Source organism: Mesorhizobium subarcticum (assembly GCF_055456085.1).
Genome location: NZ_CM144237.1, coordinates 3846236 through 3903291, shown reverse-complemented (window position 1 = coordinate 3903291; position 57056 = coordinate 3846236). Strand labels below are relative to the sequence as shown.

The 57056-nt window shown below is 63.5% G+C and carries 49 protein-coding genes, 1 other RNA gene and 1 pseudogene (2 of these 51 running past the window's edge); 15 read left to right on the top strand and 36 right to left on the bottom strand.

The window, feature by feature from the left end; genetic code table 11:
* The 4 genes from ACZYHG_RS19075 to ACZYHG_RS19060 form a co-directional block, all read left to right on the top strand.
* Positions 1-251, top strand: the end of a protein-coding gene (locus ACZYHG_RS19075) for a response regulator transcription factor (protein ID WP_464609883.1). The gene continues 361 nt to the left of window position 1, outside the view; the window shows 251 of its 612 coding nt (coding positions 362-612); the start codon falls outside the window, past its left edge; its stop codon occupies positions 249-251.
* Between the two features lie 352 nt (positions 252-603).
* Positions 604-855: a hypothetical protein gene (locus ACZYHG_RS19070; protein ID WP_464609882.1), complete on the top strand. Its 252-nt coding sequence runs from the start codon at positions 604-606 to the stop codon at positions 853-855.
* Positions 856-1014: 159 nt separating this feature from the next.
* The gene (locus ACZYHG_RS19065) at positions 1015-2772 is read left to right on the top strand and encodes an ABC transporter permease (protein ID WP_464609881.1); all 1758 of its coding nucleotides are present in this window, start codon (positions 1015-1017) and stop codon (positions 2770-2772) included.
* Positions 2773-2796: 24 nt separating this feature from the next.
* Positions 2797-4131 carry an ABC transporter ATP-binding protein gene (locus tag ACZYHG_RS19060; protein ID WP_464609880.1) on the top strand — a complete coding sequence of 445 codons (1335 nt, stop codon included), beginning with the start codon at positions 2797-2799 and terminating at the stop codon, positions 4129-4131.
* Positions 4132-4156: 25 nt separating this feature from the next.
* Here the strand turns inward: ACZYHG_RS19060 and ACZYHG_RS19055 are convergent, their stop codons facing one another.
* Positions 4157-5710 carry a trimethylamine methyltransferase family protein gene (locus ACZYHG_RS19055; protein ID WP_464609879.1) on the bottom strand — a complete coding sequence of 518 codons (1554 nt, stop codon included), beginning with the start codon at positions 5708-5710 and terminating at the stop codon, positions 4157-4159.
* Positions 5711-5722: 12 nt separating this feature from the next.
* Positions 5723-8134, bottom strand: a complete 2412-nt coding sequence (locus ACZYHG_RS19050; RefSeq protein ID WP_464609878.1) for a GcvT family protein — start codon at positions 8132-8134, stop codon at positions 5723-5725.
* A gap of 310 nt (positions 8135-8444) precedes the next feature.
* Here ACZYHG_RS19050 and ACZYHG_RS19045 point away from each other — a divergent pair, with 310 nt between their 5' ends.
* Positions 8445-9902, top strand: coding sequence for an esterase-like activity of phytase family protein (locus ACZYHG_RS19045; RefSeq protein ID WP_464609877.1), 1458 nt, complete (start codon positions 8445-8447; stop codon positions 9900-9902).
* Positions 9903-9963: 61 nt separating this feature from the next.
* On the opposite strand, the gene ACZYHG_RS19040 is transcribed toward ACZYHG_RS19045, so the two are convergent.
* Positions 9964-10755, bottom strand: a complete 792-nt coding sequence (locus ACZYHG_RS19040; protein ID WP_464609876.1) for a L,D-transpeptidase — start codon at positions 10753-10755, stop codon at positions 9964-9966.
* 206 nt (positions 10756-10961) lie between these two features.
* Here ACZYHG_RS19040 and ACZYHG_RS19035 point away from each other — a divergent pair, with 206 nt between their 5' ends.
* Positions 10962-12434 (top strand): MATE family efflux transporter, encoded by a 1473-nt coding sequence (locus ACZYHG_RS19035; RefSeq protein WP_464609875.1) that lies wholly within the window; start codon positions 10962-10964, stop codon positions 12432-12434.
* Between the two features lie 71 nt (positions 12435-12505).
* Complete coding sequence (locus ACZYHG_RS19030) at positions 12506-13081, top strand: TMEM175 family protein (RefSeq protein WP_464609874.1); 576 nt, start codon at positions 12506-12508, stop codon at positions 13079-13081.
* Between the two features lie 60 nt (positions 13082-13141).
* Here the strand turns inward: ACZYHG_RS19030 and ACZYHG_RS19025 are convergent, their stop codons facing one another.
* The gene (locus ACZYHG_RS19025; RefSeq protein WP_464614734.1) at positions 13142-13444 is read right to left on the bottom strand and encodes a hypothetical protein; all 303 of its coding nucleotides are present in this window, start codon (positions 13442-13444) and stop codon (positions 13142-13144) included.
* Between the two features lie 202 nt (positions 13445-13646).
* Between ACZYHG_RS19025 and ACZYHG_RS19020 the strand changes: the two genes are divergently transcribed.
* The gene (locus tag ACZYHG_RS19020; RefSeq protein ID WP_464609873.1) at positions 13647-14513 is read left to right on the top strand and encodes an SDR family NAD(P)-dependent oxidoreductase; all 867 of its coding nucleotides are present in this window, start codon (positions 13647-13649) and stop codon (positions 14511-14513) included.
* Between the two features lie 128 nt (positions 14514-14641).
* Here ACZYHG_RS19020 and ACZYHG_RS19015 read toward each other — a convergent pair.
* Positions 14642-15067 (bottom strand): annotated as a pseudogene (locus ACZYHG_RS19015) (low affinity iron permease family protein); the annotation flags it as partial.
* Between the two features lie 261 nt (positions 15068-15328).
* Here ACZYHG_RS19015 and ACZYHG_RS19010 point away from each other — a divergent pair.
* Positions 15329-16600 carry a hypothetical protein gene (locus tag ACZYHG_RS19010; RefSeq protein WP_464609872.1) on the top strand — a complete coding sequence of 424 codons (1272 nt, stop codon included), beginning with the start codon at positions 15329-15331 and terminating at the stop codon, positions 16598-16600.
* 121 nt (positions 16601-16721) lie between these two features.
* Here ACZYHG_RS19010 and ACZYHG_RS19005 read toward each other — a convergent pair whose 3' ends face one another.
* The 3 genes from ACZYHG_RS19005 to ACZYHG_RS18995 form a co-directional block, all read right to left on the bottom strand.
* Entirely contained in the window at positions 16722-17012 is a 291-nt protein-coding gene (locus tag ACZYHG_RS19005) for a hypothetical protein (protein WP_027057962.1), read from the bottom strand.
* 248 nt (positions 17013-17260) lie between these two features.
* Entirely contained in the window at positions 17261-17902 is a 642-nt protein-coding gene (locus tag ACZYHG_RS19000) for a transferase hexapeptide repeat family protein (RefSeq protein WP_464609871.1), read from the bottom strand.
* A gap of 82 nt (positions 17903-17984) precedes the next feature.
* Positions 17985-18461 (bottom strand): CreA family protein, encoded by a 477-nt coding sequence (locus tag ACZYHG_RS18995; RefSeq protein ID WP_464614733.1) that lies wholly within the window; start codon positions 18459-18461, stop codon positions 17985-17987.
* A 345-nt stretch (positions 18462-18806) separates the two neighbouring features.
* On the opposite strand from ACZYHG_RS18995, the gene ACZYHG_RS18990 reads away from it, so the two are divergent.
* The 3 genes from ACZYHG_RS18990 to ACZYHG_RS18980 all read left to right on the top strand — a co-directional run bounded on the left by ACZYHG_RS18990 (position 18807) and on the right by ACZYHG_RS18980 (position 22257).
* Positions 18807-19385 (top strand): SCO family protein, encoded by a 579-nt coding sequence (locus tag ACZYHG_RS18990; RefSeq protein ID WP_464609870.1) that lies wholly within the window; start codon positions 18807-18809, stop codon positions 19383-19385.
* Between the two features lie 10 nt (positions 19386-19395).
* Positions 19396-20268, top strand: coding sequence for a 50S ribosomal protein L11 methyltransferase (locus ACZYHG_RS18985; protein ID WP_464609869.1), 873 nt, complete (start codon positions 19396-19398; stop codon positions 20266-20268).
* 144 nt (positions 20269-20412) lie between these two features.
* Positions 20413-22257: an aminopeptidase P family protein gene (locus tag ACZYHG_RS18980; RefSeq protein ID WP_464609868.1), complete on the top strand. Its 1845-nt coding sequence runs from the start codon at positions 20413-20415 to the stop codon at positions 22255-22257.
* 183 nt (positions 22258-22440) lie between these two features.
* Here the strand turns inward: ACZYHG_RS18980 and ACZYHG_RS18975 are convergent, their stop codons facing one another.
* Together ACZYHG_RS18975 and ACZYHG_RS18970 are read right to left on the bottom strand one after the other, a co-directional pair.
* Positions 22441-22737 (bottom strand): AzlD family protein, encoded by a 297-nt coding sequence (locus tag ACZYHG_RS18975; RefSeq protein ID WP_464609867.1) that lies wholly within the window; start codon positions 22735-22737, stop codon positions 22441-22443.
* Positions 22734-23462, bottom strand: coding sequence for an AzlC family ABC transporter permease (locus ACZYHG_RS18970; protein ID WP_027029700.1), 729 nt, complete (start codon positions 23460-23462; stop codon positions 22734-22736). The genes ACZYHG_RS18975 and ACZYHG_RS18970 overlap by 4 nt, the downstream gene beginning before the upstream one ends.
* 122 nt (positions 23463-23584) lie before the next feature.
* On the opposite strand from ACZYHG_RS18970, the gene ACZYHG_RS18965 reads away from it, so the two are divergent.
* Positions 23585-24343 carry an SDR family NAD(P)-dependent oxidoreductase gene (locus ACZYHG_RS18965; protein ID WP_027057955.1) on the top strand — a complete coding sequence of 253 codons (759 nt, stop codon included), beginning with the start codon at positions 23585-23587 and terminating at the stop codon, positions 24341-24343.
* 25 nt (positions 24344-24368) lie between these two features.
* Here ACZYHG_RS18965 and ACZYHG_RS18960 read toward each other — a convergent pair whose 3' ends face one another.
* From ACZYHG_RS18960 to mraZ, 21 genes are all read right to left on the bottom strand, one after another.
* Positions 24369-25061, bottom strand: a complete 693-nt coding sequence (locus ACZYHG_RS18960) for a DUF2461 domain-containing protein (RefSeq protein WP_464609866.1) — start codon at positions 25059-25061, stop codon at positions 24369-24371.
* Positions 25061-27265: an NAD-dependent DNA ligase LigA gene (gene ligA, locus ACZYHG_RS18955; protein WP_464609865.1), complete on the bottom strand. Its 2205-nt coding sequence runs from the start codon at positions 27263-27265 to the stop codon at positions 25061-25063. Before ligA ends, ACZYHG_RS18960 begins: the two co-directional genes overlap by 1 nt.
* 148 nt (positions 27266-27413) lie before the next feature.
* Positions 27414-29087, bottom strand: a complete 1674-nt coding sequence (gene recN / locus ACZYHG_RS18950) for a DNA repair protein RecN (RefSeq protein WP_464609864.1) — start codon at positions 29085-29087, stop codon at positions 27414-27416.
* Positions 29088-29364: 277 nt separating this feature from the next.
* Positions 29365-30237 carry an outer membrane protein assembly factor BamD gene (locus ACZYHG_RS18945; protein ID WP_464609863.1) on the bottom strand — a complete coding sequence of 291 codons (873 nt, stop codon included), beginning with the start codon at positions 30235-30237 and terminating at the stop codon, positions 29365-29367.
* 263 nt (positions 30238-30500) lie between these two features.
* Positions 30501-31451 carry a UDP-3-O-acyl-N-acetylglucosamine deacetylase gene (gene lpxC / locus ACZYHG_RS18940; RefSeq protein ID WP_027029706.1) on the bottom strand — a complete coding sequence of 317 codons (951 nt, stop codon included), beginning with the start codon at positions 31449-31451 and terminating at the stop codon, positions 30501-30503.
* A gap of 278 nt (positions 31452-31729) precedes the next feature.
* Complete coding sequence (ftsZ, locus tag ACZYHG_RS18935) at positions 31730-33415, bottom strand: cell division protein FtsZ (protein ID WP_464609862.1); 1686 nt, start codon at positions 33413-33415, stop codon at positions 31730-31732.
* Positions 33416-33481: 66 nt separating this feature from the next.
* A complete protein-coding gene (ftsA, locus tag ACZYHG_RS18930; RefSeq protein ID WP_464609861.1) occupies positions 33482-34789 on the bottom strand; it encodes a cell division protein FtsA in 1308 nt (435 codons plus the stop codon).
* A complete protein-coding gene (locus ACZYHG_RS18925; RefSeq protein ID WP_464609860.1) occupies positions 34786-35727 on the bottom strand; it encodes a cell division protein FtsQ/DivIB in 942 nt (313 codons plus the stop codon). Before ACZYHG_RS18925 ends, ftsA begins: the two co-directional genes overlap by 4 nt.
* Positions 35715-36641, bottom strand: coding sequence for a D-alanine--D-alanine ligase (locus tag ACZYHG_RS18920; protein WP_464609859.1), 927 nt, complete (start codon positions 36639-36641; stop codon positions 35715-35717). The genes ACZYHG_RS18925 and ACZYHG_RS18920 overlap by 13 nt, the downstream gene beginning before the upstream one ends.
* Before the next feature lie 303 nt (positions 36642-36944).
* On the bottom strand, positions 36945-37910 hold the full coding sequence (gene murB / locus ACZYHG_RS18915; RefSeq protein ID WP_464609858.1) for a UDP-N-acetylmuramate dehydrogenase: 966 nt from the start codon (positions 37908-37910) through the stop codon (positions 36945-36947).
* Positions 37907-39307, bottom strand: a complete 1401-nt coding sequence (gene murC, locus ACZYHG_RS18910; protein WP_464609857.1) for a UDP-N-acetylmuramate--L-alanine ligase — start codon at positions 39305-39307, stop codon at positions 37907-37909. Before murC ends, murB begins: the two co-directional genes overlap by 4 nt.
* The gene (gene murG / locus ACZYHG_RS18905) at positions 39304-40431 is read right to left on the bottom strand and encodes an undecaprenyldiphospho-muramoylpentapeptide beta-N-acetylglucosaminyltransferase (RefSeq protein ID WP_464609856.1); all 1128 of its coding nucleotides are present in this window, start codon (positions 40429-40431) and stop codon (positions 39304-39306) included. Before murG ends, murC begins: the two co-directional genes overlap by 4 nt.
* Position 40432: 1 nt before the next feature.
* Positions 40433-41584 (bottom strand): putative lipid II flippase FtsW, encoded by a 1152-nt coding sequence (gene ftsW / locus ACZYHG_RS18900; protein WP_027029715.1) that lies wholly within the window; start codon positions 41582-41584, stop codon positions 40433-40435.
* Positions 41584-42984 carry a UDP-N-acetylmuramoyl-L-alanine--D-glutamate ligase gene (murD, locus tag ACZYHG_RS18895; protein WP_464609855.1) on the bottom strand — a complete coding sequence of 467 codons (1401 nt, stop codon included), beginning with the start codon at positions 42982-42984 and terminating at the stop codon, positions 41584-41586. The genes ftsW and murD overlap by 1 nt, the downstream gene beginning before the upstream one ends.
* A gap of 9 nt (positions 42985-42993) precedes the next feature.
* Positions 42994-44076 (bottom strand): phospho-N-acetylmuramoyl-pentapeptide-transferase, encoded by a 1083-nt coding sequence (gene mraY, locus ACZYHG_RS18890; protein ID WP_027029717.1) that lies wholly within the window; start codon positions 44074-44076, stop codon positions 42994-42996.
* A 19-nt stretch (positions 44077-44095) separates the two neighbouring features.
* On the bottom strand, positions 44096-45529 hold the full coding sequence (locus ACZYHG_RS18885) for a UDP-N-acetylmuramoylalanyl-D-glutamyl-2,6-diaminopimelate--D-alanyl-D-alanine ligase (protein WP_464609854.1): 1434 nt from the start codon (positions 45527-45529) through the stop codon (positions 44096-44098).
* Entirely contained in the window at positions 45526-46980 is a 1455-nt protein-coding gene (locus tag ACZYHG_RS18880) for a UDP-N-acetylmuramoyl-L-alanyl-D-glutamate--2,6-diaminopimelate ligase (RefSeq protein ID WP_464609853.1), read from the bottom strand. The genes ACZYHG_RS18885 and ACZYHG_RS18880 overlap by 4 nt, the downstream gene beginning before the upstream one ends.
* Positions 46981-47034: 54 nt before the next feature.
* Positions 47035-48744 (bottom strand): peptidoglycan D,D-transpeptidase FtsI family protein, encoded by a 1710-nt coding sequence (locus tag ACZYHG_RS18875; protein WP_464609852.1) that lies wholly within the window; start codon positions 48742-48744, stop codon positions 47035-47037.
* Positions 48741-49136 (bottom strand): cell division protein FtsL, encoded by a 396-nt coding sequence (gene ftsL / locus ACZYHG_RS18870; RefSeq protein ID WP_464609851.1) that lies wholly within the window; start codon positions 49134-49136, stop codon positions 48741-48743. Before ftsL ends, ACZYHG_RS18875 begins: the two co-directional genes overlap by 4 nt.
* A 4-nt stretch (positions 49137-49140) precedes the next feature.
* Complete coding sequence (gene rsmH / locus ACZYHG_RS18865) at positions 49141-50175, bottom strand: 16S rRNA (cytosine(1402)-N(4))-methyltransferase RsmH (protein ID WP_464609850.1); 1035 nt, start codon at positions 50173-50175, stop codon at positions 49141-49143.
* On the bottom strand, positions 50172-50630 hold the full coding sequence (mraZ, locus tag ACZYHG_RS18860) for a division/cell wall cluster transcriptional repressor MraZ (protein WP_027044751.1): 459 nt from the start codon (positions 50628-50630) through the stop codon (positions 50172-50174). Before mraZ ends, rsmH begins: the two co-directional genes overlap by 4 nt.
* A 407-nt stretch (positions 50631-51037) precedes the next feature.
* Here mraZ and ACZYHG_RS18855 point away from each other — a divergent pair, with 407 nt between their 5' ends.
* Positions 51038-52153, top strand: coding sequence for a cystathionine gamma-lyase (locus ACZYHG_RS18855; RefSeq protein ID WP_464609849.1), 1116 nt, complete (start codon positions 51038-51040; stop codon positions 52151-52153).
* 108 nt (positions 52154-52261) lie between these two features.
* Here the strand turns inward: ACZYHG_RS18855 and rnpB are convergent.
* The 5 genes from rnpB to ACZYHG_RS18830 all read right to left on the bottom strand — a co-directional run bounded on the left by rnpB (position 52262) and on the right by ACZYHG_RS18830 (position 55486).
* An RNA gene (gene rnpB, locus ACZYHG_RS18850) (RNase P RNA component class A) lies at positions 52262-52661 on the bottom strand.
* 77 nt (positions 52662-52738) lie between these two features.
* Complete coding sequence (locus ACZYHG_RS18845; protein ID WP_464609848.1) at positions 52739-53437, bottom strand: lytic transglycosylase domain-containing protein; 699 nt, start codon at positions 53435-53437, stop codon at positions 52739-52741.
* 210 nt (positions 53438-53647) lie between these two features.
* Entirely contained in the window at positions 53648-54403 is a 756-nt protein-coding gene (locus tag ACZYHG_RS18840; protein WP_464609847.1) for a peptidoglycan recognition protein family protein, read from the bottom strand.
* Positions 54400-55119 (bottom strand): TerB family tellurite resistance protein, encoded by a 720-nt coding sequence (locus tag ACZYHG_RS18835; RefSeq protein WP_464609846.1) that lies wholly within the window; start codon positions 55117-55119, stop codon positions 54400-54402. Before ACZYHG_RS18835 ends, ACZYHG_RS18840 begins: the two co-directional genes overlap by 4 nt.
* A 160-nt stretch (positions 55120-55279) precedes the next feature.
* Entirely contained in the window at positions 55280-55486 is a 207-nt protein-coding gene (locus ACZYHG_RS18830; protein ID WP_464609845.1) for a hypothetical protein, read from the bottom strand.
* A 186-nt stretch (positions 55487-55672) separates the two neighbouring features.
* On the opposite strand from ACZYHG_RS18830, the gene ACZYHG_RS18825 reads away from it, so the two are divergent.
* Positions 55673-57056, top strand: the 5' end (the start) of a protein-coding gene (locus ACZYHG_RS18825; protein ID WP_464609844.1) for a hydantoinase B/oxoprolinase family protein. 2267 nt of this gene lie beyond the right edge of the window; 1384 of the gene's 3651 nt are visible here — the first part of the coding sequence; its start codon is at positions 55673-55675; the stop codon falls past the right edge of the window.

The following is a 57056-nucleotide window of genomic DNA, read 5'->3' as shown; positions in this document are numbered from 1 at the left end:
TGGACAAGGACCGGCTGCGGCGGACGCAATCCGCCGAGATCGACACCTTGCGCGAACGCCTTGCAACGCTGAGTGAAGGCGAACGCAGTGTCGTCGCGCTGGTGGTGCAGGGACGCCTCAACAAGCAGATCGCCGACGACCTCGGCGTCAGTGAGATCACCGTCAAGGTCCGCCGGGCGCGCGCCATGCGCAAGATGCAGGCCGGCTCGCTGGCCGAGCTGATAAAAATGGCCGGCAAGCTCGGAATCTGATCGCTTTAAGACGGCGAATAAAGCTATATTTTCAATTGATTACCGCCAGGCCTCCAGCCTCCCTATCCCTGGGTATCAGCCCATATACTTAAGATTCCCGCGCCCGTGTTGACACTGCGTGAGCGGCGGGCGTAAGGCGGCGTGGCTTCGGCTGATCGAAGCATCAACTCGAGATCGAACAGGTTATGGACAGCTACTCTAGTCGCTGTCCGGATACGGCCCCAGGCACGGTCCGGACACTGGCCCCGTCAACAGATTTGGTTTCCGGCATGTGGCGCCGGTCGGGCCTCGGCAGGGCATAACCCGCCTCCGGCTCGCCTTGCCGTCCGCGCTGGACCGCAAGAGGTGAGCCATGAACACCAACATCATCCCCTTCCGCACGCGCCCTGTGACGCGCTCCGCTTCACCTGCACGGCCGTCCGTTGCAACAACGCGCGGCCTGGCGGGCAAAGCCGGCTTCACCACGCCGCCGACCCGGCTCATTTGCGTCTGGCGCCGCGGACCGGTGAGCGGCCGGCTGGAGTGCCGCTGGACGCGGGAACCGAAGTCCGTTTCCGAAGAGGGCGTCAGTCGTCGAGCGGCCTTCCCAAGGCTTGCTGCCTGAGCCCCTCTTCAACGCAGCCCAAATTTCCGCCCAGATTTCCACATTGACGACCAAACCTCGACGCTCGCCGCGACCGCCTCCCGGTCGCGCCCTTTCGCATGCCCGCAATCACCCTCTCCCAAGCCAAACTGCAATCGGCCCATCATCCGGAGGCCCGCCATGATCTTCCTGCCGCACAACCGCAATTCCCTCGGCGAGGCCGCGGCGCTTGCCCGCGGACGCGTCGCACCCAACATCTACGACACCATCGCCTTTGCCATGCTGGTGGCCTTGCTGGTGCTTTTGGCGCATGGCGCCGCCGGCATGCGTGCGCCGAGCGCGTTGCTCGACACGTCGCCGGTGACGCTCGATCTCGCCAATTTGCCGGAATACGCGCTGCGCACCACGCTGCGCATGTTCGCGGCCATCATCGCATCGCTGATCTTCACCTTCACGGTGGCGACGCTTGCCGCCAAAAGCCGCCGTGCCGAGTTGATCATCATCCCGGCGCTCGACATTCTGCAGTCGGTGCCTGTGCTGGGCTTCCTGACCTTCACCGTAACTTTCTTCATGGGCCTGTTTCCCGGCAGCCAGCTCGGCGCCGAGTGTGCTGCGATCTTCGCCATCTTCACCAGCCAAGCCTGGAACATGGCGTTCTCGTTCTACCAGTCGCTGCGCACCGTGCCGCACGACCTCGACGAGGTCAGCCGCGGCTTCGGCCTTTCGGCCTGGCAAAGGTTCTGGCGGCTGGAGGCACCGTTCGCGGCCCCCGGCCTGGTCTGGAACACCATGATGTCGATGTCCGGCGGCTGGTTCTTCGTCGTCGCCTCCGAGGCCATCACCGTCGGCAACACCACCGTGCAACTGCCCGGCATCGGCTCGTGGCTGGCACTGGCCATCGACAAGCAGGATTTCAAGGCCGTGGCTTGGGCCGTGCTGGCGATGGGCATCCTCATCCTGCTCTATGACCAGCTGCTGTTCCGGCCCATCGTTGCCTGGGCCGACAAGTTCCGCTTCGAACAGACCGCCGGCCAGGAAAAGCCTCGCTCCTGGGTCTACGACATGCTGCGCCGGGCCCGGTTGCTGCAAACAATAGGGCTGCCGCTCGCCTGGCTCTGGCAGCGCGCCATGCTGCTTCGCATCGGCAAGCGGGCCATGCCGGCGGCGTCCACCGCCGCATCGCGCCGCCTGTCGCGAGCGCTCGACATCGTCTGGCTGGGCCTGGTGCTGCTTGTCGCGGTGTGGGGCGTCGTCGAGACGGTCCTGTATCTGCGGCAGACCCTTGGCTGGAGCGATGCCGTCGAAGCCTTCGAAGGCGGCCTTCTCACTCTGCTTCGCGTGATCGTGCTGATCGCCGTCGCCAGCGTGATCTGGGTGCCGATCGGCGTCTGGATCGGGTTGCGACCCAAGGTCGCCCAACGCGTGCAGCCGCTGGCGCAGTTCCTCGCCGCCTTCCCCGCCAACGTGCTGTTTCCGTTCGCGGTGGTCGCCATCGTCGCCACCGGCGCCAACCCCAGCATCTGGCTGTCGCCGCTGATGGTGCTGGGCACGCAATGGTACATCCTGTTCAACGTCATCGCCGGCGCCAGCGCCTTCCCTTCCGATCTGAAGGAAGCAGCCGGGGTCTTCAAGATACGGTCCTGGTCATGGTGGAAGAACGTCATGTTGCCGGGGATCTTCCCCTATTACGTCACCGGCGCGCTGACCGCCTCCGGTGGCTCGTGGAACGCCTCGATCGTCGCCGAACTGGCGAGCTGGGGCAACACCAAGCTCGAGGCCTTCGGGCTTGGCTCCTACATCGCCAAGGCCACCGAAGCCGGCGATTTCCCGCGCGTCATTCTCGGCATCGCCGTGATGTCGCTTTTCGTCACCCTGTTCAACCGCACCCTCTGGCGCCCGCTCTATGTCTTTGCCGAACGCCGCATGCGCCTCGACTGACCCCCATTCTTCAGGAGACTGATCATGAACCAAGCTGTCATCACCCAAGCTGTCACCACCAAGAACCGCCCGCTCGTCGAAGTCCACGGCGTTTGCCAGACCTATGACAAGGGAAGCGCGGGCAAGCTCATCGTCCTCGACCAGGTCGGGCTGACGCTCGCCTCCGGCGAGATCGTCGGCCTGCTCGGCCGCTCGGGATCCGGCAAGTCCACTTTGCTGCGCTCGATCGCCGGCCTGATCCGGCCGAGCGAGGGCGCCATCACTTTCGAGGGCAAGGCTGTCTCCGGCACGCCGGACGGTATCGCCATGGTCTTCCAGAGTTTCGCGCTGTTCCCCTGGTTGACCGTGCTGCAGAATGTCGAACTTGGGCTCGAGGCGCAGGGCGTCTCGCCGGCCGAGCGCCGCAAGCGCGCTTTGTCGGCCATCGACCTGATCGGCCTCGACGGTTTCGAGAACGCCTATCCGAAGGAACTCTCGGGCGGCATGCGCCAGCGCGTCGGGCTCGCCCGCGCCCTGGTGGTGCACCCGAAAGTGCTGTTGATGGATGAGCCGTTCTCGGCGCTCGACGTACTGACGGCCGAGACGCTGCGCACCGATTTGCTCGACCTCTGGTCGGAAGGCCGCATGCCGATCGAGTCGATCCTGATGGTGACGCACAACATCGAGGAGGCGGTGCTGATGTGTGACCGCGTGCTCATTTTCTCGTCCAATCCAGGCCGCGTCGTCGCCGAGATCAGGATCGATCTGCCGCAGCCGCGCAACCGGCTGGACCCCGCCTTCCGCGCGCTGGTCGAGGACATCTATGCCCGCATGACCGCCCGCAAGGAACCGGGCACCCCTGCCCGCGACGGTGTTTTCCCGGGTTCCGGCATCGCCATGGTGCTGCCGCGCGTCTCGACCAACCTGCTCGCCGGCCTGATCGAGGCCGTCGCCGCCCCGCCTTACAACGGGCATGCCGACCTGCCGCCGCTGGCCGCCAGCCTGCAGCTCGAGGTCGACGATCTGTTCCCGATCGCCGAAACGCTGCAGCTGCTGCGCTTTGCCGAATTTGCCGAGGGCGATATCCAGCTGACGCCGGCCGGCAAACGCTTCGCCGAAAGCGAGGTCGACGCGCGCAAGCAATTGTTCGCGCAGCAGCTCGCGACCTATGTGCCGCTGGCCGGCCATATCCGCCATGTGCTGGACGAACGCGCCAACCACAAGGCGCCGGCCCGCCGTTTTCGCGACGAGCTGGAGGACCACATGTCCGAGGACTATGCCGACCAGACCGTGCGGGCCGTCATCAGTTGGGCCCGCTACGCCGAGTACTTTGCCTATGACGAGGAGAGCGACCTGTTCACGCTCGACAACCCGACCTAATCGGTCCGGCTGCTGCGGCTGCCGCTCACGACACCGGCAGCGCGCCGCCCTCTTCGGTACGCTTCGCAATGAATTCGTCGAGCACGCCTGATGTCGCGGCAGCCGAGGCGGGTGGCTCGAAATCGGCAACGGCGCGCCGCCAGACACCGGTGGCGCGCTCACTCGCCGTCTTCGAGCCGCTTTGCGTCCAGTTGCCGAAATTCGACCAGTCGGCCACCAGCGGTTCGTAGAAAGCGGTGCGGTAGCGCGACATGGTGTGGCCGGCCGAGAAGAAATGACCACCCGGCTGCACTTCGGCGATCGCATCGAAGCCGATGGAATCGTCGTCGCCGGGCGTCGCGGCACAGAGTTCCGCGACCGTCTGCAGCGCCTCGATATCGGTGATCAGCTTTTCGAAGGAGACGCTCAAGCCCCCTTCCAGCCAGCCGGCGGCATGGATGCACATCGTGGCCCCAGCCAATACCGAGCCCCACAGCGCGAACTGCGTTTCGTGTGCAGCCTGCGCGTCCGAGATGTTGGCCGCACTGCCGCCGCCCGACCGCCAGGGCAGCCCGGTGAAGCGCGCGAGCTGGCCGGCGCCCAGCGTCGCCTTGACATGCTCCGGCGTGCCGAAGGCCGGCGCGCCCGACTTCATGTCGACATTGGAGGAGAAGGAACCGTAGACGATCGGCGCGCCGGGCCGCACGATCTGCGCCAGCGTCAGGCCCGCCAGCGCCTCGGCATGCTGCAGCGCCAGCGCGCCGGCCACCGTGATCGGCGCCATAGCGCCCGCCAGGCAGAACGGCGTGATGACGGAGACCTGCCCGGCCCTGGCGAAATCGATGATGCCTTGCGCCATCGGAATGTCGAGCTGGCGCGGCGAGTTGGTGTTGATGACGGTGTAGCAATGCGCGCCGGCGCTGAACTCGTCCTGCGACAGTCCGCGCGCCAGCCGGATCATCTCAAAACCGTCCTCGACCTGCGGCGTGCCGCGCGCGAAGACGAAGGGGAATTTGTCGGACAGCGTCAGTTGCGCGCGGTTGACGGCATAGTGGCGAAAGCGGTTGTCGACATCCTGCGGCTCGATGCAGGGGCCAAGCATGTGCAGCACGTCGAAATGCTGCACCAGCCGCATCAGGTCCTCGAAATCCGCCAGCGTGCCAGGCCTGCGGCCGCGCTCGAGATCGGTGACGTTCGGCGCGCCGCATCCGGCCAGGAAGGTCATCGACCCGAGTTCCAATGTCAGGTCGCGGGAACGGTCACCGGCTTGCGCTTGGATCGACTTCGGCGCCGAGGCGAGTGCCGCCGCCACCATGTCGCGGCCGATGCGCACCATGTCGGTGTCCGGATCGACCAGCGCGCCGGCGCGGGCGAAATAGTCTCGCGCTTGCGGCAGCAGCACCTTGATGCCGAGTTCCTCCAGCACGCGCAGCGCCGTGTCGTGGATCGCGGCGACCCGATCGTCGGAAAAGATCGGCTGCGGCAGGAACGGGTTCTTCAGCGACCGGTAATTGGGCCGGCGGCTGCTCTCGCTGCCGGCATCGCCTGTCCGTCCACGCCGGCGTTCGCGCCTGCTGTCCCGTGCTGCGTCATCGACCATCGAAAATCCTCTTCATTGCCGCATCGCCTTGCCCGAGGGATCGTAGGGCGAGACAGCGATAACCCGTGCCGGCCGCTCGACGCCGACAATGTGCACCGAAAGCGCGGCCCCCTCCTCGGCAAAATCGTCGTCCACCAACGCCAGCGCGACGCTCTTGCCGATCGTGTAGCCAAATCCACCGGAGGTGACGAAGCCGACGCGCCGGTCCTCATGCCAGACCGGTTCGAAGCCGCTGGCGTCGGCGTCGACGGCGTCGATCTCCAGTGTCACGATCCGCTGCGCGGCACCGGCTTCGCGCTCCTTCAGCGCCGCCTCGCGGCCGACGAAGTCGCCCTTGTCGAAGGCGATGAAGCGGTCGAGGCCGGTCTGGCCTGGCGTGTAGCCCTGCGTGAATTCGCGCGACCAGATGCCGAAGCTTTTCTCCAGCCTGAGCGCATTGAGCGCGTAGTAGCCGATCTCGGCCAGGCCAAGATCCTCACCGGCGGCAAGCAACGTGTCGCGCAGCGTGGCATGCATGGTCGCCGGGCAACTGATCTCGAAGCCGAGTTCACCTGCGATGGAGAGGCGGGCAACGCGGGCACGCACCATGCCGATGTCGAACGCGCCGCAGGCCATGAACGGCAGTGCCGTGGCGGATACGTCCTGATGTGTCGTGCGCTCGAGGATTTTCCGCGCATTCGGCCCGGTCAGCAGGAAGCCGCTCATCGCGTCGGAAATGTCAGTGACGGCAACACCTTCCGCCGCCTGGCTCTCGAACCAGCGCATGTGGAATTCCCGGAGATAGTAGGAGCCCATCAGCCAAGTGTCACTGCTGCCCCAGTTGATCACGGTGAGGTCGCCCTTCAGCCGTCCGTCTGGCCCGAGCATCGGCGCCAGCCGCGCCTGTCCGGCTTTCGGCAGCTTGCAGGCAAGCAGGCGGTCGAGCCATGCCTCGGCGCCTGGCCCCGACACCGCGTAGCGTGAATAGGCCGAGATATCGACAAGACCAGCAGCGCGCCGAACCTGCAACGCCTCATCGCCGACGATATCGAAGGCGTTGGAACGCTTGAGCGTGGTGTTCTCGCGAAATCCCATCGGCGCGAAATAGGCCGGGATTTCCAGCCCCCACGACGCCGTCCATTCGCAGCCCGCGGCAGTCATGCCGTCATAGGCGCCGGGGCGTTTCAAGGGCCTGCCCGCGGGCAGCCGCTCATTGGGGAAGGTCATGACGAAACGGCGCGAATAGAATTGCCGCGTCGTCTGCTTGAGATATTCACGGTTGGCGGCGAAGGCGCCGTAGCGGGCAATATCCATGCCGAAAATGTCGGCCTGTGGCTCGCCAAAAATCATCCATTCGGCCAGCGATTTTCCAACGCCGCCGCCCTGGCTGAAACCGGCCATGACGCCGCAGGCAACCCAGTAGTTTTTCAAGCCGCGCACCGGCCCGACGATCGGGTTGCCGTCAGGGGTAAAGGTGAAGGCGCCGTTGACCCATTTGCGGATGCCGGCCGTCGCCAGGCAGGGAAAGCGCTCATGTGCCTTGGCGAGTTCCGGGCTGATGCGGTCGATGTCTTCCGGGATCAGCTCGATGCCATAATCCCATGGCGCGCCGTCCATGTTCCAGTGCTTCGGGTTCTGCTCGTAGACGCCGAGCAGCACCCCCTTGCGCTCTTGCCGCAGGTACGAAAAGCCGTCGAGATCGACGGCGATGCCGATCTCCCGGTCGAGTGCCGCGATCTCCGGAATGTCCTCGGTGATGAAATAATGGTGCTCCATCGGCGTCACCGGCAGGTCGATGCCAGCCATGCGGCCGAGCTGCTTTGCCCACAACCCGCCGGCGTTGACGACATGCTCGGCGACGATGGCGCCCTGTTCGGTGACGACGTCCCAATGGCCGTCCGCGCGCGCCTTCAGCTCGACCACGCGATTGCGCAGGATGATCTCGGCGCCGCGCTTTTTTGCAGCACCGGCATAGGCGTGCGTGGTGCCGTAGGGGTCGAGATGGCCTTCGTTGGAATCATGCAGGCCACCGAGCACGCCAGTAACGTCGACGATTGGGCAGATTTCCTTGATCTCGTCTGATGTCACCAGCCGGGCGGTCTCGATGCCGACTGACTGGAACACCGCCCAGGCAGATTTCAGCCACTCCCAGCGCGCGGGATCGCTGGCGATGTTGACGCCACCAGTCATGTGCAGGCCGATGTTCTGGCCGGATTCGGCCTCGATCTCGCGGTAGAGGTTGATGGTGTAATCCTGCAGCGCCGCGACATTGGGATCGGCGTTGAGCGCATGGAAGCCAGCCGCCGCATGCCAGGTCGAACCGGCGGTCAGTTCGGCGCGCTCGATCAGCGCCACATCGGACCAGCCGAACCGCGTCAAGTGGTAGAGCACCGAGGCGCCGACCACCCCACCCCCGATAACCACTGCGCGGTAGTGCGACTTCAAGGCTTCCCTCCCCGGTCTGTCAGAAGCCGGACCATATACGCACTGGACATAAGTGTCTAGTGGTGTTCAAATACACCCCGCCTGGCCGTACCGATACGCGGCGGGATGATCAGTTCTTCGTGCGGGCACACGTTTTTGCCGGCGCGCGAAGAAGCCCGAGGCGATGTACCACGCACTGTCACGCAAGCATCATGTTCTCGCCTTAGACCGCTTTTTGGGGGGGTGGCGCGCGGCATCATCGATGTGACGCCTCTTTCAGTTTTTCATCCTTCGGCCGTTCCGGCCCGCTTTGTCAGGAAGAGGATTGCCCATGAAACACCTGTACCGAACCGCCTCGCTCGGCGTCGCACTCGCCTTGTTCACCGCCTTGACACCCGCGCTCGCCGACAGCACCGCCCCCGTCAACAAGGGTTTGGTCGGCGTCGGCCGCATCCCGGCCGCGCAGCGCGACAAGTTCGGCGAGACCTTCGGCTCGGGCTCCGGCATGGCGATCGACACATCCGGCTGGACGCATGATGCCGGCACCTACAAGGGGTCGCTCTGGCTGCTGCCGGATCGCGGCTACAATGTCGCCGGCACCACCGACTACCGGGCGCGCGTCAACACGATAGGCATCGAGTTCACCCCGGCGGCACCAGGCGCCGCCGGCCAGGAGCAAACCGGCGTCAAGGCGACGCTTGCCGATACCTTGCTGCTTACCGACGACAAGGGCGCCGATACGACCGGCCTCGATCCGCTGTCGGATGTGCGTCCAGCCGCCGGCGACATGCCGATGCTGCCGGTCGCCACCAACGGCAAGCTCGCCCTCGACAATGAAGCGATCGTGCGCCTGCCCGACGCCTCGATGTTCATCTCCGACGAATATGGCCCCAACATCTATCACTTCTCCGCCGAGGGCCGCCTGCTGTCGGCGACCCAGCCGCCGGCGGCCTTGGTGCCGATGCGCAAGGGCAAGCCGAACTTCTCGTCGGACAACCCTGGCCCGGGTGCCGCCGAGCCCGATCCGAAGGATCCCGATACCGGCCGCCAGAACAACCAGGGCCTGGAAGGCATGGCGATGACGCCGGACGGCAAGTTCCTGATCGCCGTGCTGCAGTCGGCGACAAGGCAGGATGGCGGCGATTCCGGTTCGACGCGGCAGAACACACGGGCTCTGGTCTATGACGCCTCCGACCTCGCCCATCTCAAGCTCGCGCATGAATATGTCGTGCCGCTGCCGGTGTTCAAGGATGCCAAGGGCAAGACCAAGATCGCCGCGCAAAGCGAGATCGTGGCGCTGTCGGAGACGTCGTTCCTGATGCTGGCGCGCGACAGCGGCAACGGCCAGGGCCTGAAGGGCGACACCTCGCTGCTGCGCCAGATCTTCGTCGTCGACGTTTCGGCCGCGACCGACATTGCCGGCGGCGCATTCGATACCGCCGACAAGCCGGTCGCTGCCAAGGGCGTGCTCGATCCGTCGGTGACGCCGGCCAAGCTGACGCCGTTCATCGACATCAACGACAATGCGCAGCTCAACCGTTTCGGCCTGCACAATGGCGCGCCGAACGACCACAACAATCTCTCGGAGAAGTGGGAAGCGATGTCGCTGGCCAGCGTGCTCGATCCGAAGCTGCCCGACGACTATTTCCTGTTCGTCGCCAATGACAACGACTTCCTTGCCCAGGACGGTTTCCAGGTCGGCGCCCCTTACAAGGCCGATGACGGCGCCAATGTCGACACCATGTTCCTGGTCTATCAGGTCACGCTTCCCGGCCTCGCCAAGAAGTAATGATCATCAAAGGGCGGGCGCGCATCGCGCGTCCGCCTGAGTTATCCCCGATCGTGAAAGCCTACTTCAAGAACTCCGCGTCCTTTGGCACGCCGGCATCGATCGGCTCCGCCGTCCTGCTCGACACGGCCATGATCTTGCCGGCAGCCGACAAATTGGGCCGCACGAAGACTGGCGCGGGGCCGTTGACGCGGCTGTAGAGGTCGATGATGTCCTGGTTCATGAAGCGCACACAGCCCGACGAGGCGTTCTTGCCGATGGAATCCCACTCTGGCGTGCCGTGCAGCCGGTACATCGTGTCCTTGCCGTCGCGGAACAGATAGAGCGCGCGGGCACCGAGCGGGCTCTGCGGGCCGGGCGGCATGCCGTCCTTGAATTTCGCCAGCTCCGGCCGGCGCTTGATCATTTCCGGCGGCGGCGTCCACACCGGCCACTTCTTCCGCGCCTGGATCACGGCGCTGCCGGTCCATCCGAAGCCGGCCTTGCCCAGGCTGACGCCGTAACGGATGGCCTTGCCGCCATCGCGCACCAGATAGAGGAAGTGCTCGGAGACATCGACGACGATGGTGCCTGGTTTTTCACCGGTCGGGTCGGCCACGATCTGGCGTACGTACTTCGGATCGAGCTTGGCGACCGGAATGGCCGGCAGCTGAAAGCCCTCGTCGGTGCGCGCGGTATACATTGTTGCGGTATCGCCGAGCGCCGGCTCGGGCGGCGCCGCAGCCACTGGCGGCGCTGGCGTCACGTCGGTCGTGGTGCACCCCGAAACAGCCAGTGCGGCCGCACCCAAAGCGGATGCGCCCAGAAACACGCGCCGGTTCAGGCGCTCGGAAAACAACGGAATATCGGACATGAACCCCCCGGTCTATTTGTCATATCTGGTACGGAATGCGGCCCCAAGCGGACGATCAATATCCCATTCCGGACGCTTTGAGAACATGGCTGGATCAATACAGGCCGCAAGGCCTTGGTGATCTTCACCTCGCCGCATCGACCTGTCCCGCTGAATAGGCGATGATGGCGAACCGGATCCAAATCACTTTTGCCGAGTTGCCTGTAATGACTGAAAAAATGCCGGCGCGCCGGCGCACCGCCGACCTGACCAGCGGCCCAATCCCGCGCACGCTTCTCCTGTTTGCCTTGCCGGTGCTCGGCTCCAACGTGCTGCAGTCGCTCAATGGGTCGATCAACGCCGTCTGGGTCGGCCGCTTCCTCGGCGAATCGGCGCTGACCGCCACCTCCAACGCCAATCTGGTGCTGTTCCTGATCCTCGGCACCGTGTTCGGCATCGGCATGGCGGCCACCATCCTGGTGGCGCAATCGGTCGGCGCCCGCGACCTGCCCGAGGCGCGCCGCATCGTCGGCACCAGCGCCACCTTCTTCTTCCTGGTCTCGATCATTTTCGCCGTCTGTGGGTGGATCTGGGTCGACGCGATCCTGAACACGCTCGGCACTCCGGCCGATGCCTTGCCGCTGGCGCGTTCCTATCTGCGCATCATCTTCATCGCCGTGCCGATGATGAACCTTCTGTCCTTCGTCATGACCGTTCTGCGCGGTGCCGGCGATTCACGCACGCCCTTCATCTTCATGGCGCTTGCGGTCGTCCTCGACATCGTCCTCAACCCCCTGCTCATCCGCGGCATCGGGCCCTTCCCGGAACTCGGCATCGCCGGATCGGCCACCTCGACGCTGATCGGCCAGACAGTAAGCGTCATCGCCATCCTGATCGTGCTCTATGTCAGCAAACATCCGCTGCGGCTGGCCGGCGCCAACCTCGCATTGCTGCGTCCCGATCCGGCATTGCTGCGCATCATCGTCTTCAAGGGCGTGCCGATGGGCCTGCAGATGATCGTCATTTCGGCGGCGGCCCTGACAGTGATGGGCATCGTGAACGCCTACGGCTCCCAGGTCGCGGCGGCCTACGGCATTGCCGCGCAATTGTGGACCTACATCCAGATGCCGGCACTCGCCATTGGCGCGGCGGTGTCGTCGATGGCGGCGCAGAATGTCGGGGCCAAGCGCTGGGACCGGATCGGCCGCATCGCAGCTTCCGGCGTCGGCTTCAACCTTGTCCTGACGGGCGCCCTGGTCGCGCTGCTGTGGCTCTTCGACCGCTCGATCCTCAGCCTGTTCCTGAGCAGCGACAGCGCGGCAATCAACATCGCGGCCCACATCAACAGCGTGGCATCGTGGTCGTTCATACTGTTCGGCATCACCATCGTGCTGTTTGCCACCGTGCGTGCCACCGGGGCAGTGATGCCGCCGCTGATCATCCTGGTGATCTCGGTGCTGGTCGTGCGCACCGGCTTTGCCTATTTCATGCGCGGCGTATTGGGCGTCGAGGCGCTGTGGTGGAGTTTTCCGGCCGGTTCGATCACCTCGCTTGTGCTGGCCGCGGCCTATTTCCGCTTCGGCCACTGGCGCACCATGCACATGATAGAGGACAGGCCGGCCGCCGGCGAGCCACCTGACACCGGGCTTGGCGTGCCGCGTGGGCGCGCCAACATGGCGCCGCAAACGCCGAACGGCTGAGAACCAACCTCGAGGCCTTTCCCGATGCCATTCAGCTCATCTAGACTGGCAGCCTAACGGCAGGGGGCTCCATGGGCAAAGGCAGGGTCGAGGCATTTACCGACGGCGTGGCGGCCATCATCATCACCATCATGGTGCTGGACCTGAAGGTGCCGGAGGGCGAGGACTTTTCGGCGCTGCTGCCGCAGTGGCCGATCTTCCTCTGCTACGTACTTTCATTCATCAATGTCGGCATCTACTGGAACAACCTGCACAACATGTTCCACACGGTGCAACGGGTTGACGGCCGCGTCCTTTGGGCGAACCTGCATATGCTGTTCTGGCTATCCTTGATGCCAGTGACGACCGCTTTCATGGGCGAGAACCATTTCGCCACGGTTCCCGTGGCGGTCTACGGTTTTGACCTGGCAATGTGCGCGACCGCTTACGGCATCCTGGTGATCGCCCTGCATCGCCTGCACGGACAGGATACCGCCTTTGCCAAGGCAATCGGCAACGATCGCAAGGGCAGGCTTTCGCTCGTCGTCTACATAGCTGCTATCGCGCTGACCTTCCTAAATCGCTGGATTGGTGTCGGTATCTATGTGGCTCTCGCTCTGGTCTGGCTGATCCCCGACACCCGCTTTTCGCGGGTTCTCGAAAAATAGCTGTTCGTCCGGTGCAATTCCCAAGGGAAAGCGCTTTGCGCCTTTCCCGGGAAAACCGCTTCACACTTTTCCTGAATTGCTTTGATTGCGTATCGCTTTCAGCTTTTCCGCCACCGAAGCGGCAAGGTCGGCGTAGCGTTCTTCCAGCCGTTCGGCTGTCTTGATGATCGGGAAATCATGGCCGAACTTCTCAAGCGCCATGCGCAGTTTCTCGACGAACTCGGCCTGTTTTTCCAGCGCGGAGAACAGCGTCTTCACCTGGGCTTCACTGATATCGGGGTTGGCCAGCATCTGCGGCACCTCGCGCCCCATCTGGTCGCCGGTGGCGGTCTGCTCCTTCAGAATTGCTACCCAGTCCGTCAATCGAAAATCTCCATTTGCCTCGGCAAAAATCTCCTTTTGCCCCAGGCTAAAATCTCGTTTGCCTCGGCAAAAATCTCTTTTGCCAGGGGCAACATGCGCAGTCGCGGCCCGATGGGTCAACCCGAACGCGTGCTGACGCGGGCTTGCGCAAGCCCGTTCCAGCGCTAAGTTCGGCGCCATCGAGAAAAGGATCCCGTAGCCCATGATCACCGACGCCGAAATTCAGACCGCCCTGCCCGCGCTTGTTAAGGGCAACACCGCCGTCATCACCGGCGCCGCCAGCGGCATTGGTTTGGCGGCCGCCAAGCGGCTTGCGCTGATGGGCATGAAGATCGTGCTCGCCGACATTGGCGGCACCCGCCTTGACGATGCCTCCCGCGCCGTCTCGGCCATTGCCGGCGACGACGCCGTGCTTGCCGTTGCATCGGATGTGTCGAAGGCCGACGAGGTCGATCGTCTCGCCGATCGGGCATTCGGCGCCTTCGGCGAGGTCTCGCTCTTGATGAACAACGCCGGCGTCGGCGACAATCCCGGCAAGCCCTGGGAAAACCGTGATGCCTGGAAGCGACTGCTCAACATCAATTTCTGGGGTGTCGTGCATGGCGTCGAAGCCTTCGCACCACGCATGCTGGCGTCGGCGAAGCCGGGCCTGATCGTCAACACCGGTTCCAAGCAAGGCATCACCACGCCACCCGGCAATCTTGCCTACAATGTCTCCAAGGCCGGGGTTAAGACATTCACCGAGGGCCTGGCGCATGCACTGCGCAACGAGCCCGGCGCCCACCTGTCGGCACATCTGCTCATCCCCGGCTTCACCTATACCGGTCTCACCGAAGGCGCGACCGAGAAACCCGCCGGCGCCTGGACTGGCGAACAGGTCGTTGATTTCATGCTGGAATCGCTGATCAGGGGCGACTTCTACATCCTGTGCCCGGACAATGATGTGGCGCGGCCGTTGGACGAGAAACGCATGGCCTGGGCGATCGGCGACATCATCGAAAACCGTCCCGCTCTGTCGCGCTGGCATCCGGACTACAAGGAACCTTTCGCGGCCTTCATAGGACAGTGAGCATCACCTCGAAAACTTCGAGCCTGCCTTGAGGATAGGAACGTTTTTCGGATCAGGTCATGTTCAAACAAGAACAGGCAAGGCCCTGAGGTTGATTCCTCATTCAATCTGAGGCGCTTACGCCGCGTTCTTTTTGAGGGACGCTTCTGCGCCACGGCCTTTTTCGCGGCCATCGTGGCGATCTTCTCATCATGCCGCTGGTCATGCCGCTTCGCCGCCCGCTCGCACTTGTCGCGGATTTCCTCGACCTCGGATTCGGTCAGGTGCTCGATGCCGATGAAATGGTTGTGGCCCTCGCTGACCCGGATCAGCTCATCGAGCTTGGCCTGGATCGCGGCGCCGTCGCGGTTCTGGGTGTTCTGGATGAGGAACACCATCAGGAAAGTAATGATGGTCGTGCCGGTGTTGATCACCAGTTGCCAGGTGTCGGAGAAGGAGAAGAGCGGCCCGCTCAGCCCCCAGACGACGACGATCAGACAGCAGGCGGCAAATGTCAGCGGCAGGCCGGTTATATGGGCGACCCAGTTGGCGATCCTGGTGAAAACCTTTTCCATCTGTCGAGATCCTCAATGGCTGCCGCGATGAGAAACAAACAGCACCCATTCCAGGTTCCCGCCGGCAACAAATTCAACAGGCACAATTGAATACACGCAGGACGCGTATCTGACAGAAAACACACCTTATCGGTTTAATGGCACGGTAACCGTGCAGGCAAGAGAGCCTGTTCCTTCCGCTTCACAGCGGTTTACCTCCAGCCCCTTCCGCTGCGCCACCCCCGCATGGCGGAAGGGGTTTCAGTCCGGAGTGCGCGGAGCATGGTTCCCCGAAAGCGCCGACCGGCACACGGACAGACGGTCGCTCCACTTTCCCGCAGCTTGCTCGCCAGCGCCGCTCTCGGCCTGCTGATGGCCTGCGCGGCGGTGACGGCCAGGGCGGAGTCAACAACCGTACCGGCAGCCGAGCCGACAACCGACCCGGCGGCGGCACCCTCAACCGATCCCACGATCACCGGCAGTCTCGAACGGCACTTTACCAACAACGCGCTGGACAGCGACCGCAATGTCTCCGACTGGTACACGCAGCTGCGCGGCACGCTGCAGAAGCAGTGGGGCGACAACGACGCCTACGCGAAGGTCAACGCGGACTTCCAGGTCTCGCATTACGACAAGACCTCAATCGAAGACGACCGCACCCTGGGAGTGTCGGGCGAGGCCTTTCGCCGGCTGGCGCCGGGTCTCGAACTGAAGGGAACGCTGAGCTACCGCGTCTCCAGCACCGGCGACAATCTGGACATCGGTCCGCTGACGCTGGGAACGCGCGAGGCCAAGCAGGTCTTCGCCGCCCAGACGCAGCTCGGCATCGATCTCGGCAATGCGACATCGCTGATCCTGGAAGCCGCCGACAGCTTCGAGAAGCTCGGCGCGACGCATTTCCAGGAAGACCTGATCCTGCCGGCAAAGCTGCATGCCAACCGCAACCTCTTCCAACTCGCGTCGAGGATCACCCAGACTGTCGGCCAGTTCGCCTTCGGCGCATCTGCATCGGCGCTTTTCGCCAGCGTCGAACAGATCGGCTTTCCGCCGCTGTTCCTGTCGTTCAATGCCTATACGCTGCGCGCCGAAGCCGCCTATAAAGCGGCTGACGGCTCGACGCTCGGCGTGGCGCTGGGTGCGGAGTTCCTGCGCGGCGCCAACGACATCTACCAGCGCTGGCGCCCGACCTGGCAGGTGACTTTCGGCAAGCCGCTGCCGCTCGGCTTCGAATTGCGCGGAACCTACTTCGGCCGCTACGAGACGTCCAACACCGACGACCCGCTGGCCTCGTGGCTGCAGCGCGCGGAGCTGGAGCTCGGTATGAAGGTGCGCGAAAATCTCGGCGTCGCATCCGGCATCTTCTACGAGATCAAGGACAATCTGCTCTACGAGAACCAGGAGCGTCGAGACGGCATTTATGCCGAGGCGACATATGACGCGACCAAGTCGCTGAGCTTCGTGTTTCGGGTCGACGTTTCCCGCACCATCAAGACGGTGATCGACGACCGCGAGCACACCGTTGATGCATTCATCGCGGTGCGCGCCAAGATCTGACATCGTTCCGCGCGCAAAACCGGATTTCTGGCTTGTTTTCTTCTCGGGAACAAACCAGCGAGGCAGGAGGGTGTGCGAGACCCTCCTGCCCCCGACAGGGGGTTACCCCTGACTTTGCTGCTTAGTGATGGCCGCCCAGCTTGTAGCTGTTCCCGCCCAGGACGTTGACGCCGATACCGGAGAGAACGCCGGTAAGGACGTTGGTCTTGTTGCCGTCGAGAATGCCCGAAACGACATTGCCGCTCAGGATGTTGTTGCCATTCAGGACGCCATTCAATGCGTTCACCTGGCCGAGGCCGATGGACGGCGACACGTTGATCAGGCTACCACCACCTCCCCAGCCGCCGGCATAGGCGCCGACAGTCGAGAAAGAAACCATAGCAGCCGTGAGTACAAGTGCGAACTTCTTCATGACTTCTCTCCATTGTTGCTTGCAGTGTTTCCTTCGACTTCTTACGACTTACCCCTATGTCGATTAGTGCATTTCGCGAAAAATCTTGCAACCATGGAGTGTTTAATTTGGTCGTTGCAATCCGTTTTCCAATTTTTAACTTTAATATTTTACGTTAAAAAAATTGGTTACCGTCAGAGCCTCTCGCCCAACGGAATGCGCGCCGCTTCGAACGACGGGAAGCGAGTGCAACGAGTGTGGATGCGGGCTTAAACGGCGTCGTTTTCCCAGCGATCGAGGAAGGCCTCGATCGGCATCGCCTGGATGTCGGGAACCGCCCTGGCGAGTTTCTCGACCGACCAGTCCCACCAGGCGAGTGCTTCGATCCGCGCCGCGATGTCAGGCGCAAAGCGAGGCCTGAGCGGCTTTGCCGGCACGCCGGCGACGATCGTGTAGGATGGTACATCCTGCGTCACCACCGCGTTGGCGCCGACGACCGCGCCATTGCCGATCGTTATGCCAGGCATGATCACCGCGCCGTGGCCGACCCAGACGTCATGGCCGATGGTCACGGCGTTCGACTGCCGCCGCGCGCGGAACGCCGCATCGACACCCAGCCAGCGGAAATACTCGTTCGGCCGATAGCTGACCTTGTGCTGGGTCAGCCTTTCGATCGGATGCTCCAGCGCGTTGATGCGGCTGTTGGCGGCGATCGAGCAGAATTTGCCGATGCTCGTATAGATCGCCTCTGAATGGCGCTCGAAATAGGAGAAGTCGCCAACGCTCACCTCGCGAAGCACCACCCTCTCGCCGATCGAGGCATAGCGGCCGAGCTTGCACGCCTTCAGCTCCGCGGTCGGATGGATGCGCGGCTCGGGATCTTTCAGGACGAGGTTTTCGGAACGGTCCATGAGGCGCTTTACCTCCGAGGGATTGGTCCCGCAAGCGGGACTAATCGTCCGTCAGCTCAGTTCCAGGAAAGAGTTGGCCCGCTCATTTCGGCTTGCCCTTGCTCCACACCACGTTCTGGCCGTAGAGCGGCACGGTCGTGACCGACATTTTGGCCGAGCCGTTCTGCACCTGGCGTGAATGCGAGAGATAGATCAGCGTTTCGTTGGTCTTGTCGTAGATGCGGTTCACCACCTGCTTCTTCCAGATCAGGCTGATGCCTTGCTTGAACATTTCCTCGCCGCCCTCGCTCATGTCGATGTCGCCGATGGTGATCGGTCCGGTCTGACGGCAGGAGATCGACGAATCGGAGGGATCCTCGAACCAGTTGCCCTTGTGCAGGCGATCGATGACGCTGCGGTCGAAATAGGAGACATGGCAGGTCACGCCATCCACCTTCGGATCCTTGATCGCTTCGACAATGATATCATTGCCGACCCAGTCGACGCCAACCTTGCCGACTTCCTCGGCGACGGCGCCACCGGCGCCAAGCACGACACACGCGGCCAGCGCGCCACCCATAAATTTCAGCAAGGGAGCCTCCTGCGGTTCGAATTGCCGGTCTCAGGTGGGGGGCGTTGTGCGGCTTTGCAAGCATATGCGTCAACACCGCCGCGGTTGCGGCAACGCGGCACTTTGCCTGGGCAGGGCCAAACCGCTAAGAGACTGTTTCGAAATTCGCTCTGGCGAGTCATATGGTGGTGGTTTCGAGAACCGGAGCGGAGCGGACATTTGGGTCCGTGAGCACCGGAAGCGCAGAAAACGCCATCAGATGGCCGCCAGAGAAAAATTTCCAAACAGGCTCTAAGACTGTCGCACCGGCGCGGTATCGAGCGGCGCGATGATTTCTGCAGACGGACTTTTCTGATGATGCGTTCAATCCTGGTCGGCATTCTTGTCCTGATGGTGGCCGGCATCGGCTGGCTGACCTTCGACTGGTATCGCGGCCATTATGGCGGCGAACCGTTCGGCGCTCCCTTTACCCTGGTCGACCAGAAAGGCGCGCCGATCACCGAAGCCGCCTTCAGGGGACAGCCCAGCATCGTCTTCTTCGGCTTCACCCATTGCCCCGAAGTCTGCCCGACCACGCTGTTCGAACTGTCCGGATGGCTGAAGACGCTCGGCGACGACGGCAAGAACTTGCACGCCTATTTCGTCTCCGTTGACCCGGAGCGCGACACGCCGCAGGTGATGAACGCCTATGTCAGCTATTTTTCCGACCGCATCATCGGAATTACGGGCGATCCGGACAAGGTTCACGCCATGGCCAAGGCGTTCGGCATCTACTGGAAGAAGGTCGACACCGGCGACGGCGACTACACGATGGACCACACCGCCTCGGTGCTGCTGCTCAACGGCAAGGGCGACTTTGCCGGCACGATCGCCTATGGCGAAAGCGCGGATACGGCGGTCGCCAAACTGAAGCGGTTGGCGGCGAAGAGCTGACACACAAGCCATGACCCAGACGCGGCTCCATTTCACCACCGGAAAGACCGAGGCTGAGCTCGTCTTCGAGGCGCTCGAAACGGCCTTCGAGGATGAAGGCCTGCCGATCGCCGTGATCGAGGTCGATGAGGACCAGGATATCCACGAAGTCTCGGTTTACACCGACGGCGACGTCGATGCTGTCGAGGCGCGGATGAAGGACATTCTGGCCGGCCTCGCTTTGGCGAAGCCGGTCGAGCGCGAGGCGCTGCCCGACATCGACTGGGTGGTGCACTCGCTGGAAGGGTTGAAGCCGGTGCGCGCCGGCCGCTTCTTCGTCCACGGCGCGCATGACCGCAGGAAGCGCCACAGCGGCGAACTCGCCATCGAGATCGAGGCTGGCCTTGCCTTCGGCACCGGCCATCACGGCACCACATCAGGCTGCCTGGAAATGCTCGAGAAAGTGGTGCGGCGCGAGCAGCCGCGCAATGCGCTCGACCTCGGCACCGGCAGCGCCGTGCTGGCCATCGCCGTCGCCAAGCTCGCACATATCCCGGTGCTCGCTACCGACATCGATCCGGTGGCGGTGCGGGTCGCCGCCGCCAATGCGCGGCTCAACCACGTCAAGGCGCTGATCGAAACAGTGACAGCGCCAGGCTTTCACCACCCGATCTTTGGCAAGCGCGCGCCCTTCGATCTCATCGTCGCCAACATATTGGCGCGGCCGCTGATGCGGCTGGCGCCGCAAATGGCTGGACACATCGCACTTGGCGGCTCGATCGTGCTGTCAGGCATTCTCGAGCGCCAGCGCGACGCCGTCATCTCGGCCTATGTCGGCCAGAATTTTCGGCACGTGCGCACGCTGCACCGCGAAGGCTGGGTGACGATCCACCTCAAGCACTGAGACAGAGCGAGCCTTCGCGCCGCAGCTGGACCAGCCCGATGTGGTTGTCAGCCAAGCGGCGCTGTAGCAGGTTGCGCCGGCCGGAAATCGATTCCGATTTTCGCACCCATAGGCTACGGTCGCGGCAATATCAGGAGGCCCATCATGTTCCAGACCTTCGATTCCGCTGGCGACCCGGCTGTCGGCAAGCCGCGCGTGGTACTGCTGCGCCAATGGCTGGCCGCCAATGGCCTCGATGGCTTCATCGTTCCTCGCGCCGACGAACACCAGGGCGAATATGTCGCCGATCGTTCGGCACGGCTGAAATGGCTGACCGGCTTCAGCGGTTCGGCCGGCGTCGCCATCGTGCTGCGCGACCGCGCCTTCGTCTTTGTCGACGGGCGCTACACGCTGCAGGTGCGAAACGAGGTCGATCTCGACATCTTTTCGATCGAAAGCCTGGTCGACAACCCGCCCGCTGTCTGGCTGAAGGACAATATCGGCAAGGGCGCGCGGCTCGGCTTCGATCCCTGGCTGCACACGCTCAGCGAGGTCAAGGCGCTGCAGGCCGCGGCCGACAAGACCGGCGCCGTGCTGGTGCCACTCGACAGGAATCCGATCGACATCATCTGGAAGGATCAACCGGAGGCGCCGGTGGCTCCAGTCGAGTTGCACCCGATCGGCTTTGCCGGCGAGCTCGCCAAGGACAAGCTGGCGCGGCTGGCGGCAGCGATCGGCAAGGACGGCGCCACCCATGCGGTGCTGACCGACCCCTCCTCCATCGCCTGGGCCTTCAACATCCGTGGCGGCGACGTGCCGCACACCCCGCTGGCGCTTGGCTTTGCCATCCTCGCCGCCGACGGATCGCACCAGCTGTTCATGGACAAGCGCAAATTCTCGCGCCAGGTCGCGGCCTATCTCACCCAGCTTGCCGATCTGCACGAGCCCGGCGAATTCGAAGCCGCGATCGCAGCCCTAGCCAAGGGCGGCGCGAAGATCGCGCTCGACCCGGTGCTGGCGGCCGACAGGCTGCGCATGCTGGTCGAGGACAATGGCGGCACGGTGATTGCCGCGCCAGATCCTGCCCGCATCCCGCGCGCCACCAAGAACCAGGCCGAAATCAACGGCTCTCGCGCCGCGCATCGTCGGGACGGTGCGGCGGTGGCCAAGCTTTTGTGCTGGCTGGAGCGCCAGAAACCCGGCTCGCTCGACGAGATCGCGGTCGTCACCAGGCTGGAAGAGAGCCGCCGGCAGACCGGCGAGGAAACGCAGATGCCGCTGCGCGACGTCTCCTTCGACACCATTTCCGGCGCCGGCCCGAACGGCGCCATCATGCATTACCGCGTGTCGCGCGCCACCAGCCGCAAGCTGCAGGCCGGCGAGCTGTTCCTGCTCGATTCCGGCGCGCAGTATCAGGATGGCACCACCGACATCACCCGCACCGTGCCGATCGGCCAGCCGACGCAGGAGATGCGCGAGCGATTCACACTGGTGCTGAAAGGCATGATCGGCATTTCCACGCTGCGCTTTCCCGCCGGCACGCGCGGCTCGGAAATCGACGCCGTCGCCCGCATGGCGCTGTGGAAGCATGGCTGCGACTTCGCCCATGGCACCGGCCACGGCGTCGGCTCCTATCTTGCCGTGCATGAAGGCCCGCAACGCATCGCCCGCACCGGCACCGAAAAGCTGCTCGAAGGCATGATGCTGTCCAACGAGCCCGGCTACTACAAGGAAGGCTCCTACGGCATCCGCATCGAGAACCTGATCCTGGTGACGCCAGCCGAACAGATCGAAGGCGGCGACATCGCCATGCACGGCTTCGAGACGCTGACGCTGGCGCCAATCGACATCAGGCTGGTGCAGTCGGACCTGCTGACGCGCGAGGAGCTGCATTGGCTCGACGCCTATCATGCCCGCGTGCTGGCCGAGATCGGACCGATGCTTGATGGCGAAACGCTGGCCTGGCTGGAAAAGGCGACGGCGCCATTGCCGCACGACGCGAAGATTTAGATTTTCTGAGACGCGAGGGCGGGCCGAGATTCAGGTCAGGACGAGCCGAAAACGGTGGATTCCGAGAACCGGAGCGGAGCGTACTTTTGGGTACGTGAGCTCAGTTCCACTGCGACGCAGTGGAACGGGGAAGCGCAGGAAGCCGCCGTTTGCAGGCCGTCATCACCTGAATATCGACCCGCCCTACCCGACGAACTGCCGTGCCACGATCAACACCGCTGCCCCGGCCAAGAACATCGCCATCAGCCCGCCGCGCAGCGACACCACCGCAGTCACCACCAGCGCCGCCCATTCCGCTGGCCCCGCATTCAGCAGTTCCGGCGCCACCAGCGTCGTCAGCACCGCCGCCGGCACGGCATTGAGGCCGGCCTCGACGCGCGGGTGGATGTTGTCGAAGCGCGAGATCACCAGGTGTCCACCGATGCGCGTCAGATAGGTCGCGATCGCGCCGGCGATGATGATCCAGAATGTCGTGCTCATGGCCTTGTCTCCACGCCGCTATGATGCGGCGGCAGGATGACGGCGAGCAGCACGCCGGCGATGGCGCCGATCGAGACATGCCAGGGCGAACCCACCGTCTTATAGGCGACGATGGAGGCAGCGGCGCTGGCAAGGACCACCGGCAGCCACAAAGGCCGCTTGCGGAAGCCAAGGACCAGGCCAAGAAAATAGATCGGCAGCAGGAAGTCGATGCCCAGCGCATGCGTGTCGGGGATGAGCTTGCCGAACACCGCGCCAAGCGCGCTTTCGATCACCCAGAATATGTAGACCGGCAGGCCGAGCCCCAGATACCAGGCGAAGCCGACCGTCTGGCCGGTGTTCGCCCTCGCCTCCGCAACCGCGAATTGCGGATCGGTGAGGATGAAATAGCCAAGTGCCTGCTGGATGACAGGCCAGTGCGCGATACGCCGGCCGATGCCGGCGGAATAGAGCACGTGGCGGAAATTGACGGCGAAGATCGACAGCACGATCAGCCAGGGCGCGACGTGCTGGCCGAACAGCTGGATGCCGACCATCTGGCTGGCGCCGCCATAGATCAGAGCGCTCATCAGGAAGGCTTCGAGAACCGAGAAGCCATTGTCGACGGCGAGCGCGCCGAACAGCACCGCGAACGGCGCCGACGCCACGACGACAGGCATGGAGAGCCGCACACCCTGCCAGAAATCGCTGGCCAAAGAATTTTCGGTCAAGGTCTCAGCAGACATATCCCGTTCCCAAGTTGCGCTGATATGTAGGAGCGAGCGGTTGGAAAGTCAGACGAATTCGCTTGAGCCAGCAAATCAACGAAACTGATGTCTTGGGGCACGAAAGCACAGAGAGGTTGCAGATGATCGTTTACGATTTCACCGGCAGGCACGCGGTCGTCGCCGGCGCTGGCGGCGGCATGGGCGAAGCAATCGCGCTCGCGCTGCTCGAAGCCGGCGCGTCGGTTACCGCCATCGACGTCAAGGCCGTTCCGGCTTCGCTCTCCAAGTTTGGAGACAGGCTCACCTTTGCACAGGGCGATCTCACCGACGCTGCCTTTGTCGAGCAGGTCGTGAGCACGGCAGGCCGCGAACGCGGCGGCATCGACTATCTCGCCAATGTCGCCGGCGTGCTCTGGTTCGGCCGCGACAGATCGGCACTGGAGATGGACCTTGATGTCTGGGACCAGGTCTTCAACATCAATCTGAAATCCTTCGTGCACACGGCGCGCTCCGTCGTTCCCGTCATGCGCGCGGGCGGACGCGGCGGGGCCATGGTGCATTTCTCGACGATCCAGTGGTACCGGGGTGATCCGAAACCGCAGGACGCCTACCAGGCATCCAAGGCCGGCGTCTGCGCGCTTTCGAAGTCGCTGGCGATGCAGCTTGCGAGCGAGGGCATCCGTTCGAATGCGATCTGTCCGGGCATGGCGCTTACCCCCTTGCAGGCCCGCTGGGACACCGAGGAGAAGCGCGCCGCCGTCGCCGACTACACGCCGCTCGGCCGCATCGGCACGCCGCAGGACATGGCCAACGCCGCGCTCTTTCTGCTCTCCGACGCGGCAAGCTACATCACCGGAATTGAACTGGCCGTCGACGGCGGTCTTCTGATGCGGATGTAGCCGTCATACCCAACGGGCCGGAAAACTAATTGCCCGGCACCTTGCCCTCGATCGCCCTGCCCCAATCGAGCAGCGGCTTGGCGCGCAAGGTGAAATCGACGAGTTCCTCGACCAGCGCCGCGTCATGGATTCCAGCCGGATCGATGACGTGGCGAACGACAAAATGCCGGTTGCGGATAGCAGCGACAAGCTCCTCGTCCGTGACGTGCTCGAAGCCGCGCGGCGTGCGTTTCATGGCGTCTTCGGCATCAAGCTTGAGGCCGTTCTTCTTCAACGCCTTCACCATGGCGCGAAACCTGTCGGGCCACGTCTCGATGGCCCGCCGCATTGCCAGCAGCAATGCTGCTTCCGGCTGCCACCAGGCGACGCCGGCAAAGCATCCCTCTAGCCCGATATGAATGTAGAACACGCCCTGCACGGCCTTGCTGCCATCAGGCGACAGGATCGCCGAGACATGCCGGTTGTAGGGCCGCTTGTCCTTGGCGAAGCGCACATCGCGATTGATGCGGAACAGCGACTTCTTGCGGTCACCGCGCAGGCCGAGCCCTGCTTCCGCGAACCGTTGCGTCAGCGTGTCGACGAGATCGCCAAGGGGATCGCGCAATTCCTGTTCGAACAGATCGCGATTCTCCAAAAACCATTCCCGGCTCTGGTGGAAATCCAGCGCCTTCAGGAACGGAAGGGCTTTTGGGCCAAAGCCTTTGAACGTGCCGTCCATCACGCCTTGCCGACCCGCTGCAGCCAGGTGTCTTCGTCGATGACTTCGACGCCGAGTTCACTGGCGAGCTTGAGCTTGGAGCCGGCACCCGGCCCGGCGACCAGCAGGTCGGTCTTGGCCGAAACCGAACCGGCGACCTTGGCGCCGAGGCGCTCGGCCATCGCCTTGGCCTCGGAACGCGTCATCTTTTCCAGCGAACCGGTGAAGACGATGGTCTTGCCGGCGACTTCGCTGTCGGCCGAGACGGTGACGATGTAGGGCTTTGGCTTGACCTCGCCGAGCAGCTTCTCAAGCACGTCGTCATTGCGTTCATTGCCGAAGAAGTCGCGCAGCGCATCGATCACCGTGTCGCCAATGCCGTTGACCGACGGGAAGACCGTGTGCGGATCTTCCGCGGCCGCTGTCTCCTTGCCGACGCGGATCAGTTCCTCGATGGTCGAGAAGGTCTTGGCGAGCACCGCGGCCGTGGTCTCGCCGATATGGCGGATGCCGAGCGCGAAGATGAAGCGATCGAGTTCAGGCTCACGGCGCGAATCGATTGCCGAAAACAGCTTGTCGAGCCCCTCATAGTTGCGGTCCTCGACGCTGCGCACATTCTTGCGCGTCTTGCCGGATGCGGCCTCGCGCTGCCTGGCCTGCTCCTCGCGCCGCTCGGCCAGTGCCTTGGTCACGGCCGGACGACGATCCCTGAGCGTGAAGATATCGGCGGCTGTCTTGATCAGTCCGGCATTGAAGAAGGTGTCGATGTTTTCGGCGCCGAGGCCCTCGATATCGAGCGCGCCGCGCGAAACGAAATGGCGCAATCGTTCCACGGCTTGTGCTGCGCAGATCAGCTCGCCGGTGCAGCGACGACGGGAATCTTCCTTGCCGGTTTTTTCGTTGATCTCGCGCGTCGCCGGCGACCCGCAAACCGGACAGGTATGCGGGAACTCGTAAGGCACCGCACTGGCCGGGCGCTTGTCGATGACGACGCTGACGATCTGCGGAATGACGTCGCCTGCCCGCTGGATCACCACCGTGTCGCCGATGCGCACGTCGATACCGTCGCGGATAGGCAAGCCGTTGCTGTCAAAACCCTTGATATAGTCTTCATTGTGGAGCGTGACGTTCTCGACCACCACGCCGCCGACGGTGACAGGCGCCAGCCGTGCCACCGGCGCCAGCGTGCCCGTGCGGCCGACCTGGATGTCGATCTTCTCGACCGTCGTCATCGCCTGTTCGGCCGGGAATTTATGCGCAACCGCCCAGCGCGGTTCGCCGGTGACGAAACCCCAGCGGCGCTGCAGCTCCAGCTGGTCTACCTTGTAGACGACGCCGTCTATGTCATAGCCAAGCGACGAGCGTTGCTCCTCGATCAGATGGTAGTGTGCGACTAGCTCCTCGACCGACTTCGCCCGCACCATCAAGGGGCTGATCTTGAACCCCCAATCAGCAAATTTTTGCACCGATTCGTACTGGGTCGGCGCAGGATCCGCTGTGGTGAAGCCCCAGGCATAGGCGAAGAATTTGAGATTGCGGCTGGCCGTGACGGAGGCGTCCTTCTGGCGCAGCGACCCCGCCGCCGTGTTGCGCGGATTGACGTAATCCTGGCCGCCGGCCGCGGCTGAGCGCTGCTTCAGCGCTTCGAACTCGGCGTAGGTCATGTAGACCTCGCCGCGTATCTCGATGGTCTCGGGCCAGCCCGAGCCTTTCAGCTTCGCTGGGATATCGGCGATGGTCCTGAGATTGGCGGTGATATCCTCGCCGACGGCACCGTCGCCGCGCGTCGCGCCCTGCACGAACACACCCTTCTCGTAGCGCAGCGAAGCCGACAACCCGTCGATCTTCGGTTCGGCCGTGAAGGCGATATCGAGATCCTTGTCGCGGTCGAAGAACCGCTTGCCGCGCTCGATGAAGTCAGTGACATCCTCGTCGGTATAGGCCTTGGCGAGGCTGAGCATTGGCACGGCATGGCGCACCTTGGCAAAGCCATCCGCCGGCGCGGCACCCACCCTGCGCGATGGCGAATCCTCGCGCACCAGGCCGGGAAAGCGCTCCTCTATCGCAAGGTTGCGGCGCCGCAGCGCATCATATTCAGCGTCGGTGATCGTTGGCGCGTCTTCGGTGTGATAGCGCACATCGTGGCCGGCAATCTCTTCGGCCAGCCGCTTCAACTCGGCTTCGGCTTCGCTTTCGCTGAGCACATCGACTGGTTTTTCGGCCATGCTTTTCTCCCCCGAACGGTGGCGCGTCACAATAGATCAGGATTCTCTCGCAAGGGAGAGCGGCCTTGGGAAAATCATTCCCGAACAGCAACATGGAGCCATATCCTGACTAGGGCCATATCCTGACTCGGGGATGACGCGGACAGTCTTAAGCCGCGTTTGTATTCTCACGCAGCAGCCTCTCGGCGGCGGCGCGTGCCTCGTCGGTGATGGTGGCGCCGGCCAGCATGCGGGCGATCTCCTCCTGCCTAGCCGTCCTGTCCATCTCGGCGATGCCGGTCGCCACGCGGTCGGTGCCGCCCGATTTGGAGATCAGGAAATGCGTTGCCGCGCGCGCCGCCACCTGCGGCGCATGCGTGACCGAAAGCACCTGCACGCGCTTCGACAGCCGCGCCAGCCTCTGGCCGATGGCGTCGGCGACGGCGCCACCCACGCCGGTGTCGATCTCGTCGAAAACCAGCGTCGGCGCCGAGCCGCGGTCGGCCAGCGCCACCTTCAGCGCCAGCAGGAAGCGCGACAGCTCGCCGCCGGATGCAACCTTCATCATCGGTCCGGGCCGCGTGCCGGGATTGGTGCGCACCCAGAACTCGATCTGGTCGATGCCCTCTTCCATGCGGTTTTCCGCCTCGCTCTTCATCTCAACGATGAAAGCGGCGCGTTCGAGCTTCAGCGCCGGCAGTTCGGCCATCACCGCCTTGGTCAGGCCGACCGCCGCCGCATGGCGAAGTGACGATAGCTGCACGGCGCCGCTATCATAGGCCTCGCGCGCGGCGACGGCCTGCTTTTCCAACCCATGCAGGCGCCCCTCGCCGGCATCGAGATCGGCGAGATCAGCAACCATCGTGTCGCGCAGTTGCGCCAGATCGTCGACGGCGACACTGTGCTTGCGTGACGCCGCGCGCAGCGAAAACAGCCGCTCTTCCGCCTTCTCCAGCCGCTGCGGATCATACTCGGTGGCGCGAAGTGCTGACTCGACGCCCGACTGCGCCGCGTCGAGCGACAGCATCGCTTCGTCCAGCGACTTGACGACATCCTCGAGCAGGCCCGGCGCCTCCGTTGCCTTGCGCTGCAGGCGCCTCAGCAAACTGGCCAGTTGCGGCAAGGGTGAAGACGGGCCGGACAGCACATCCTGCGCATCATGGATTTCGGAAGCGATCTTTTCGGCGCGCATCATGTGGGCGCGCAGTTCCGCCAGTTCCGTCTCCTCGCCGGGCTGGGGATCGAGTTTGGTCAGTTCGGTGACCGCGGCGCGTAGATAATCGGCCTCGCGCGCGGCCGCCGCCACCTTGGCACGGTGGCGCGTCAGTTCCTGCTCGCAGGCGCGCCAGTGCCGCCATGCTTCGCCCGTCGAGCGGACGGCGCCGAGATGGCCGCCGAAAGCATCGAGCACGTCGCGGTGAGCACCGGGATCGACCAAAGCGCGTTCATCATGCTGGCCATGGATCTCGACAAGTGCGTGGCCGACATCGCGCATCAGGGTCACGCTGGATGGCTGGTCGTTGACGAACACGCGGGTGCGGCCATCCGCGGTCTGCACGCGGCGCAGGATGATGTCGCCGTCATCCTCGATGGCGTTTTCAGCGAGCAGCGCGCGCACCGGATGGTTGCGCGGCACATCGAACACGGCAATGACCTGACCTTGCGCCGCGCCATGGCGCACCAGCGAGGCGTCGCCGCGCGCTCCGAGCGCCAGCGACAGGGCATCGAGCAGGATGGATTTGCCAGCGCCGGTTTCGCCGGTCAGCACGGAAAGGCCCGGCTGGAAGTCGATATCCAGCTTCTCGATCAGGACGATATCGCGGATCGACAGTCTGGAAAGCATCAGAACCCGGACCTCAGGCAATTCCAGGAAAAGTGCGTAACGGTTTTCCCATGGGAATTGCGTAGAATAAAAAGCCAGAGCAATTCCAGGAAAAGTGTGAACGGTTTTCCGACCGGAATTGCGTCAACAACGAGATAGGACGGTTCAGCGGCTCAATCAAACCAGTGAACCGCTGTGGAGCGGCACGCGACCGATTGGAGTCGCAGCGCCGCACTATCTTTTTGTTTCAGCATCGGATCAATCCGAAAAAGCGCGCCATGCGCGCTTCAGCCCGAGATCAGGCGCCGGTGATCAGCTTGCCGGCCTTGGATATCCACGATCCGGAATTTTCGCGCGGCGACAGCCCATTGCTTTGCAGCAGCTTGTAGGAATCCTTGTACCATGGGCTGTCGGGATAATTGGTGCCAAGCACCGCTGCTGCCGTCTGGGCTTCCGAAGTCAGGCCCAGCGCGTAGTAGCTTTCGGTGAGGCGGGCGAGCGCTTCCTCGACATGGCGGGTGTTGGAATAACTCTCCACCACGGTGCGGAAGCGCTTGACGGCGGCGATGTATTCGCGGCGCTCCAGATAATAGCGGCCGATCTGCATTTCCTTGCCGGCGAGCTGGTCGTTGGCGAAGCGGATCTTCTCCTTGGCGTCGTCGACATATTCCGACGTCGGCCAGCGCGTAACCAGTTCCTGCATCGTCTGCACGGTCTGGCGTGCTTCCTTCTGATCCTGCGTCACGTCCTTGATCTGCTTGTAGTAGCTCAGGCCGATAATGTACTGGGCATAGGGCGCGTCGTCCGTCGACGGATAAAGCGCCAGGTAGCGCTTGGCCGCCGAGATCGCGTCGTCGTAGCTGCCCTTCCGGTAGTCGGTGAACGCGCCCATCACCATCGATTTACGCGCCCATTCCGAATAGGGGTGCTGGCGGTCAACGGCGTCGAACTTCTTGCTCGCTTCGTCGAGGCGTCCGGCGTTCAAATTGGCCAGGGCCTGATTGTAGAGCACGTCGCCCGGCTCCGTCTGGTCGACATACTTCGACAGGTCGATGTCTTTCTCCGGCGACGACATGCAAGCAGAAAGGAAGAGCGAAGGAACAACCAACGACAGCGCCAGGAGAACGGACCGCTGGGGCGCCTTCGATTGACCGACTCGCTTGAAAAACATGATTGGATTGCGCCCTTTCGGCGTTATTTTAATGCCTCTTGCATGCTGTTGTCCCAAAACTGGTCCCCACTTTTGAGCGACATGCACTAATCGACGGCAGCAGCCATAAACCATAACCGCCTTGCCCGGCAACGCTATCTCCGGGCAATCGCACATTTTTGTGGCGGTGAAGCGGCGTAGGAATATGGCTGTGATTTCGTCGGTTGGTGGTGCATTCCTGCCACACCCGCCATCCCGCCACAGGGTCCAAAAAATTACGGGACTCAGATCATCCAGGGCGCGTAGAGCGGCGCATTGACGGCACTCATCTCAGCCGCGCGGCCACGCTCGCGGCGTGTCGTCTCGACGATCTCGAAAGCCGTACGGTCCGACAGCAGGCGCCGCAGCGCCGCTGCGTTCAGCCTGTGGCCGCCGCGATAGGAGCGGAAACAGCCGATGAAGCGGGCTCCGGCCAGCGCCAGATCACCCATGGCGTCGAGTGTCTTGTGGCGCACGAATTCATTGGGATAACGCAAGCCGCCCATGTTGATGACGCGGTTGTCGTCGCCGATCACCAGCGAGTTCTCAAGCGACGATCCCAGCGCATAGCCGGCGGCCCACAGCCGCTCCACATCCTTCATAAAGCCGAAGGTGCGGGCCCGCGCGATGTCGCGGCGGAAAATATCGGCATTGAGGTCGGAGGCAAACAGCTGACGTCCGATCGCCGGGCTTTCAAAGTCGATCTCCACCTCGAAACGTGTGCCGTCATAGGGTCTGAACTCCGCCCAGGACGCACCGTTCTCGATGCGAACCGGCTTGACGACCCTGATGTAGCGCCGCTTGATCGGCAATTTCTCGATGCCCGCCTGGTCGATGGCTTCCACGAAGGCCATGGCGCTGCCGTCGAGGATCGGAACCTCGTGGCCGTCAACCTCGATGAGAACATTGTCGATACCGAGCCCGAACAGCGCGGCCATGATGTGCTCGACGGTGGCGATGTGCTCACCCGAGGGATCACCAAGCATGGTGCACAGATCAGTGGCGCCGATTTCGGAAAACAGGGCTCGGAACTCGCGGCCCTGCCCGTCTCCATTGACAAGCTGGAACACGATGCCGGTATCGGCATCCGCGGGCACGAAACTGATAGAGACTTCTTTGCCACTGTGGACGCCGGTGCCCGTAAGCGACGCGCGCGTCTTCACTGTCGTCTGGTAGTCGTGCAAGACAAACCCCATAAGCCCGAATGCCTAAGTCCGCTTCTCCAGCCCGAGGGCGCGGCTCTTGTTAAATCGGCAGGCAGGGCCACTTCCCCGAAATCCCGGCAGACCGACTATGGTAGGCAGCGAAGATAATGTTCCGGCAGGGAGACTCCAAATCACGGTTTCTTACTCTTTGTAACCGCGAGCTGGAACAGGTACGGCATCATAACCGTTTGATTTTGCACCATTTAAAACGTTAACAGGCAAGCAATTCCTTGCTTACCTGTTAACAATTGTTACGATCCGTAAACCGCTCAGTTGGCCTGGCGGCGCAGGAACGCCGGAATCTCCAGCTGATCGTCGTCCTGAGTCGCCCTGGTCTGCGGCGTCAGGCGGCCCTGGTCATCCAGCTGGCCACGGCGCGGCGCATAAAGCTGTGCGTCCTGGCTGGCGAGACGACGCACTTCGGGTGCGGCCTGGCGCAGCTTGGGTTCACGCGGCTGCGCGGGCTGGAGCCGTGCCGGCTCTTCCTCGCGGCGGGTCAGGCCGTTGGTCAGGCGCTTCAGCAGGCCCATCGGACCGCTGTTCTCGTGGTCATGCGGACGGCTCTTGGCATCCACCTCGGCCTTGACGACCGGCGGAAAGTCCTCGACACGCGGCATTCGCTGCGGTGCCATCGCCACCGGCTGCTGGACCTCACGCAGCATTTCGCGCGGCTGCGGGGCCGGCTGCATCATCTGCTGGACGACCGGCTGCGGCATTGGCTGCGGCTGTGCAGGCGGCGCCTGGAAGATCTTGCTCTGCGGGCGGAAATCGTCCGCATGCGCGACCGGAGCCGGGCGAACCTGCGCCATTGCCGCGGCATTGGCTTCAGCAAGCTGGATGGCCTCGGCGACCGGATCGACGGCACGCGGCTCATACACTGCCTGCTGCACCGGCGCCTGTCGGCTTTCCACCGGGGCAACGGCCGGACGGGTGGCCTGCTTGGGTGGAGCCGTACGGATCGAGATCGGCGCGGACGCGATTTCAGCCGCGGTCTTGTCGATGCCGGTGGCAACCACGGAGACGCGGATGACCCCTTCGAGCTCTTCGTCGAACGTAGCACCCAGGATGATGTTGGCGTCCTGGTCGACTTCCTCGCGGATGCGGGTCGCCGCTTCGTCGACTTCGAACAGGGTCAGGTCGCGACCGCCGGTGATCGAGATCAGCAGGCCCTTGGCGCCCTTCATCGAGGTCTCGTCGAGCAGCGGGTTGGCGATGGCGGCTTCCGCTGCGGCCATCGCGCGGCCCTCGCCCGAAGCCTCGCCGGTGCCCATCATCGCCTTACCCATCTCGCGCATCACCGAACGCACGTCGGCGAAGTCGAGGTTGATCAGGCCTTCCTTGACCATCAGGTCGGTAATGCAGGCGACGCCGGAATAAAGCACCTGGTCGGCCATGGCAAAGGCATCGGCGAAGGTGGTCTTGTCATTGGCCAACCGGAACAGGTTCTGGTTGGGGATGACGATCAGCGTGTCGACGCATTTCTGCAGTTCCTCGATGCCCATGTCCGCAGTCTTCATGCGGCGCTGGCCTTCGAAATGGAACGGCTTGGTGACGACGCCGACGGTGAGGATGCCCTTCTCGCGGGCTGCACGGGCAACCACCGGAGCGGCACCCGTACCGGTGCCGCCGCCCATGCCGGCGGTGACGAAGCACATATGGGTGTTGGTGAGATGGTCGAGTATCTCGTCGATGCATTCTTCAGCGGCGGCGCGGCCGACTTCCGGCTGCGATCCGGCACCGAGCCCCTCGGTGACATGCGCGCCAAGCTGGATCAGCCGACCGGCCTTCGACATGGTCAGCGCCTGCGCGTCGGTGTTGGCCACGACGAACTCGACACCGCGCAGACCGGCGGTGATCATGTTGTTCACGGCATTGCCGCCGCCGCCGCCGACACCGAACACGGTGATGCGCGGCTTAAGCTCGGTGATGTCCGGCTTCTGCAGATTGATGGTCATTGTCTCCGTCCTTTGCCTTTCACGCCGCTTCGCCGCCGCGGCCGCCTATGGGGCTGTCCCCGTCAATTAGAAACTGTCTCTCAACCACTGACTCATGCGATGCAGTTTTCCACCCGTTCCGGTCATTCTGAGCCCGGAAATGCCTTTCGCCGGATGGCTCTCGAAATTCGCCATCTGCGGATAGATCAAAAGTCCGACGGCGGCCGAGAAGGCCGGCCCCTTCGCCGCTTCGGGCAGGCCCGCCACGCCAAGCGGGCGGCCGATGCGCACATTGCGTCCCAGGATCCGGCGCGCTGCCTCCGGCAGACCGGCCAGCTGGCTGGCGCCACCGGTCAACACCACGCGCTTGCCGACCGCATTGCCGTAACCGGACTTGTTCAGCCGGTCGCGCAGCAGTTCGAGCGTCTCGTCGATGCGGGCGCGCACGATGCGTGTCATAACCGAACGCGGAATTTGCAATGGCACGTCGCCATCGTCGCCGATCGGCTGGATCGAAACCAGGTCGCGATCGTCGGCGCTGCCCGGCAGCGCCGAACCATGCATGACCTTGAGCCGCTCAGCAGCGTCGAGCGAGGTCGAAAGCCCCTTGGCCATATCAAGCGTGACATGGTTGCCGCCAATGGCGATGGCGTCGCCATGGACGAACTTGCCTTCCGAAAACACCGAAATGGTCGTCGTGCCGCCGCCCATGTCGATGCAGGCAGCGCCCATTTCCAATTCGTCGTCGACCAGGGCCGCAAGCCCGCTGGCATAGGGCGTCGCCACCATGCGCTCGACCGACAGATGCGAGCGATTGATGGAAAGCTCCAGATTGCGCATCGGGGCCGCGTCACCGGTCAGCACATGCATGTCGACGCCGAGCGCGTCGCCGACCATGCCGCGCGGATCGCGAACGCCGCGCTCGGCATCTAGTGAGAACCCGACGGGCAGCGAATGGATGACCTCGCGCTCGGCCTTCAGGGCCTGCTTTGCGCCGGCGCCGAGCACGCGCTTGATGTCGGCCTCGTCGGCCTCGTGGCCGCCGAGATTGATGGTCGCCGAGAAGCTTTCGCTCTTCAGCCGGCCGGCGGTCATGTTGACGATGAGCGAATCGACCGTCAGCCCCGCCATGCGCTCGGCGGCGTCGACGGACAGCCGGATGGCATGTTCGGCGCGGTCGAGATCGACGACGACGCCCGATTTCACGCCCTGCGACTTCTGATGGCCGATACCGATCACCTGGATGCGGTGCGAGCGGCCGCGCAGAAGCTTGCCGTCATCGTTCGGCTTCAGCTTCGCCACCATGCAGCAAACCTTGTTCGAGCCAACGTCCAGCACCGTCAAAGTGCCGGACCGGCGCGACGCGGCATCGCCAGAACCGCCAAGCCAGCTCATATCTTCGTCTCCGGCTTGCGCTTGAGGGTCTTCGGTTTCTCGTTGAGAGCGGCCTCGCGCTGCGTCGCCGCCTCGGGCGTCAGTTCCACGACCAGGCGGTCTGTCAGGCGCATGTCGACAGCGGCGATATCGCGCGACAGCAGCCCCTTGTCCTTGTCCATCTTGACGAGTTCGGCGAGCGCCTGATCCTCGTCGTCCTCGGGCAGCTTGACGGTGATGCCGTTGTCCAGCTTCAGGTCCCAGCGCCGATCGCCAACGCGGATATAGCCTTTGACCCGGCTGGCGAGATCAGGATATTTTTCGATCTTGGCCAGGAAGTCCGGCGCCTTGGCCGGCGCGCCGTCGCCGATCAGCAGCGGCAACAGCACCTGCTTGCCACCCGAGAAAGGCGCGATGACAGCGCCATCCTTCTCGATGACCGAGAGATCATTGCCCTGCTGCCAGAGCGCGAAGGCGTCGCGCTCCTCGACGCGCACTTCCAGCGTGTGCGGATAGACCTTGCGCACCGCCGCCACCTCGATCCACGGCAGGCCGGAGATGCGCTCGCGCGCGGCCTCTGCGTCGAAACCAATCAGCGACGTCCAACCGTCGAGCTCGAGCCTGTCCAGAATGTCGATCTCGGAGGTCTGCCGGTTGCCAACCACCTTGACCTGATCAACGGCAAAACCCGTACGGGCGGTAATACTTTGAACGATGCCATCGGCATGACCGCCGAGATAGGCACCATAGGCGCCGCTCGAAGCAAGCAGCACCGCCGACATGATCGCAGCGGAAAAGCGCGGCGCCTCGAAGTCGCCATCGCCCAGGCGCGCCAGGATGCGCACCGGGCGGCGAAGCACGCGCGGCAGCACGAAATGGCCTGATGACAACGGCAGGCCGAACAGCGACGGACCAGCCGCGCCCTTCCCCTTGCCTTGTCCCCATTTCAACGCAGACACGAAGCGTCCTCCACCATCCAACTCAACAATTCGCCAAACGAGTGCCCGGAATGGGCGGCGATTTCAGGCACCAGAGACGTCGGCGTCATACCCGGTTGGGTGTTGACCTCGAGCCATACAACCTCGCCATTTTCGGAGTGACGATCGTCATAACGGAAGTCCGACCGGGAAACGCCCCGACAGCCGACAGCTTGATGAGCCTTGAGCGCCAGTGTCTGTATTTTTTGGTAAATATTTGATGAAACTTTTGCGGGGCATTCGTGTTTTGACCCGCCCGCGACATATTTTAAATCGTAATCGTAGAAGGAATGGCCCGTCGGGATGATCTCGCAGACGCCCAGCGCCACATCGCCCATGACGGCGCAGGTCAACTCGCGCCCATGGATGTAGCGCTCGACCATGACGGTATCGCCATATTTCCACTCGGACGACCCGACGACCTGCGGCGGATGCGACTGGCCCTCGGAGACGATGACGACGCCGAAGCTCGACCCCTCATTGACCGGCTTGATCACATAGGGCGGCTTCATCGGGTGCTTGTTCTGGATGGCGAAGCGGTTGGTCACTTTCGATTCGGCGACGGGAACGCCGACCGATTTGACGATCTTCTTCGCCTGCTCCTTGTTCATGGCGAGCGCCGAGGCGAGCACGCCGGAATGGGTATAGGGAATGCCGAGATATTCGAGGATGCCCTGGATGGTGCCGTCCTCGCCGAACGGGCCATGCAGCGCATTGAAGGCGACGTCGGGCTTAAGCTCGGTAAGCACGGACCCGACGTCGCGACCGACATCCACGCGGGTGACTTGATAGCCTTCCTTCTCGAGCTCATCGGCACAGGCCTTTCCCGAAGAAAGAGACACGGGCCGCTCGGACGAAAAACCACCCAGCAGGACGGCCACATGCTTGCTTTTCATTCCCCGTCATCCCCTCTCACGGCGGACCAAAAACCAAGATTTTCCGCAACATTGAGTCCGAAGTCTCCCGGCAGGTTGCCCCCCAGACGGAAAACGCGGGTAACGCGTCGAACAACTCAAATCAGGAAACGCTTTAGGGCAGAGAATCAGAGAGTTGATTCACTGGCAAGTGCTTATGATTCCGAGAGATTCACTTTGTGAGAAAATGCCTGCGAAAACCGCTTGGCTGAGTCTTTGGAGCAACGGTTTCGCGCGTTTTGAGAGCGCGTTGAAGTTCATCCGTTACGTGAACTTAATCACGCGCTACAGCAACTGTCCAAGAAACTCCTGCACGGCATGGCCGGGCCGGAAATTGCCGATGCGCTTGATCTCCCAGTGCAGCCGGATGCCGGAATGTTCGAGCACGCGCGCGCGCACCGTCTCGCCGAGATATTCGAGGTCGTAGCCAGTTGCCGTTCCGGTGTTGATCATGAAGTTGCAGTGCATCGGCGACATCTGCGCGCCACCGATCATCAGGCCGCGGCAGCCCGCCTTGTCGATCTCCTTCCAGGCCGACGTGCCTTCGGGATTCTTGAAGGTCGAGCCGCCGGTCTTCTCGCGGATCGGCTGCACAGTCTCGCGGTGATTCTGCACCGCATCCATCGCCGCCTTGATCGTGGCCTTGTCCTCGGCATAGCCTTCGAACACGGCGGAGGTGAAGATCAGTCCGGCTGGTGCGGCCGAATGACGATAGGCGTAACCCATCTCGGCATTGCTCAACGTGCGGACATTGCCCTTGCGGTCAAGGGCCCTCACCTCGACGACGCGCTCGCGCGTCTCGACGCCATTGGCGCCGGCGTTCATCCTGAGCGCACCGCCAATAGCGCCCGGAATACCGTGGTAGAAATGGAAGCCGCCAATGCCGGCTTCCAGCGCCAAAGCCGCGACACGCTTGTCGGGCGTCGCGGCACCCGCCTTGATCCTGATCGGCGAAACGACTTCGGCCTCGCCAAAACCTTTTGCCGAAAGCCTGATTACGAAGCCCGGAATGCCGCCGTCGCGGACCAGAAGGTTCGAACCGACACCGACGATCGTCAGGGGGATCTCTTCGGGAACCGCCCGCAGGAAGGCGGCAAGGTCCTCCTCGTCCGCCGGCTGGAACAGGGCTTCAGCCAGGCCACCGGCGCGGAACCAGGTTATCTTGTCCATCTCGGCATTCGGCGTGAGACGGCCGCGCAGGCCGGCAAGCCGGTCGCCGAGTTTGTCGATCAGGGCCTGGCCGTGCATCATGAGGCGGCAAGCTCCTTGGGCAGAGCATAGGCCCACTGGGTGATGTTGCCGGCGCCGAGGAAGACGACGAAATCGCCGGGTTTGGCCAAGTCGCGAATGATCGGTGCGATTGCCGCCGGCCCTTCAATGTAGCGCGCATCGCGATGGCCGCCGGCGCGAATGCGCGACACCAGTTCGTCCGACGTGACACCGTCGATCGGGTCTTCGCCAGCAGCGTAGACCGGCGCCACCATCACCGTGTCGGCGTCGTTGAAGCAGGCGGAGAATTCGTTGAACAGATCGTGCAGACGGGTGAAGCGGTGCGGCTGGGCAATGGCGATCACGCGGCCCTTGGTGGCACTGCGCGCCGCCTTCAGCACCGCCGAGATTTCCACCGGATGATGGCCATAGTCATCGAACACGTCGACGCCGTTCCACGAACCTGTGTGAGTGAAGCGGCGCTTGACGCCGGCGAAGGACGACAGGCCCTTCTTGATCGCCTCGGCGGACAGTCCGAGCTCATGCGCGACCGCGATCGCGGCGGTGGCGTTGGAGACATTGTGGCGGCCGGGCATCGGCAGACGCAGATCGGCGATCGTCTTCTGGCTACCTGTCTTGCGGTCGCGGATCACCACGTCGAATTCGGATGTCGCACCCTCCATGCGGTGGTTGGTGAAGCGCACATCGGCCTGCGCGTTCTCGCCATAGGTGATCACACGGCGATCCTCGATGCGGCTGACCAGCGCCTGCACTTCCGGATGATCGGTGCACATCACGCCGAAGCCATAGAACGGCACGTTCTCGACGAACTGGCGGAATGCCTCGCGCACCTTGTCGAAGCTGCCATAATGGTCGAGATGCTCGGGATCGATGTTGGTGACCACGGCGATCTCTGCGGGCAGCTTGAGGAAGGTGCCGTCGCTCTCGTCGGCCTCGACCACCATCCATTCGCCATCGCCCATGCGGGCATTGGTGCCATAGGCATTGATGATGCCGCCATTGATGACGGTCGGATCGAGCCCGCCGGCTTCGAGCAGCGTCGCCACCATCGAGGTCGTCGTCGTCTTGCCATGCGTGCCGCCGATCGCCACCGCCTGGCGGAAGCGCATCAACTCGGCCAGCATCTCGGCGCGGCGCACGATCGGCAGCAGCTTTTCACGCGCGGCCTTCAGCTCCGGATTGGTTTTCTTGATCGCCGTCGAGACGACCACCACCTCGGCGCCACCAAGGTTTTCAGCCTTGTGGCCGACGAAGCATTCGATGCCCTTGTCGCGCAGCCGCTGCACGTTGGCGCTGTCAGCCTGGTCGGACCCTTGCACCTTGTAGCCGAGATTGTGCAGCACCTCGGCAATGCCGCTCATGCCGATGCCGCCAATACCGATGAAATGCACAAGGCCGATGGTCTGCGGCATCTTCATGCTTGCGTCCCCTTCCTGAAATCCGAAACGGTTTTTTTGGACGCAATAGCCTCTGTGAGATCGGCGAGCAACCGTGCGGCGTCCGGCCTGCCGGCCGATTTCGCGCCCGCCGCCATCGCCGCCAGCCGCTCGGGATTATCCATCAGCCCGCCAATGAGGCCGGCAATGCTCTCCGGCGACAGTGAGGATTGCAGATGCACTTCGCCGCCGCCGGCTGCGGCAAGGGCGGCCGCATTCGCCGCCTGGTCGTGGTCGAGCGCATAGGGATAGGGCACCAGCAGCGCCGGCCGACCGATGACTGCGATCTCCGAGACGGTCGAGGCGCCGGAGCGCGAGATCACCAGATGCGCCGCCGCGAGGCGCGCCGCCATGTCAGTGAAGAAAGGCGAGACCTCGACGGCAACGCCAAGGGCGGCATAGGCCGCCTTCACCCGCGCCACGTCATCCGCGCGCGCTTGTTGGGTAATGACCAGCCGTTTGCGCTGGGCATCGGAAAGCATCGCGATGGCCCCCGGCACGGCATCGGAAAAGAACTGGGCGCCCTGGCTGCCGCCGAACACCAGCAGGCGGAACGGATCTTCTCCACTCGATGCCGCATAGGGCGTCTTGGCCGCTTCCAGCACAGCCGGCCTGACCGGATTGCCTGTCGTTACCGTCTTCTCACCGGTGGCGCTCGTATCCTGCGGCAGGAAGCCGCCGGCAATGGCGTCCACGCGGCGGGCCAGCGCCCGGTTGGCGCGCCCCATCACCGCGTTCTGCTCATGGATCAGCGTCGGCACCTTGCGCCGTGTCGCCGCATAGAGCGGCGGCAAGGTCGGATAGCCACCGAAGCCGACCACCGCATCAGGCTTGATCCTGCCGATAATGGCGGAGGCCTGGCGCACGCCGCGCCAGATCTTCCAGAAGGCGCCAAGCACGGCAATTGGATTTTTCGAGCCCATCGTCGCCGACTGGATGGGATGGATAGCCGCGGCAGGAAAATGGCCGGCAAACCGCTCGGCGCGGTCGTCGGTCGCCAGATGCACGGCCCAGCCGCGCTCGATCAGCTCATGCGCCAGCGCCTCGGCTGGAAACAGATGTCCGCCGGTTCCGCCCGCCGCAAGAAGGATGACACCCCTCGCCATGTCACTCCGCCGGCATGGCGCGCTGCGGCAGCGTGAAGCCCATCTGCTTGCGTTTTTCCGGCCGCTTGCGCGTCAGTGCCAGCACCATGCCCATCGAGATAGCAATGGCGATCTGCGAGGAGCCGCCATAGGAGATGAAGGGCAGAGTCATGCCTTTCGCCGGCACCAGTTGCAGGTTGACGCACATGTTGATGACGGCCTGCAGGCCGAACACGGTGACGAGGCCGCCGACCGCATAGCGGGTGAAATCGTCATGTTCCTTCAGCGCCGTGTTGAGGCCGCGCAGCACGATGAAGGCGAAGATCGACATGATGAAGAAGCACATGATCAGCCCGAACTCCTCGCCCGCGACCGAGAACACGAAATCGGCATGGCTGTCGGGGATGACCCGCTTGACCGTGCCCTCGCCCGGCCCGACGCCGAACCAGCCGCCATTGATCAGCGCGTCGCGCCCCATGTCGACCTGGAACGTGTCGCCTTCGCCGGTGAGGAACTTGTCGATGCGCAGGGCAACGTGCGGAAACACCGTATAGGCGGCGAAGACACCGCCGACGCCGGCGGCGCCCAGCACGATGATCCACAGCCAGGGCAGCCCCGCCATGAAGAACATGATGCCCCAGGTGCCGGTCGTCAGCATGGTCTGGCCAAGGTCCGGCTGCGCCACCAGCAGCGACACGACCAGCACCAGGAGCAGCATGGCGAACAGATTGCCCGGAATATCGGGCTGACGCTTGTGCTCGGCAAACAGCCAGGCGCACATGATGACGAAGGCCGGCTTCAGGAATTCCGAGGGCTGGATTGACAGGCCGGCAAGCGAGACCCAGCGCCGCGCGCCCTTCACCTCGACGCCGATGTAGAGCACCGCCACCATCAGCACCAGCATCAGGCACAGCATGATCAGCGACATGCGCCGGATCTGCCTGGAATCGAGGAAGGACACCGCCAGCATCACGCCGAGCGCCGGCACGGTGAAGATGATCTGCCTGGTGGCGAAGTGGAAACTGTCGAGGCCGATGCGTTCGGCCACCGCCGGGCTGGCGGCGAAGGACAAGATGATGCCGAGCCCCATCAGCGATAGGAACGCCGCCAGGAACCAGCGATCGATCGTCCACCACCAGGTTGCAACCGGACTTTTGTCGAGACGGCTCTGCATTATCGTGCCCCTCCGATGGGTTTCACACCCTCGATAGCATTCGCAGCTTGCCTGAAGGCTTCGCCGCGAACTTCGAAATTCTTGAACTGGTCGAAACTGGCGCAGGCCGGCGACAACAGCACCACCACCTCGCCGCTGTCGTCCTTGGCCGCGTCATGCGCGGCGTGTTCGACCGCCGCGGCCAGCGTGCCCGAGATCTCGTAAGGCACCGCCTCGCCCAGCGTCGCCGAAAAGGCAGGGGCGGCCTCGCCGATCAGATAAGCCTTGGCAATGCGCGGGAAGAAGCCGCGAAGCGGCTCGATGCCGCCTTCCTTGGGCAGGCCGCCGGCGATCCAGTAGATGCGGTTGAAGCTCGACAGCGCAGGTGCCGCCGCATCGGCATTGGTCGCTTTGGAATCGTTGACGAACAGCACATGGTCCTTGCGGCCGACCTGCTCCATGCGATGCGCAAGACCGGGGAAACTTTCCAGCCCCGACTGGATCTCGCCGAGGTCGAGCCCGACCCTCAGGCAGGCCGTGACCGCGGCAAGCGCGTTCTGCGCATTGTGCTGGCCGCGCAGCGAGCCGATACCTTCAAGGAAGGCGACCCGGCTGTAGCGGCCATGCACGGCCTCCATCAGATTGGTGCCATCGGCGAAATAGCCGTCGGTCAGCGGCAGCCGTTTGGAAATGCGGATGACCTGCCGCCCTGCCCGCTCCAGCCGCTCGGCGATCTGCGCGCACCAGGAATCGTCGATGCCGATAATCGCCGTCTCGCTGCCGGCCACCAGCCGCTCCTTGATCGAGGCGTAGTGCTGCATGGTGCCGTGGCGGTCGAGATGGTCGGGCGTCAGATTGAGCAGGATGCCGGCCGTCGGGTTGATCGAAGGCGCAAGGTCGATCTGGTAGGACGAGCATTCGACGACATAGTGGCGATCGGGCGTCGGCGGATCGAGCGTCATCACCGCGCGGCCGATATTGCCGCCCATCTGTGTGTCGCGGCCCGCCGATTTGAGGATATGCGCCGTCAGCGCCGTGGTCGTCGACTTGCCATTGGTGCCGGTTATCCCGATGAAGGGCGCTGTCGGCGCACTAAGTGTCCGCTCGCGGCAGAACAGTTCGATGTCGCCGATCACCTCGACGCCGGCGCCGCGCGCCAGCTCCACCGTCCAGTGCGGCTTGGGATGCGTCAGCGGCACGCCGGGCGACAGCACGAAGGCCGAGAATTTTGCCCAGTCGGCACCGCGCAGATCGGCAGTCGCAATACCGGTGGCGGCCGCCTTGGCGACGCTGTCGGGATTGTCATCCCAGGCCAGCACCTGCGCACCGCCCTCGATCAGCGCTCGCGCGGTCGCGATCCCCGAGCCACCGAGCCCGAAGAGCGAAACGTGCTTGCCTGCGAAGGATGCGGCGGGAATCAAGGAGGTTTCCTATCTGAGCTTCAGGGTGGACAGGCCGACCAGCGCCAGGATGACGGCGATGATCCAGAAGCGGATCACCACCTGGCTTTCGGTCCAGCCTAGTTTTTCGAAATGATGGTGGATCGGCGCCATCAGGAACACCCGCTTGCCGGTCATCTTGAAGTAGCCGACCTGGATGATGACCGACAGGATTTCGACCACGAACAGGCCACCGACAATGACCAGCACGATCTCGTGCTTGGTGGCGACCGCCACCGTGCCGATCAGGCCGCCCATGGCCAGCGAACCGGTGTCGCCCATGAAGATCGCCGCCGGCGGCGCGTTGAACCAGAGGAAGCCGAGGCCAGCGCCGATGACGGAGCCCAGCACGACAGCCAGTTCGCCGGTGCCGGGCACGAAATGGATCTGCAGATATTCGGCGAACACCGCGTTGCCGGAGAGGTAGGCGATGACGCCGAAGGACGCCGCCGCGATCATGATCGGCACGATCGCCAGCCCGTCGAGGCCGTCGGTCAGGTTCACCGCATTGCCGGCGCCGACAATGACAAAGCAGGAGAACGGAATGAAGAACCAGCCGAGATTGATGATGAATTCCTTGGCGAAGGGGAATGTCAGCGACGACGAGAACGGCGCCTGGCCATTGTGCATGATCGCCCAGGCGGCGATGCCGGCGATGACGAATTCAAGCGCCAGCCGCGCCTTGCCGGAGAAGCCCAGATGCGACTGCTTGGTCACCTTCAGGTAATCGTCGTAGAAGCCGATCGAGCCGAAGCCCAGCGTCACCAGCAGCACCACCCAGACATAGATGCTCGACAGGTTCGCCCACAAAAGCGATGAACCGATGATGCCAGACAGGATCATCAGCCCGCCCATGGTCGGCGTGCCGGCCTTCTTGAAATGGGTCTGCGGACCATCGGCGCGGATCGGCTGACCCTTGCCTTGCCTGAGCCTCAGCGAATTGATGATCGTCGGCCCGAAGATGAAGACGATCAGCGCCGAGGTGATCAACGCCCCGCCGGTGCGGAACGTGATGTAGCGGAAGACATTGAAGACCGAGATCTTGTCCGCGAAATCGACCAGCAGTGTAAACATGCGCTTTCGTCCCCCGACCCTACGACCGACTGTTGGCTGTTGATTGAGCCGGGAACTTGCCCAGCAGCGCATCGACCAGTTTTGCAAAACCGATGCCCTTCGACGATTTGATCATCACCACGTCGCCCGGCTTCAACGCGGCGAGCAGCACCGGCTTCAGTTCCTCGACGCCGGCGCGGTATTCCGTTTTGATGTCGTCGGGCAGTGCTTCCGCCAGCGCCCGCATTTCCGGACCGCCGAGAAAGACGGTCTGCGTACCGGTGCCAATGATGAGATCGGCAAGGGCGGCATGCAGCTTGGCCGAATGGTCTCCGAGTTCGAGCATGTCGCCGAGCACGGCGATGCGGCGGCCCTCGCCCGTCACCGGCGTCGCGTTGAGCAGCGCCATGGCCGCCCCCATCGAGGCCGGATTGGCGTTGTAGCTCTCGTCGATCAGCGTGATCGAGCCACCGGAATGCCGCAGCACATGGCGCTTGCCGCGTCCGCGCTCGGCCGAGAGATCGGCCAGCGCGAGTGCCACCTTGCCGAGATCAGCGCCGACCAGTTGCGCCGCACCCAGCACCGCCAGCACGTTCTGCACCATATGCCGGCCGGGCGCACCGATACGAGCGATCATATCATGGCCGTTGATCCTGGCGGCGATGTCGGAATGGTCGGCATGCAATTCGCATTTGGTGAGCTTGAAGGTCGAGCGCGCATTCTCGCCGAAGCCATAGACATGCTCGACGCCGGCGGCATGCGCCATCTTGTCGAGAAGCTTGAAACGCGCGTCATCGCGGTTGAGGACGGCAGCACCGTCGGGTTCCAACCCTTCGAAAATCTCGGCCTTGGCCTTGGCGATCTCGTCCAGGTTGCGGAAGAAGCCCAGATGCGCGGCCGCGATCATGGTGACGATGGCGACATGCGGCCGCACCATCTTCACCAGCGGCCGGATCTCATCGGGATGGTTCATCCCGATCTCGAACACGGCATAGTCGCAATCGTCCGGCATGCGCGCCAGGGTCAGCGGCACGCCCCAATGATTGTTGAAGGACTGCGCCGAGGCGTGCACCTTGCCGACGGCCGACAGCACATGGCGCAGCGCTTCCTTGGTGGTGGTCTTGCCGGCCGACCCGGTGACAGCGATGATTTTTGCTTGCGAACGGGTCCGTGCGGCCACACCGAGCTTTTCCAGTGCGGCCAGCACGTCCTCGACGACGATGATCGGCGCCGTAAGCCGGCCAAGCGACGGCAACTTGCCTTCCGCCACCACCAGCACGCCAGCGCCGGCCTTGATGGCAGCGGTGGCAAAGTCATGCCCATCCATCGCCTCGCCCTTGATGGCGAAGAAGGCGTCACCCGGCTGCAGGCTGCGGCTGTCGATCGAAATACCCGAAATACCTTCCGGCATTGGGCCGAGCGGCCGCCCATCCATGGCGGCAACCAGCGCCTCGGATGTCCACAGCAGGCTCATGCGGCACGCTCCCGCAGCGCTTCGCGGACTTCCTCGTGGTCGGAAAAGTGCAGGGTTTGCGAACCGATCGTCTGGCCTTCCTCGTGGCCCTTGCCGGCGACGATCAGCGTGTCACCGGCATGAAGCATGGCGACCGCCTCGTGGATCGCCTTGCGCCGGTCGCCGATCTCGATGGCGCCGGGAGCGGCGGCAAGAATGGCGGCGCGGATGGTTTCGGGCACTTCGGAGCGCGGATTGTCGTCGGTGACGATGACGACATCGGCAAGCCGGCTGGCGATCTCGCCCATGATCGGCCGTTTGCCCCGGTCGCGGTCGCCGCCGCAGCCGAACACCACCATGACGCGGCCCGTCGTGAACGGCCTTACCGAGGCCAGCACGTTCTCCAGCGCATCGGGCTTGTGGGCATAGTCGACATAGACCGGCGCGCCGCTGGCGGTGGTGCCGACGAGGTCAAGCCGACCCGGCGCGCCCTTAAGTTTCTCAAGTGCTATCAGGGCCTTGGCGATGGGTGTTCCCGTGGAAATGGCAAGCCCCGCCGAAACCAGCGCGTTCGAAATCTGGAAATCGCCGGCCAGCGGCAGGTCGATTTCGTAAAGCACGCCATCGGCGTCGACCTCGGCGCGCTGGCGATGGCGCTCATGCTCGACCCGCTTCAGCTTGAGGAAATCGCCGTGGCGGCCAACCGTCAGCACCTTGAGCCCGGCGGCCCGAGCCGATTTGATTGTCGGTTCCGACCATGGATCGTCGGCGAAAATCACCGCCGGCGCGCCTTTTGGCAACAGCGTGTCGAACAGGCGCAGTTTGGCGCGGTGATAATCCTCGACCGTCGGATGGTAATCCATATGGTCGCGGCCGAGATTGGTGAAGCCGCCGGCAGCGAGCTTCACGCCATCGAGGCGGCGCTGGTCGAGCCCGTGGCTGGAAGCCTCCATCGAGGCATGCGTGACGCCGGCATCCGCCAATTCTCGAAGCAGCTGGTGCAAGGCGACCGGATCGGGCGTCGTCAACGAGCCGTATTCGTTGCGGCCTGGCGCGACCACGCCGGTGGTGCCGATAGAAGCCGCGGCATAGCCCGCCTGCTCCCAGATCTGCCTGGTGAAGGCGGCGACCGAGGTCTTGCCGCTGGTGCCGGTCACCGCGACCATGATCTCAGGCTGCTTGCCGAAAAAGCTGGAAGCACTCAGCGCCAGCGCCAGGCGCGGATCGTCGACCGCCAACACCGGAACCTGCAACCCGGCGACAGAGCTGCCCTTGTTTGTCACGATCGCGGCAGCGCCTCGCTTGGCCGCATCGGCAGCGTAAGCCGAGCCGTCCGCCTTGGTGCCGGCAAGCGCAAAGAAGACCACGCCGGGTTTTACCTGCCGGGAATCGGACGAAATCCCGGTAACCTCCAGATCGGCGGAAGCTGTTCCTTCGACTGGCAAGATACCGGCTAAATCTCTGAGCTTCATCGAGTCCCGTTCACCGCAACAAAATAGCGCGCAGTTGCCGGCGCGCCCTAAGAATCACTGATAGGAAACCAGCGTTGCACCATTTTCATGGCTGAAATCTGGCTTCACGCCAAGCATGGCCGCCGACCGCCTGATGATATTGCCGGCCATGACCCCGGCATTATTAGCGGCGACGTCCGTCATCCCGGGCTTTTCAGGGTGCGGGGCGTCGGCGATCGTAAACACCAGGTATTGCGGATCGTCCATCGGGAAGGCGGCGACGAAGGTGTTGAAATTCAGCTCCTTCGAGTAGCGGCCATTGATGACCTTCTCTGCCGTTCCGGTTTTGCCGCCAACACGGTAGCCGGGGACCCTGGCGTTCCTGGCCGAGCCCTTCTCGGCGTTGAGCGAATAGAGGTAGCGCATGCCCTCGACGGTCTTGTCGCTCACCACTTTCTTGGCGATGGCCATAGCCTGCTCCTGCGTCCGCACCAGGAAAGTTGGGTTCATCAGGAAGCCGCCATTCATCAGCGCCGCGCAGCCGACAGCCGCCTGCAGCGGTGTCGTCGACACGCCATGGCCGAAGGCGATGGTGAACGAATTGACCTGTTTCCAGACCTTCGGCTCAGTCGGGCGGGCGATTTCCGGCAACTCGGTCTGCATCCGCTCCAAAATACCAAGGCGATGCAGGAATTCCCGGTGACCCGCGATGCCGACCAGTTCAGCCTCCCTGGCCGACCCGATATTGGACGAATAAAGGAACACCTCCGGCAGGGACAGCACGCGGTTCTTGCCGTGGAAATCGTGGATGGCCTGATGGCCGACACGGATTGGATGCGAGGCGTCGAAGCGGCTGTTCATCGTCGCCTTGCCGGAATCGAGCGCCATGGCCGAGGTGAAGCTCTTGAAGGTCGAGCCCATCTCATAGAGGCCGGCCGACATCCGGTTCAGCCGGTCCTTTTCCTGGGCATTGTAAGGATTGTTGGGATCGAAATCCGGCACCGAGGCCATGGCCACCACTTCGCCGGTCTTGACGTTGAGCACGACAGCGCCGGCGCCGATGGCGCGGTAGCGCTCCAGGCCGGCGGCGATCTCGTCGCGCACCACATGCTGGATGCGCAGATCGATCGAAAGCCTGACCGGCTGGAGGTCCTTGGCCACCGCCAGGCCCGACGCCTGCAGGTCGCTCAGGCCCTGCTCGTCGATGTACTTCTCCATGCCGGAGATGCCTTGATTGTCGATGTTGGTCAGGCCGACAACGTAGGACGAGGTTTCGCCGCTCGGATAGAAGCGGCGCTTCTCCGTGCGAAAGCCGAAGCCGGGAATGCCGAGCTGCATGATGTCGGCCTGCTGCTTGGGCGTCAGCTGGCGCTGCAGCCAGACGAAGCCGGCGCCGCTCTTGAGCTTGTGATAGGTCTGCTCGTAATCGATCTCGGGCAGCACGGTCGACAGCTTCTCGATCGCCTCGTCGGCATCGACGATGCGGCGCGGCTCGGCGAACAGCGACGCTGTCTTGATGTCGGTCGCCAGCACCTCGCCATTGCGGTCGACAATGTCAGGCCGCGAGGCGGTGATCCGGCTCTGCGGGCCGCCTGACAGGTCTGGCGACTGGAAGCCGAGATAGACCAGCCGCCCCGAAATGGTCGAGAAGATGCCGAAAAACACCGCCATCGTCATCACGATACGCGCCCTGCCCTTGCCACCGGTGGCCTTGCGGGCACCCTCGACGACGATCGATCCGTCGCCACCCGTCCTGGCACGGCGCTTCAGCAGTTTGCCGATCATTGGGCGATGTCTCCGGTCACGACGGGATCCTTGTCGCCAGACGGCGCCTTGTCGGAATTGTCAGCCATGCTGTCCTGGCGTCCTTTCAGGATGTCCTGAATGTCCAGGGCCTTGGCCGGCAGGTCGCTCAAGCCCACGATCTGGCGGGCGCTGACCGGCTCGAGGGCGAGCTGCGTCTTGTAGAGTTCGGTGAGCTTCTGCAGCCGCGACGGCTGGGTGAGCAGGCTCCAGTCGGCCTTGAGCAGGTCGATCGTCTCCTCCTCATAGCGTATCTGGGTATGGATCTTCTGCACCGCCGCCAACTGGTCTTCGGCCTCGCGCTTGGTCTTGTAGGTCAGGGCCGCCGCCGAAACCATGACGGCGATCAGGACAATGTCGCTGGTACGGAACACGTGCTTACCTCTCCCCCGGCAGGTTGATGCCGGGAAGCTTTGGAAGACCGAAAATCGAGAAATCACCTGCACGCGCCGGCGCTTCGGTGCGGATCGCGGCGCGCAGCCTGGCCGAGCGGGCACGCGGATTGGCAGCGACCTCGGCATCGCCTGCCGTCACGCCGCCGCCAGCCTTGCGGAACGTCGCGGTGCGCGCGTGCGCCTCGGGCAGATGGCGCGAGCCGGTGGCGACGTCGGCACGGTCGGCGATGAAGCGCTTGACGATGCGGTCTTCCAGCGAATGGAACGTCACCACGGCGAGCCGCCCACCGGGCTTCAGCGCACGTTCGGCTGCAAACAGCGCCTTGGCCAGTTCGCCGAGCTCGTCATTGACGAAGATGCGCAACGCCTGGAAGACGCGGGTCGCCGGATGGATCTTGTCCTTCGGCGCGCGGCCGATATGCGTCTCGATCGCGTCGGCCAGTTCCAGCGTGCGTTCGAACGGTCTCTTTTCGCGGCGGGCCTCGATCATGCGGGCAATACGGCCGGCGTGACGTTCCTCGCCGAGGAAGCCGAAGATGCGGGCAAGATCGCCCGGCTTGAAGTTGTTGACGACGTCGGCGGCGCTCAAGCCCGCCTGCGCCATGCGCATATCGAGCGGCCCGTCATTGCGGAACGAGAATCCGCGCTCGGCCTGGTCGAGCTGCATGGAGGAGACGCCAATGTCGAGCACGACGCCGTCGGCGCTCTCGACATGCTCGTCCAGCGTCGAGAACGGCGCCTGCACCAGCTTCAGCCGGCCGCCCGACTGCGCTTCCAGATCGCGCCCGGCCGCGATGGCATCGGGATCGCGGTCGATGGCGATGACGGAAGCCCCGGTCGCCAGGATGGCCCTGGTATAACCACCGGCGCCGAACGTGCCGTCGATGATGATGTCGCCCTCCGCCGGCGCCAGTGCCTCAAGCACTTCGCCAAGGAGGACCGGAATGTGGCGGACCGATCCGCCAACGGCGTGCCCACCTACAGCGTGAGGAAGGTCATCGCCGTGGCCCACCGTCATTCCGGTCGCTCCCCAGGCTTCGTCCCCTGCCGAAGCTGCAAAAGCCGAGCCCGTGCCTGCGCCCCATAGGCAGCCAGCCGTCCCGGCTCCCAGATCTGAAAGAAATTGCCGCGCCCGACAAAGGCCACCTCCGCCGAGATGCCGGTATGCTCGCGAATGAAATCGCTCATCGTGATGCGGCCGTCCTGGTCGAGCTTCAGGAACGTTCCATCGCCATGGCAGAAGAACGACATGTCGTCCGCCGTCTGCAGGAAGGGATCTTCCTGCGCGATGCGCTGCTCGTAACGGTCGAGAAGGTCCAGCCCGCCGACATCCATCGCCGGCAGGTCCAGGCAGCGTAGTGCATAGAGTTCCGAATAGCCGCGTTTCTGCACGACGGCGCGGAAATGCGCCGGAACGGAAACCCGCCCTTTCGCATCGATCCTGCTCACCGTGTTCGACAGAAACCGGTCCATTAAACGCTACAGCCGCTTGCGCCGCCGCACCCCTCTTCATCGTCTTGCACGCGCCACCGCAGCACGTTCCCTGCCCCGCACCCATCCCGTCCACGTGGGCAAGAAACGGCAAACGCGCACCCGCCGCGGCTGCCCGATTGGCGTACGCTTTACCCTGACACGGAACGAAAGCTTGAGTGTTCGAATGGGATATCATGGGGTGCTATGGGCGTCAACGGGAATAGGCTTCACAAACACGCGCACCACGACCAATCCGAGCAGCCGTTTCGGCACGTCTCGTCTTTATGGATCATTAAGCCTAACGAAGCGTTTAGAGCGCTTTGGCCCAACCGGAGGCGGCTTGCCGCGCAGCGCTGCCACGCATAGCGTCAACCGTCTCTTTCGCTTAGCAACAAGGTTTGAAATCCATGTCCGAAACAGCCAGGTCACGCGCCGCGTCCCTCGCCCATCTGCGCCGCGACAACCTTGCCAAAGGCGACCCCATTCCGCTGCCCCTGAGCATGGCCGCCATCTTCCACAACCCGGGAGATGATACCAGCTACAGTCAATATGGCCGTTACAGCAACGCGACCTGGGATGCAGTCGAGCACATGCTGGCACATCTGGAAGACGCGCAATGTGTCGGTTTCCCCTCAGGAATGGCGGCAATCTCGGCTGTGTTTTTCGGGCTGCTGAAATCCGGTGATCGCATCCTTTTGCCTTCGGACGGCTATCACGCCACACGGGCACTGGCCGAGCGCTTCCTGAAACCGTTCGGCATCGACTTCGATCTGCGACCGACATCGACTTTCCTTGATGGCGGCTTCGACGGCTATCGCCTCGCCTACGTTGAAACCCCTTCAAATCCTCGACTGGACATCTGCGACATCACCGCCGTCGCCGAGGCTGCTCACCGGGCCGGCGCGATTGTCGTTGTCGACAACACCACGATGACGCCTTTCGGCCAGCGTCCCCTCGACCACGGCGCCGACATCGTCGTTGCCGCCGACACCAAGGCACCCAACGGCCATTCCGACGTGCTGTTCGGCCATGTCGCCAGCCGTGACGATGCGATCATTTCGGCCGTGAGAGGCTGGCGCGAGACCGCCGGTGGCATTCCGGGGCCGTTCGAAGCCTGGCTGGTGCATCGCGGCCTGGAAACGCTCGACGTGCGCTTCGACCGCATGTGTTCCTCGGCGGAAGTGATCGCGCGTAGGCTGCAAGGCCACGAGGCGGTCAGCGGCTTGCGTTTCCCCGGCCTCGAAAACGATCCGTCGCACAACCTCGCTTGCGCCCAGATGGAACGCTTCGGCTTCCTCATCTCCTTCGAACTCGCCTCGGAACAGAAGGCCGAGGATTTCATCAACAACTGCGCGCTGCTGCAGGCCGCGACATCCTTCGGCGGCGTTCACTCTTCGGCGGAACGGCGCTTGAAACGAGGCGATGCGGTTCCCGCCGGCTTTGTGCGCCTGTCAATAGGCTGCGAACCCGTGGAAGAACTTTGGGCGGCGATCGAGGCGTCGTTGGACAGGGTCGGCGGCTGATCGAATCCAGGACGACCCTCATCGGCTTCGGATGGCCAGACGAGCATGAATCAACAGGCGCGCCCGAAGGCGCAACCTGCTGATCTCAAAGTATTTCTCTTCGGGAAAACTGCCAGCTGGCCTGTAAGCCGGGTTCTGTATGGCCCTCGCCCCTTGCGGGACGAGAACGTGGCGGCCATTCATCTTGGGCACATGTTGCCATGCGCCTCACGCAACCTACCCGGACGGTGAGCCGGAAACAGCCCTCGAGGGTTTCCCCTCGCACCGCCCCTATTCGGTTTTGCTCCCGGTGGGGTTTACCGTGCCGCTCCTGTTGCCAGTCGCGCGGTGGGCTCTTACCCCACCCTTTCACCCTTACCCCGACAAAGTCGTGGCGGTTTGCTTTCTGTGGCACTTTCCCTGGGGTCGCCCCCGCCGGCCATTAACCGGCACCGTGTCTCCATGGAGCCCGGACTTTCCTCACTCGCGGCCTTTCGGCGTTTGCGAGTGCGGCCGCCCAGCCAGCTGGCAAGGCGTATAAAGGGGTTCAGCCGGGAAAACGCAAATGAAAAAGCCAGCTCATCCGCCGGCTCTCGCAACTTGCAATCAAAGCGCCGCCATCTGGACCTTGACCTTGCTGCAATAGGCGGCCGAGATCGGGTTCATCCGCGTCGCGGCATGGCCGGCATTGTATTTCAGGATCGTGCCACAGGTCGTGCCACCACCAAGGTTCTGCGCCAAAGCGAGATACTTCATGCCGTATTTGATGTTGGTGTCCGGATCGAACAGTCCCTTGGCCGAGCCGTTATACCCCATCATCCGGGCTGTCGCCGGCTTGATCTGCATCAGGCCGATTTCACCGGCGCTGCCGACCATGTTCGGCCGATAGTTGCTCTCAATGGTGATGACGGCATGAGCCAGCGAGACCGGAACGCCGTAGCTTGCCGCATAGCGGGCAACGATCGCGGAATACTGGCCGCTGCTGGCCACTGCTGCCGTCGACGCCGCGACATTCCTGAGCCCGATCGATGCCGTTGTCGTCATGTCGACGGTTTTGCGGCCGCGCTTCTTCTGCCTCGCGGATTTCTTCGCCTTGGTCCAGCTTACCTTTTCCACCTTGGCGGAAGCCTGCTTCGTCGCCTTTGCACTCCTGCTGCTTTTGGCCGGAATGGCCTTGCCCTTGGCGGTCGCCGCGACGAGCCCCTGATCGGCCCGTGGGCTTACCGGCGCGGCGTCAGCCGCACTGAAGGCAAAAGTCATTACGCCGGCAGCGAGAGCTGCCGTTAAAACGGTCAATTTCTGCATGTGATCCTGTTCTGTCTGGGTCGCGCGAAGGTTTTCGCGCGGCGCTGCTTGATCAATATCGGAACATACGGGGCTAGACGTCCGACAAACTGTACGGATTGCCCTTTGAAGGCCGAATTGGCGCCAATGAAGGCGCGGCAAGTCACTTTGAGTGACAGTTTGTAACTTAACGAAGGGAAGAGATTACTTTGGGTGGGTCTTGACCCAGGGTCAATCCCTGGCCGAAGCAAGCAGTCTCTGCAGCGTACGCATCGTCGAGCCGTCGGCCACGCCATCCACAAGGCGAGGCCGGAAATGCCGCTGGAAAGCCTCGACGACGATCAATGTCTGATGGTCGAAAATGCCCGAGATCTCGACACCATAGCCGTAAAGCGCCAGCATCGACTGCAGCGCCTCGACATCGGCACCGCTGTCCCCGGACTTCAGCGCTGCTCCGCGCCTCACCGGGGAGGCCGGCACAAAATGGCCGACACCGGCGCCAGACAGCACTGCCCAAGGGAACTTCTCGCCCGGATCGATCTTGCGCCCCGGCGCCACGTCGGAATGCGCCAGCACCCGTTTGGCAGGAATTGCATGCCGTGCGGCAATCCCCTTGCACAGGCCGATCACACCATCGATCTGGCGCCGGGGGAACCCGGGATAGCCTAGCGAATGGCCTGGATTGGCGATTTCGATGCCGACCGAGCAGGAGTTTATGTCGGTGCGTCCGAACCAGGAACTCTTGCCGGCATGCCAGGCGCGGTCGCTTTCCCTGACCATCTGCACGATGTGGCCATTCTCATGGACGAGATAGTGTGACGAGACCTCGCTCGCCGGATCGCACAGCCACGCCTCCGCCCCGGCACCCGTCGCCATGCCGGTATAGTGCAGCACGATCATGTCGGGCTTCAGCGTGTCGCGCCTTGGCCCGAAATTCGGCGATACCCTGACCTCGGCGCTCGGCTCGTCGGGCGGGAAGCCGCTCATGCGTGCCGCAGGCCCCGCTCGATCATCTCATAGGCTGCGTTGATCGCGGCAACCCTGGTGGTCGCGATCTTGATGAATTCCTGTGGCAGGCCGCGTCCGATCAGCCGGTCCGGATGGTTGTCCGACACCAGCTTGCGATACCGCTTCTTGACCTCTTCAAACGGCTTGCCGCGCTCGATACCGAGCACGACATAGGGATCGCCAGCGCCAAGATTGACGTGCCGCGCCATGATGGCTTCGTAATGCACCTCATCGATGCGGAAGATTTCGGCAATACGGTGCAGGAAGATGCCCTCGCCCTCATGCACCACCCCGTCGGCCTTGGCGATGTGGAACAGGCCGTCCAGTATGTCTTCCAGCATCACGCAGTTCGAATGGCCAGAGCCGCACATCTGCGCCATGCGCTCTGCATAGATCTCGAAACCCGCCACGTCTTGCTGAGCAAGTTCGAACAGCCGCGCAACGTTGCGCGTCTCCTTCGGCGGCACCTCGAATATTTCCTGGAAGGCACGCACCTCGTCCTGGGTGACGATGCCGTCGGCCTTGGCCATCTTGGCCGAAAGCGCGATCATCGCCACCGAGAAGGCGACGCGGCGGCGCAGATCGGCATCGCCGGAGAAAACTGTGCGCACGGCCTCGACAACATCGGCAACGCCCGATGTCGCTGAAGACGATACCCGTGTGATAAACTCGCCGAGGCGGTCCCAAATCGACATGGTCCGCTTCATAAAGCCAACCGGTCACCGCTATCAAGCCAATAACGGCGCATGACTGCGATGTGAAGATAAGCAGCCTTGTTGGGTCGGCTGGTCGCCTCCACGAGAAAGGCCGGCATGACGCCGGCCTTCCTCCCAAGACACGCTCTACAGGTACGAGCTACTGCGCGGGCGCAGGAGCAGGTGTTGCCGGAGCCAGCTCGGCGGGCTTGGTCGAATTGTCGGCCGGGGCCGCAGGCTTCATCGGCTGCTCGGCGGCCGGCGGATTGGTGCTCTGGGTTGTGGTTTTGTCAGTGCCGCTATCGCTGCAGGCAGCAACGCCCAGAAGGGCAATGGCGGACAACGAAGCTAGAATGAGCTTTTTCATAACATCTCTCCTTCAATACACGCTCAAATTGCAGTGAGCGCTCCCAGAGACAATGCATCACCGGGCCATGAGTTTCGTAACGTTGCGTTTCCACATGTAACATCGACCGGCGCTTTTGCGATTGCCGGCCTGACAGTGGCGAACTAACACGAAGCATTGAATGGATTGATAGTGCCGGGAGCCGTCATGACCGCGAAATGGGATTTCTGGATCGATCGCGGCGGCACCTTCACAGATGTCATCGGCCGTGACCCGCAAGGCGGGCTGCATCCGCGCAAGCTGTTGTCGGAAAACCCCGAGGCCTATGCCGATGCTGCCATCCAGGGCATACGCGACCTGCTCGGCCTTGAACCCGGCGCCGCGATACCGTCCGGCCTGATCGGCGACATCAAGATGGGCACCACGGTCGCCACCAACGCGCTTCTGGAGCGCAAGGGCGATCGCGTGCTCCTGCTCATCACCAAGGGGTTTCGCGATGCGCTGAGGATCGCCTATCAGGCGCGTCCGGACATTTTCGCCAAGGAGATCATCCTTCCCGAACAGCTCTATGAGCGCGTCATCGAGATCAACGAGCGCGTCCTTGCCGATGGTTGCGTCGAGCGACTGCTCGATATCGCCGCTTGTCGGCCGGCAATCGAACAGGCGAAGGCAGACGGCATCGACGCGGTAGCCATCGTCTTCATGCACGCCTGGAAATACCCCGATCATGAAAAGGCCGTGGCAAAAGTCTGCCGCAAGATCGGTTTCGCCCAAGTTTCTGTCAGCCACGAGGTTTCGCCGCTGATCAAGCTGGTCGGCCGCAGCGACACCGCAGTGGTCGACGCGTATCTGTCGCCGATCCTGTCGCGGTATGTGCAAAGGGTGGCGGGAGAACTGGGGGCGGCGCCAATCTCCCCAGTCGTCGGAGAGAGCGACCAGTCGCCTCACCTCATGTTCATGATGTCCTCCGGCGGCCTCACCGCCGCCGACATGTTCCAGGGCAAGGACGCGCTGCTCTCAGGCCCGGCCGGCGGTGTCGTCGGCATGGTCGAGACGGCGAAGCTTGCCGGTTTCGAAAAAGTCATCGGCTTCGACATGGGCGGCACATCAACCGATGTCGCCCACTATGACGGCGAATATGAGCGCGCCTTCGATACCGAAGTCGCCGGCGTACGCGTCCGCGCCCCGATGATGCGCATCCACACGGTCGCCGCCGGTGGCGGTTCGATCCTGCACTACGAGGCAGGCCGTTTTCGCGCCGGACCGGACTCCGCCGGTGCCAATCCCGGCCCCGCCGCCTACCGGCGCGGCGGGCCGCTCGCCGTCACCGATGCCAACGTCATGCTGGGCAAGCTGCAGCCCGATTTCTTCCCGGCGATCTTCGGCCGTGGCCAGGACCAGCCGCTCGACGTCGAGACCGTGCGCGCAAAATTCGCGGCACTAGCCGCCGAGATCGGCGACGGCCGCTCACCGGAAGCGGTTGCCGAAGGTTTTATCACCATCGCCGTCGAGAACATGACCAACGCCATCAAGAAGATTTCGGTGCAGCGCGGCTACGACGTCACCGAATACCTGCTCAACTGCTTCGGTG

What these genes read in the sequence shown, in the direction of transcription:
- ACZYHG_RS18945 (WP_464609863.1), bottom strand. Translation starts at nt 30,237, where the DNA reads ATGTTTTTCAAGCGAGTCGGTCAATCGAAGGCGCCCCAGCGGTCCGTT.
- ACZYHG_RS19035 (WP_464609875.1), top strand. Translation starts at nt 10,962, where the DNA reads ATGACTGAAAAAATGCCGGCGCGCCGGCGCACCGCCGACCTGACCAGC.
- ACZYHG_RS18975 (WP_464609867.1), bottom strand. Translation starts at nt 22,737, where the DNA reads ATGAGCACGACATTCTGGATCATCATCGCCGGCGCGATCGCGACCTAT.
- ACZYHG_RS19055 (WP_464609879.1), bottom strand. Translation starts at nt 5,710, where the DNA reads ATGGTCGATGACGCAGCACGGGACAGCAGGCGCGAACGCCGGCGTGGA.
- ACZYHG_RS18835 (WP_464609846.1), bottom strand. Translation starts at nt 55,119, where the DNA reads ATGTCGATTTGGGACCGCCTCGGCGAGTTTATCACACGGGTATCGTCT.
- ACZYHG_RS18840 (WP_464609847.1), bottom strand. Translation starts at nt 54,403, where the DNA reads ATGAGCGGCTTCCCGCCCGACGAGCCGAGCGCCGAGGTCAGGGTATCG.
- ligA (WP_464609865.1), bottom strand. Translation starts at nt 27,265, where the DNA reads ATGGCCGAAAAACCAGTCGATGTGCTCAGCGAAAGCGAAGCCGAAGCC.
- ACZYHG_RS18970 (WP_027029700.1), bottom strand. Translation starts at nt 23,462, where the DNA reads ATGTCTGCTGAGACCTTGACCGAAAATTCTTTGGCCAGCGATTTCTGG.
- ACZYHG_RS18875 (WP_464609852.1), bottom strand. Translation starts at nt 48,744, where the DNA reads ATGATCGGCAAACTGCTGAAGCGCCGTGCCAGGACGGGTGGCGACGGA.
- ACZYHG_RS18885 (WP_464609854.1), bottom strand. Translation starts at nt 45,529, where the DNA reads ATGAGCCTGCTGTGGACATCCGAGGCGCTGGTTGCCGCCATGGATGGG.
- murB (WP_464609858.1), bottom strand. Translation starts at nt 37,910, where the DNA reads ATGATGCACGGCCAGGCCCTGATCGACAAACTCGGCGACCGGCTTGCC.
- mraZ (WP_027044751.1), bottom strand. Translation starts at nt 50,630, where the DNA reads ATGGACCGGTTTCTGTCGAACACGGTGAGCAGGATCGATGCGAAAGGG.
- ACZYHG_RS19010 (WP_464609872.1), top strand. Translation starts at nt 15,329, where the DNA reads ATGGTTCCCCGAAAGCGCCGACCGGCACACGGACAGACGGTCGCTCCA.
- ACZYHG_RS18830 (WP_464609845.1), bottom strand. Translation starts at nt 55,486, where the DNA reads ATGAAAAAGCTCATTCTAGCTTCGTTGTCCGCCATTGCCCTTCTGGGC.
- ACZYHG_RS19070 (WP_464609882.1), top strand. Translation starts at nt 604, where the DNA reads ATGAACACCAACATCATCCCCTTCCGCACGCGCCCTGTGACGCGCTCC.
- ACZYHG_RS19005 (WP_027057962.1), bottom strand. Translation starts at nt 17,012, where the DNA reads ATGAAGAAGTTCGCACTTGTACTCACGGCTGCTATGGTTTCTTTCTCG.
- ACZYHG_RS18980 (WP_464609868.1), top strand. Translation starts at nt 20,413, where the DNA reads ATGTTCCAGACCTTCGATTCCGCTGGCGACCCGGCTGTCGGCAAGCCG.
- ACZYHG_RS18990 (WP_464609870.1), top strand. Translation starts at nt 18,807, where the DNA reads ATGATGCGTTCAATCCTGGTCGGCATTCTTGTCCTGATGGTGGCCGGC.
- ACZYHG_RS18960 (WP_464609866.1), bottom strand. Translation starts at nt 25,061, where the DNA reads ATGGACGGCACGTTCAAAGGCTTTGGCCCAAAAGCCCTTCCGTTCCTG.
- murC (WP_464609857.1), bottom strand. Translation starts at nt 39,307, where the DNA reads ATGAAGATGCCGCAGACCATCGGCCTTGTGCATTTCATCGGTATTGGC.
- rsmH (WP_464609850.1), bottom strand. Translation starts at nt 50,175, where the DNA reads ATGACGGTGGGCCACGGCGATGACCTTCCTCACGCTGTAGGTGGGCAC.
- ftsW (WP_027029715.1), bottom strand. Translation starts at nt 41,584, where the DNA reads ATGCAGAGCCGTCTCGACAAAAGTCCGGTTGCAACCTGGTGGTGGACG.
- ACZYHG_RS18880 (WP_464609853.1), bottom strand. Translation starts at nt 46,980, where the DNA reads ATGAAGCTCAGAGATTTAGCCGGTATCTTGCCAGTCGAAGGAACAGCT.
- ACZYHG_RS19020 (WP_464609873.1), top strand. Translation starts at nt 13,647, where the DNA reads ATGATCACCGACGCCGAAATTCAGACCGCCCTGCCCGCGCTTGTTAAG.
- mraY (WP_027029717.1), bottom strand. Translation starts at nt 44,076, where the DNA reads ATGTTTACACTGCTGGTCGATTTCGCGGACAAGATCTCGGTCTTCAAT.
- lpxC (WP_027029706.1), bottom strand. Translation starts at nt 31,451, where the DNA reads ATGGGGTTTGTCTTGCACGACTACCAGACGACAGTGAAGACGCGCGCG.
- ACZYHG_RS18985 (WP_464609869.1), top strand. Translation starts at nt 19,396, where the DNA reads ATGACCCAGACGCGGCTCCATTTCACCACCGGAAAGACCGAGGCTGAG.
- ACZYHG_RS19040 (WP_464609876.1), bottom strand. Translation starts at nt 10,755, where the DNA reads ATGTCCGATATTCCGTTGTTTTCCGAGCGCCTGAACCGGCGCGTGTTT.
- ACZYHG_RS19060 (WP_464609880.1), top strand. Translation starts at nt 2,797, where the DNA reads ATGAACCAAGCTGTCATCACCCAAGCTGTCACCACCAAGAACCGCCCG.
- ACZYHG_RS19045 (WP_464609877.1), top strand. Translation starts at nt 8,445, where the DNA reads ATGAAACACCTGTACCGAACCGCCTCGCTCGGCGTCGCACTCGCCTTG.
- ftsA (WP_464609861.1), bottom strand. Translation starts at nt 34,789, where the DNA reads ATGAGCTGGCTTGGCGGTTCTGGCGATGCCGCGTCGCGCCGGTCCGGC.
- murG (WP_464609856.1), bottom strand. Translation starts at nt 40,431, where the DNA reads ATGGCGAGGGGTGTCATCCTTCTTGCGGCGGGCGGAACCGGCGGACAT.
- ftsZ (WP_464609862.1), bottom strand. Translation starts at nt 33,415, where the DNA reads ATGACCATCAATCTGCAGAAGCCGGACATCACCGAGCTTAAGCCGCGC.
- ACZYHG_RS19030 (WP_464609874.1), top strand. Translation starts at nt 12,506, where the DNA reads ATGGGCAAAGGCAGGGTCGAGGCATTTACCGACGGCGTGGCGGCCATC.
- ACZYHG_RS18855 (WP_464609849.1), top strand. Translation starts at nt 51,038, where the DNA reads ATGTCCGAAACAGCCAGGTCACGCGCCGCGTCCCTCGCCCATCTGCGC.
- ACZYHG_RS19065 (WP_464609881.1), top strand. Translation starts at nt 1,015, where the DNA reads ATGATCTTCCTGCCGCACAACCGCAATTCCCTCGGCGAGGCCGCGGCG.
- ACZYHG_RS18920 (WP_464609859.1), bottom strand. Translation starts at nt 36,641, where the DNA reads ATGAAAAGCAAGCATGTGGCCGTCCTGCTGGGTGGTTTTTCGTCCGAG.
- ACZYHG_RS19000 (WP_464609871.1), bottom strand. Translation starts at nt 17,902, where the DNA reads ATGGACCGTTCCGAAAACCTCGTCCTGAAAGATCCCGAGCCGCGCATC.
- recN (WP_464609864.1), bottom strand. Translation starts at nt 29,087, where the DNA reads ATGCTTTCCAGACTGTCGATCCGCGATATCGTCCTGATCGAGAAGCTG.
- ACZYHG_RS18845 (WP_464609848.1), bottom strand. Translation starts at nt 53,437, where the DNA reads ATGCAGAAATTGACCGTTTTAACGGCAGCTCTCGCTGCCGGCGTAATG.
- ACZYHG_RS18965 (WP_027057955.1), top strand. Translation starts at nt 23,585, where the DNA reads ATGATCGTTTACGATTTCACCGGCAGGCACGCGGTCGTCGCCGGCGCT.
- ACZYHG_RS18995 (WP_464614733.1), bottom strand. Translation starts at nt 18,461, where the DNA reads ATGGGTGGCGCGCTGGCCGCGTGTGTCGTGCTTGGCGCCGGTGGCGCC.